This is a genomic window from Streptomyces sp. S186, from assembly GCF_051603415.1.
Classification (GTDB): Bacteria; Actinomycetota; Actinomycetes; order Streptomycetales; family Streptomycetaceae; genus Streptomyces.
In genome coordinates this window covers 2335559-2392549 of record NZ_CP193932.1, presented here as the reverse complement: position 1 = coordinate 2392549, position 56991 = coordinate 2335559, and the positions used below count along the sequence as shown (strand labels likewise).

Genomic DNA, 56991 nt, shown 5'->3' with positions numbered 1-56991 from the left:
CAGGGCGTCCCGGAGCCGGCCGGCGTCCTCGACGGCGGCCCAGTGCTCGGCGCCGGCGATCCGCACCCGGATGGCGCGCCGGGCGGCGGCCAGCTCCGCGGCCCAGGCCGGCTCCGCGCCGCGCTCGGCCAGCTCGGTGTCGGTCAGCGGCCCGAGCAGCCGCAGGACGTCGGCGACGCCCTCGACGTCCTTGACGCGGCGGTCCTCGGCGCGCCACTGCAGCTCGGCCTCCAGCTCCGCCAGCACCCCGGCGTCCAGCAGCTCGCGCAGCTCGGCCCGGCCCAGCAGCTCGGCCAGCAGCCGGGAGTCCAGGGACAGCGCGGCGGCGCGGCGCTCGGCGAGCGGGGAGTCGCCCTCGTAGAGGAACTGGGCGACATAGCCGAAGAGCAGGGAGCGGGCGAACGGGGACGGCTCCGGGGTCGTGACCTCCACCAGGCGGACCCGGCGGGCCTCGATGTCGGCCATCAGCTCCGTCAGTCCGGGGACGTCGAAGACGTCCTGGAGGCATTCGCGGACCGCCTCCAGGACGATCGGGAACGATCCGAACTCGCTGGCCACCTGGAGGAGTTGGGCGGCGCGCTGGCGCTGCTGCCACAGCGGGGTGCGCTTGCCGGGGCTGCGGCGCGGCAGCAGCAGGGCGCGCGCCGCACACTCCCGGAAACGGGCCGCGAACAGCGCGGAACCGCCGACCTGGTCCGTGACGAGCTGGTCGACCTCGCCGTGCTCGAAGACCACGTCGGCGGCGCCCACCGGGGACTGCTCGGGGTCGTACTCCGCGCGGTCCGCGGCGCCGAAGCCGCCGTCGCCGTCGAGGAGGTCCAGGCCCATCAGGTCGGCGTCCGGGAGCCGCAGCACGATGCCGTCGTCGGCGTGCATCACCTGGGCGTCCAGGCCGTAACGCTCGGCGAGGCGGGCGCCCAGGGCCAGCGCCCAGGGGGCGTGCACCTGCGCGCCGAAGGGGGAGTGGACGACGATGCGCCAGTCACCCAGCTCGTCCCGGAAGCGCTCGACGACGATGGTGCGGTCGTCCGGGACATGGCCGCAGGACTGGCGCTGCTCGGCGAGATAGGCCAGGACGTTGGAGGCCGCCCAGTCGTCGAGCCCGGCGGCGGCGAGCCGGGCGCCGGCGTCCTCGGGGGAGAGCGAACCGATCTCCCGGAGGAACGCGCCCAGCGCGCGGCCCAGTTCGAGCGGGCGGCCGAGCTGGTCGCCCTTCCAGAACGGCAACCGGCCGGGCACGCCGGGGGCCGGGGTGACCAGGACACGGTCGCGGGTGATGTCCTCGATGCGCCAGGACGTCGTGCCGAGGGTGAAGACGTCGCCCACGCGGGACTCGTAGACCATCTCCTCGTCCAGCTCGCCCACCCGTCTGCCGCCACCCTTGGCGGAGCTCTCGCCGGCGAGGAAGACGCCGAACAGCCCGCGGTCCGGGATCGTGCCACCGGAGGTGACGGCCAGCCGCTGGGCACCGGGGCGGCCGGTGACGGTCTGCGCGACGCGGTCCCAGACCAGGCGCGGGCGCAACTCGGCGAAGGCGTCGGACGGATAGCGCCCGGCGAGCATGTCCAGCACGGCGGTGAAGGCGGACTCCGGGAGCGCGGCGAACGGGGCCGCCCGGCGGACCACCGCGAGCATCTCCTCGACGTCCCAGGCATCCATCGCGGCCATCGCGACCAGCTGTTGGGCCAGCACGTCCAGGGGATTGGCGGGCACCCGCAGCGCCTCGATGGCGCCCGAGCGCATCCGTTCGGTGACCACCGCGGCCTGCACCAGATCGCCGCGGTACTTGGGGAAGACGATGCCCTTGGACACCGCGCCGACCTGGTGGCCGGCCCGGCCCACCCGCTGGAGACCGGAGGCCACCGACGGCGGCGACTCCACCTGAACTACCAGGTCGACGGCGCCCATGTCGATGCCCAGCTCCAGACTGGACGTGGCGACCACCGCCGGCAGCCGGCCGGCCTTGAGGTCCTCCTCCACCAGGGCGCGCTGCTCCTTGGACACCGAGCCGTGGTGGGCACGGGCCAGCAGAGGCGGGGCGCCCCTGGCGGCGCCGGCCTCGGCCATCAGCTCGGCGGGCGAGTGGTGCTCCGGAAGCGGCTCGCCCATGGCGCGCTCGTAGGCGATCTCGTTGAGGCGGTTGCACAAACGCTCGGCGAGGCGGCGGGAGTTGGCGAAGACGATCGTGGAGCGGTGAGCCTGGACGAGATCGGCGATCCGCTCCTCGACCTGCGGCCAGATGGACGGCTTCTCGCCCGTCTCGCCCTCCTGGACGGGGGCGCTGCCGAGCTCTCCCATGTCCTCCACCGGGACAACCACCGAGAGGTCGAACCGCTTGCCGGACGGCGGCTGGACGATCTCCACCCGGCGCCGCGGCGACAGATAGCGGGCCACCTCCTCCACGGGGCGGACCGTCGCGGAGAGCCCGATGCGGCGCGCCGGGCGGTCGAGCAGCTCGTCCAGCCGCTCCAGGGACAGCGCCAGATGGGCGCCGCGCTTGGTGCCGGCGACCGCGTGCACCTCGTCCAGGATGACCGTCTCGACACCGGCCAACGCCTCCCGGGCGGCGGACGTCAGCATCAGGAACAGCGACTCGGGCGTGGTGATGAGGATGTCCGGCGGGCGGGTGGCCAGCGCCCGGCGCTCGGCGGCCGGGGTGTCGCCGGAACGGATGGCGACGCGGATATCCGGCTCCGGCAGCCCGCGGCGGACCGACTCCTGGCGGATCCCCGTCAGCGGGCTGCGCAGATTCCGCTCCACGTCGACCGCGAGGGCCTTCAGGGGCGAGACGTACAGCACCCGGCAGCGCTTCCTCGGCTCGGCCGGCGGCGGGGTGCTCGCCAGCGCGTCCAGCGACGCCAGGAATGCGGCCAGCGTCTTGCCGGAGCCCGTCGGCGCCACCACCAGGACGTCGGACCCCGCGGCGATCGCCCGCCAGGCGCCCTCCTGCGCGGCGGTGGGCGCGCTGAACGCCCCGGCGAACCAGCCGCGGGTCGCGGGCGAGAACGAATCGAGCGCTGCCTCGGTCATGTTCCCCATCGTGCACCGGACCACTGACAATCGGTCCGGAGCCGGCCGCGGGGCCGCGCCGCGGACCGGCCCCGCGGCCGTCCAGGGGGCGGACGCCCCGCCGCCCGGCCGCCCGGCACCCGCACAATGAGGGCATGGCCATGATCGACGCGGACGGTGCGCAAACCGCGCCGCGGGCCCGCGACGAGTGGGCGCGCCACTGGCACCACCCCGGGCTGCCCGGCCTCGACCTGCTGCGCGCCCGCTACGTCCGGCACTCCTTCCCCCGCCACGCCCACGACGGCTATGTGCTGTGCGCGGTCACCTCCGGAATCGAGGCGATCGGCCTGCGGGACGGCGTCGTCCGGGCGGGCCCCGGCGCCATCGTGATGATCAATCCCGAGGTGCCGCACACCGCGCAGGCCGGCGCCCCCGAGGGCTGGGCCTACGCCACGCTCTACCCCTCGGCGGAACTCGTCGCCGGGATCGCCCGGGAGACCACCGGGCTGCGCGGCACCGCGGGCTTCGTCCGGACCGTCGCCGACGAGCCCGGCGTCGCCCGGCTGATCGCCGGTGTCCACCGGGCCGCCGAGGCCGGCAACGCACTGGCCGCCGACAGCCTGCTGCGCGGCGTCGTGGCCCGTCTGCTGCGCGGCCACGGGGGCGCGCTGCCCTCCCGCGCCGCCCCTTCGGCGGGCGCCCGTACCGCCGCCCGGGCCCGCGCCGTCCTGGAGGAGCGGATGGCCGATCCGCCCACCCTGGAGGAACTCGCCTCGGAGCTGGGCACCGGGCCGTTCGCGCTGCTGCGGGCCTTCCGGGCCGCGTACGGGATGCCGCCGCACACCTGGCTCACCGACGCCCGGGTGCGACGGGCGCGGCTGCTCCTGGAGGCCGGCACCCCGCCCGCCGAGGCGGCCGTGGCGGTCGGGTTCACCGACCAGCCGCACCTGAACCGGCACTTCACCCGGATCGTCGGGGTGCCGCCGGGCGCGTACCGCCGGGAGCGTGCGGCGGGCGCAAGAACGTACAAGACCGTGGGGGAGGCCGCTTCCTAGTCTCCGGGGCGTGGCAGAACAGGCAGAGACCGCAGACGCCGTAGATACCGCAGCGACCGCAGCGATCGCAGACACCGCAGCGACCGTAGAGACCGCAGGGACAGAGCAACCGGTGCCCATGGCGGCGGGGGCCGATCCCGTACAGCGCGCGGAGATACGCACCGCCCAGGTACGTGCCCTTGAACGACCAGGCACCGGGGCCCACGGCGAACCGCCGCCCGTAACGGAGCGGCCCGACGCCGCCGTCATCCGGGACGCGCTGGGCGTCGGCGTCGCCGTGGGGCTGTCCGGCTTCGCCTTCGGCGTGACCTCCGCCGGCGCCGGGCTCTCCCCGTGGCAGAGCTGCGCCCTGAGCCTCCTGGTCTTCACCGGAGCCTCGCAGTTCGCCCTGGTGGGCGCCCTGGCCGCGGGCGGCAACCCGTTCACCGCCGCGGCCGGCGCCCTCTTCCTGGGCGTCCGCAACGCCTTCTACGGGCTGCGGCTCTCCGCCGTCCTCGGCTACCGGGGCGCGGCCCGCCCGCTCGCCGCCCACTGGGTCATCGACGAGACCGCCGCCGTCACCCTGGCCCAGCCCGGCCGGCGCGGCGCGCGGCTGGGCTTCACCGTCACCGGGCTGTCGCTGTACGTCCTGTGGAACCTCACCACCCTCGCCGGTGCCCTGGGAGCCCGGGCGCTCGGCGACACCGCCGCCTGGGGCCTGGACGCGGCCGGACCCGCGGTCTTCGTGGCGCTGCTCGCACCGATGCTGCGGACCGCCGTGGAACGGTGCACGGCGGGCCTCGCCGTACTGCTGCTCATGGTGACGCTGCCGGTCCTGCCGGCGGGCGTGCCGGTGCTGCTCTCGGCGCTCGCCGCGCCCGCGGTCCTCGCCGTCCAGGGGCCGAGGCGGCGGACGTCCGCCCCACGGGAGACAGCCCCCGCCGGACCGTCGTCACGGGAGCGGGCCGACGCGGACCGCGGCACACCGGGGGAGGACCGGGCATGAACATCTGGATCGCGATCGGCGTCACCGCCGTCGGCTGCTACCTGGTCAAGTTCCTCGGTCTGTCGGCGCCCGCCGGCGTCCTGGAACGCCCCCTGGTCAAGCGGCTGGCCGCACTGCTCCCGGTGGCCCTGCTGGCCGCGCTGACCGCTCAGCAGACCTTCAGCGACGGCCGGCACCTGATGCTGGACGCCAAGGCCGCCGGGGTCGCCGCCGCCGTCGTGGCGCTGCTGCTGCGCGCCCCGTTCCTGCTGGTCGTCGCCGTCGCGGTGGCCGTCACCGCGGGGGTGCGCGCCCTGGGCGGGTGACCCGGCCGACGGGCCGACGGGCCGCCGCGGGGCCGGTGGCGCGGTCACCCGCCCGTCAGCCCAGTGGCCGCCCGTATGCCCGGAGCGTCAGCAGCGCCTCCAGGGTGACCATCGGGCGGCTCTCCAGCTCCGTACCGGGCGCCCAGAGGCGCCAGTTGACGGGCCATCCGCCGTCCTGCCCCTGGAGCGCGACGAGGTGGTCCAGGGCCCGGTCCATCTCCTGGTCGGTGAACCAGCCACGGGCCAGCGAATCGGGCGCGGCCGCGAAGTCGTAGGCGAAGTGGTGCTCCCCGGGGGCGTATCCCTGCGGTACTGGGGCCTCGTCCGCCCGCGCCGGGTCCAGCACGACCAGCCCCTGCTCCCGTACCAGCCGGCCCAGCCGCCGCGCCGCCGCGGCCGCGCGCGGCCGGTCCGGGGCACCATCCAGGAACGCCATCGCCGCCGCGGCCTCGTAGGGATGGGTCCGCTCCAGGGACTCCACGGCCGCCCAGCAGTAGTCCGTGGCCCGGAACAGCCAGGCGTGCCATACCTGGTTGCGGTGCAGCAGCCCCACCACCGGGCCGGTCGCCAGCAGCGCGCTCGGCGGGGCGTCCACCACGGGGATCCAGGGCGCGGCCGGGTAGCCGCGCAGGGCGGGGTGCACCGCCGGCAGTGCCCCGTCGGAGGTCGAGATCCGCGTCAGGTAGCGGCAGATCCGCTCCACCCGGCGGCCGTCGCACCGACCGATGCGGTCCAGGACCTTCAGCGCGTGCGCGGTGTGCAGCGGCTGGCTGACCGGGCCGCGCAGGTCGGGTTCCAGGGCGTGGCCGTAGCCGTCGTCGTCGTTGCGGTACGCGGTGAGCGCGGTCTCGACCGGGTCCGCGCCGCCGCCGAGGAAGTGGTACGCGAAGAGGCGCTGCTCCAGTACCCGGGCGGTCAGCCAGACGAAGTGCTCGGCGCGCGCCAGAGGGGTCGCTGGGGGGCTTACGTTTTCGGCCATGGCCCGACCGTAGGGGCCAGATCCCGCCGTGGCACGGGCACTGGGGCCGGTGCCCTCCCAGGGCGGGATCCTGGAGGCATGCGGTTGACGATCTCCGCGGCGGCCGCGCGGGCGTCTCCAGGGGCGGCCGGGGATTGCGGGTTCGCGGCGCGCGTCTTGCAATGCCGCGCGTGATGCGCCAACTCCCGCTGCACAGGCGTCTGTTCCTGGACCTCGCACGGTTCGCCTCCGCAGCGTGTCGTCCGGCGGGCTGCTGACCCTGCCCTGTTCGTCCCTTTCGCTCGCCTTCGTCCCAGGCGTCAGCCGTCCGGGCATCAGTTGTCTCGGACGGCGGCCGTTTCGGGCGTCAGCCGATCCGGACGGCGGCCGGACCACCGCGCCCGGCTGCCGTCCGCGGTCCCGGAGCCGGTCCAGCCACCCCGGTCACTTCAGCCATCTCAGTCACCTCAGTCGCCCCAGTCATCCGAGTCGCCCCGGATACCGAGGGTTTCCGACTTGGCCATCACCGACAATGCCGCCCTCAGGACCACCTCATCGTGGTGGCCGCCGAGGACGACCGCACGGTGTGCCGCATCCCGGTCCTCGACTCCAACGGGAGCGGCACCGAGAACTCGCCCATCGGGGCCGGCAACAGCGTGTACGTGGCGAGCACCTACGGCTATCCGTATCCGGCAGCGCCGGACGGCGCGGGCCCCGCCCAGCCCGCGGACGCGCCGTTCGGCGGCGGGCTCACCCGGGTGGACATCGACCCCGGCGGCAGCGGCTGCGCGATCCGCTGGAACGCCGGGATCCGCTCGGCGGCCGTGCCCAAGCTGTCAGTCGCGGACGGCATGCTCTACACCGTGGAGCGCGCCGGAATCCTCGACCCGGCGCGCACGGCATCCTGGATTGCTACGACTTCCTGGCCGTGGACGCGGAGACGGGCCGGGGTGGCGGGCCGTCTCCGCCTGGGGACCGGTTTCGTCTTCGACACCCTGCAGATGGCGGGCAACGCCACGGCCGGCGGGGTGTGGTGGCAGGGCACCGTCACCGGGGTGGTGCGGATCGCGCCGCGGTAGCCCGCGCGCGTCGGCGCCCGGCCGGCCGCCACGGGGCGCGGCCGGCCGGGCGCCGTGGCGGTCATGCCGTGCGACGGACCGTCAGTAGTCGCCGACGGCGGTCAGGCCGTGCGGCCGGCCTACCGTCAGTAGTCGTCGCCCTCGTAGTAGTTGTTGACGACCACCTCGGGCTCGTCGTCGTCGAACGCCTCGTTCAGCAGTGCGCCGCCCACCAGGCCGGCGGCACCGGCGCCGATCAGCGCACCGGTGCCGAAGCGCCGGCCGCCGCCCTGCTGGGGCTGCTGCGGGTAGCCCTGCTGGGGGTAGCCCGGCTGCGTCTGCTGGGCGTACCCCTGCTGGGCCGGCTGCGGATAGCCGGCCTGGGCCGGGGTGTAGAACGGCGGCGTGGTGGTCTGCACCCGCTGCGCGCAGCCGCCGCAGGTCTGGATCTGCCGCGGCACACCCCACTGCGGGGACCACATCACGGGCGTCATCCCGGGGCCGTGGTTGGGGTCGAAGAAGCAGGTCATGTCGGAACTTCCTGTCGGTTGCGGTGATGTGGCCGAGGTGGGGCCCGATCCGGACGGGGCCGCTCCGGCGGCGGTCGGCACGGCCACGGACGTCGCCGTGGGCGTGGGCGGTGCCGGCGGGGCGGCGTGGCCGGTGGGTGCTGTGGGGGGCGCGGGAGCCGGGTCGGAGCGCAGTACGTCGACGCCGTAGTCCTGCGCGATGCCGGCGAGCCCGGAGGCGTAGCCCTGGCCGATGGCGCGGAACTTCCAGTCCGTGCCGTGGCGGTACAGCTCGCCGAAGACCATGGCGGTCTCGGTGGCGGCCTGGCCGGAGAGGTCGAAACGGGCCAGCTCGGCGCCGCCGGCCTGGTCGACCACGCGGATGTAGGCGCTGCCGAGCTGGCCGAAATTCTGCCGGCGCTGCTCGGCCTCGTAGATCGAGACCGGGAAGACGATCTTGGCGACCTCCTGGGGGACCGCGGCGAGGTCCACTTCGATCTGCTCCCGGTCCTCGCCGGTGGGGCGGTTGCCGGAGTGCCGCACCGAGCCGTCGGGGCTGGTGAGGTTGTTGAAGAAGACGAAGTGCTGGTCGGAGAGGACCGCGCCGGACGCGCCGCACAGCAGCGCGCTGGCGTCCAGGTCGTGGCCGGTCCCCGCGGTGGCCGACACCTGCCAGCCCAGCCCCACCCGGACGGCGGTCAGACCTGGGGCCTGTTTGCTGAGCGACACATTGCCGCCCTTGGTCAGGGCCACGCCCATGATCTCCTCCATAACGTTCCCGGCATCAGGCGTCCGTGGGCTACAACGCCGAGGAAACCGGCAAGGTTCCCTGTCTTGCGCAATGCCTGAAGTATGCGGCTGAGATGGCGTCAAGAGGGCGTCGGCACCGCGTTCTGACGCCTTCTTGATGCCGTTCTGTCACCCTTCGACGGTTCTGTCACCGTTCCATGGTTCTGTCACCGGGTGACGGCCCGTCCGGCCCGGTCCCAGTTGTCGTGCAGCCGGTCCAGGTAGGAGCCGGCCTGCGCGCCCGGCGCGGTGCCGCGGGCGAAGGCGAGCATGTTGCCGGCGCCGGCGTTGTAGCCCAGGGCCAGCAGGTCGTCGCGGGTGAGCCGGGCGGGCCGCTGCGCCGGCAGCCTGCGGTCCAGGTCGTGGAGGTACCACGCGGCCGCCTCCACGGCGAGGTTCCGGTCGTCGGGCAGTTCTTGCCACGACCGGCCGGCGAAGTCCCGGCCGCGCTTGACCTCGTCGAAGGCGGCCCGGTGCATGTTGGCGATCCCGAACGCGGCGTCGGGCTTGTAACGCTGCCAGGCCCGCTCCAGCGCCGGGTCGTGCGGTTTGTACGCCTCGTTGTAGAGGATCGCCATCAGCAACCGGGGGTGGATGCCGGCCGCCGCCGCGTACTTGCGCACCGCGGCGGCGCAGTCGGCCGGGTCGTAGGTCCCGTCTGCCCGGGGCGCCGGGTCACCGCCATCGGGCGACGCGGACGGGGAGGCGCCCGGTGTGGCGGAGGCGGTGGCGGACGGCGTGGTGGACGGGCCCGGCGCGGCGCCCGGGTCGGTGTGCCGGCCCGTATGCGTCATGGCCCAGAGCGCCAGAGCGGCGCCGGGCAGCACCAACCACCGCCACCGCACCCGGGATTCCGCCATCTCTCGCTCCTTCCGGCGTCCGCCGCTCCGGCCCGCGGCCGCCGCTCAGCCGCTCAGGCGGCGGAGCCCGGCCGGCGCGGTGTGCGCCTCGCGGGCGGTGAGCTGGTCGACGAGGGTACGCATCATCGCCACGGTGTCCGGGTCGTCGACGACGTAGACGACCCGGCGGCCCTCGCGGCGGGAGCGGACCAGGCCGGCCAGTTTGAGTTTGGACAGGTGCTGGCTGATGGCGGGCAGGGCGCCGCCGACACGTTCGGCCAGTCCGCTGACGTCGCTCTCGCCCTGGGCCAGCGCCCAGACGATGTGCAGCCGCGGGGGAGAGGCCAGCAGCCCGAACAGCGCGGCCGCCTCGGCCAGCACCTCGGAGGACGGGTCGGCCACCGCGCCCCTTCCCTGCCCCGCGCCCTCGATGCTCTCCACCACTACGGCTCTCCCCGTTCGTCGCCCCCGGTCGGGCCAGTCTAGGCGCCGAGCCCCAGGCACGTACGGCCGCCGTGGCCGCCGGTGGCCCGGTGACGGCCGGGGGGTTCGGCGGCCACCGGTGCCATCGGCGGCTCTGCGGGCGTCAGTTGACGCAGGGGATGCCGCCCTCCTTGACGGAGTCGCCGGCGAAGGCGTCCGACGGGACGGGTGCGGGGGAGGCGTCCTTCTTGGAGGTGTCCGCGGAGGTCTCCGGTGCCGTCGGCGGGGCCGTCGTCCCGGTGGCGGGCGGTCCCGTGAAGTCGCCGCCCAGGATGACCTGGACGTGTCCGGCGGGTACCGAGGCCGAGGAGACCGGCGCCCCGGTGCCCATGCGGTCGGCGATCTGCCGGGCGGCCTCCTGGGCGCCGGCGCCGTAGCGGACGGCGGTCTGCTGCCGGGCGGCGGCGTTGTCGGCGCGGCCCGCGGTGTAGCCGAGGGCGGCCAGTGCCTTGAGCGTGTCGGCCGCGGCCCCCGGCTTGGCCCGCCCGGCGCCGTTGAGGACGTCGACGGTCGCCGGGGCGGCCTTGGCGGACGGCGACGGCGCCGGTGTGCCCGGTCCGCCCGCCTGCCCCGGTTTCCCGCCGATCAGCGACTGCACGATGGACCGGATCTTCGCCTCGTCCACAAGATTGACGGACTCGCGGTTGCGGGTGGCGAAGCCGGCGATCGGCAGGGTGTGGAACACCACGTTCCCGCCGGTCAGGTTGGTGGCCTGCTGGGCGAAGTCCAGCACATCGAACTTGCTGTCGATGACCAGGTCCTTCTTCACCACGTCGAACAGCCCCTGGAGCTTGCCCAGGTCAGTGAAGACCCCCTGGCTCTTCAGCTTGTGGGTCACCGAGGAGATGAACGCCTGCTGGCGGTGGGTCCGGTCCAGGTCGCCGCCGTCCAGGCCGTGCCGCTGCCGGACGAACGCCAGCGCCTGCTTGGGGTCGAGCTGCTGGCGCCCGGCCGGGAAGTCGGCGCCCGAATAGCGGTCCTTGACCGGGTGCTTCAGGCACACCTCGATCGGCTGGAGCACCTTGGCGATGTCGTAGAAGCCCAGCAGATTGACCTCGGCGAAGTGGTCGATCGGCACCTGGAGGAAGTTCTGGACGGTCGCCAGGGTGGCCTCCCGGCCGGCCTCCCGGCTCCGGCTCTCCAGGTCGGCACCCTTGACCCCTTGGGCGGAGAGCTTGTCGTGGGCGACCGTGTAGGCGTTGGCGTACGCCTCCTTGATCTTGAAGTGCCCCTGGGAGCTGCCGTCCCCGTTGAAGGTCTGCACGTAGTCGTCGCGCGGAACGGAGAACGCGGTGACCTTTCCGCCGTCCGCCGGAATGTGCATCAGGATCAGGGTGTTGGTGTTGTAGTAGCCGATGTCGCTGGAACCGGCGTGCAGTTGGTCCTTGACGAACTCCCGCGGCAGGTCGTTGCCGTTCATGTCCTTGCGCGAATCCAGGCCGATCAGCAGCAGGTTGACGGAGTTGTCCAGGTGCTTGGGCGCGTCCTTGCCGCCGATGGCGTTGAGCGCGTCGGAGGTGGTCAGCCCGCTGCTGACCCAGTTGTACGCCGCCCAGGACACACCGCTGGCCAGGAGGACCAGTGCCGAGGAGAGGGCGAGCGCGGTCCGCCCGGCGACGACCAGGGGAGAGCGCCGCCGTCCGGCGCGCCCGTCGCCCGCCCGGCGGCGCGCGGCCCGTCCACCGGTCCCGCCGGCCGCCCGTCCACCCGCCCCATGGGCGCTCCGCCCGTCGGGGCCGTGCTCGTCATGCACCGCTGTTCCTCCCGCTCCGCTTACGGCCGCCGCGCCGGCCGGCCCCTATGCCCCGGATCGCCAGCACCACGATCAGTGCCGCCTCGGCCGCCGCCATGGCCGGGAACCCGTCCACGGCCCAGCGCACCGCCGCCGTCGTCAGGCCCTTGCCCTGGACGGTGGTGGTGCCCGCCACCTGCTCGCACACCACGGTGAGCGCCGCCACCACCAGGGGCGGCGCGGATATCAGCCACCAGGCGCCCGCCCGGGTGCACGCCCTGCCGGCCAGTGCCGCGCCGAGCGCCGCCGCCACCGCGCACACCCAGCCCGGCCGCCCGCCGAGCGCCGTACCGGCCGCGGCACCCGCGGCCGCCAGCACCAGCGCCACCAGGGCGGCCCGGACCGCACGTCGCCCGCGGCCGGCGTGCCCGGGGGCCGGCCCGATGCCGTCCGCTCCCGGGTGCCGGTCCTCGTGGCGACGGGGGCCCGGCAGTACCGGGTCCCGCGCCAGGTCGTCGTGCCCGTACGGGGCTTCGGTGCGCTGACCTGTCATTCGCATCCTTTGGACGGGCCGGACCGGTGGGGCGGTCGCGGGGCATGCCGCGCGGCGGCAGAAGAGGGCGGTTCCGGCCGGGAAGACGACGAATGTGCCGAACCGGTTGCACATTCGAATGCATCATTGCGCAATTTGGCAAGTGTTTCGGCGTCGATCGGATCCGGCCACCGGGGGGCGTGGGGTGCGGCGGCGCCCGGTCCTCGCTGGCCTTTCGTCCGGCCGTGGCGGTATGAAGGGAGCCGGGCCGGGCTGCCCCTCCGGGCACAGGGCCGGGAAACGTGCGGGCCGGAGTGGGTGCGAGGCGGGAATCATGCGGTTGACGGTGTTCTGGGAGCGGATGGCGGACCACTTCGGCGCGGGCTACGCCGACTCGTTCGCCCGCGATCACGTTATGTCGGAGCTCGGCGGCCGCACCGTCCACGAGGCGCTGGCGGCGGGCTGGAGCGCCAAAGAGGTGTGGCGGGTGGTCTGCGCGGTGATGGACGTGCCGCAGCACAAGCGCTGAGCCGGCCGGGGCCGGGTGTCGGTGCGGTGCGCGACACTTGGCAGCGTGTCCGTGACAGATGAGATCAGCAGCCACGACGGCCCCCGCCCCGACGAGCCGCGGCGGGGCCGGCCCGGCGACCCGCGCGCGGAGCGGATGCCGCGCTGGCTGCCGCGCGCCATGGTGCTCGCGCTCGCCCTGGTGGCCTGCTTCCAGCTCGCCATCTGGGGTTTCCACCAGCTGGTCGGCCTGCTGCTGAACGTGCTCATCGCGTTCTTCCTGGCGCTGGCCGTCGAGCCGGCCGTGGACTGGATGGCCGCCCGCGGCATGCGGCGCGGGCTCGCCACCGGCCTGGTCTTCCTCGCCATCCTCGTCGGCGCGGTCGGCTTCTTCGCGCTGCTGGGCTCCATGGTGGCCGGCCAGATCGCCACCATGGTCGAGGAGTTCCCGCAGTACCTGGACTCCGTCATCAGCTGGACCAACAGCACCTTCCACACCCACCTCTCCCGGGTCCAGGTGCAGAACAACCTGCTGAACTCCGACTGGCTCCAGAAGTACGTCCAGGACAGCGCCAACAACGTCCTGGCGGTCTCCGCGCAGGTGCTGGGCGGGCTGTTCAACCTCCTCACGGTCGCGCTGTTCTCGTTCTACTTCGCCGCCGACGGCCCCCGGCTGCGGCGGGCGCTGTGCTCGGTGCTGCCGCCCCGCCGCCAGGCCGAGGTGCTGCGCGCCTGGGAGATCGCCGTCGCCAAGACCGGCGGGTACCTCTACTCCCGTGGCCTGATGGCGCTGATCTCCGGGGTGGCGCACTACGTCCTGCTGGAGATCCTGGGCGTGCCCTACGCCCCGGCGCTCGGCATATGGGTCGGCCTGATCTCGCAGTTCGTCCCCACGATCGGCACGTATCTGGCGGGCGCGCTGCCCATCCTGATCGCGTTCACCGTCGACCCCTGGTACGCGCTGTGGGTCTTCGGCTTCGTCGTGGTCTACCAGCAGTTCGAGAACTACCTCCTCCAGCCGCGGATCACCGCCAGGACCGTGGACATCCACCCCGCCGTCGCCTTCGGCTCGGTGATCGCCGGTACGGCCCTGATGGGCGCGGTCGGCGCGCTGATCGCGATCCCGGCCACCGCGACGCTGCAGGCGTTCCTGGGCGCGTACGTCAAGCGGTACGAGGTCACCGCGGAGCCGCGGGGCCGCTTCCGGGTGCGGCGCCGGCGCGGGGAGCCGGAGGAGGCCGAGGCGTGCGAGCCGGGCCCGGTGGCGGGCGACGGCCGGGAGGCGGCCCGGGGCGGCGAACGGGAATCGGCCCGGGAGCCGGGTGTCGGCGTGACGCGCGGTGCGGCGGACGGTGCGCCCGACGGCGGGCCGGCCGAGGGGCGGAGCGGCGGAACGGGCGGTGTGCGGACGGACGGCGCATAACGTCCGGAGCGGCGCGACGGTGAGGTACGCGGTGCGCTTGACACCAAAATCGAACATCCATTCTTATGGGGAAACCGGCCGCCTGACGCGGCTGCGGCCCGCGGAGATCCCGGGCCGTCCGCGGAGTTATCCACAGGCCGGAGCCGGGTCCGGGCGCATTGTCAGTGGCAGGGGTTAGCGTCATGGACGTGAAGCGATCGACTCAAGCAAACCGGGTGGAACCCATGGCAGGCACCGACCGCGAGAAGGCGCTGGACGCCGCGCTCGCACAGATTGAACGGCAATTCGGCAAGGGCGCGGTCATGCGCATGGGCGAGCGGTCCAAGGAGCCCATCGAGGTCATCCCGACCGGCTCGACCGCACTGGACGTCGCGCTCGGCGTCGGCGGCCTGCCGCGCGGCCGGGTCGTGGAGATCTACGGGCCGGAGTCCTCCGGTAAGACCACCCTGACCCTGCATGCGGTGGCGAACGCACAGAAGGCCGGTGGCCAGGTCGCGTTCGTGGACGCCGAGCACGCCCTCGACCCCGAGTACGCCAAGAAGCTCGGCGTGGACATCGACAACCTCATCCTGTCCCAGCCGGACAACGGCGAACAGGCCCTGGAGATCGTCGACATGCTGGTCCGCTCCGGCGCCCTGGACCTCATCGTGATCGACTCCGTCGCCGCCCTGGTGCCGCGGGCCGAGATCGAGGGCGAGATGGGCGACTCCCACGTCGGCCTCCAGGCCCGTCTGATGAGCCAGGCCCTGCGCAAGATCACCAGCGCGCTGAACCAGTCCAAGACCACCGCGATCTTCATCAACCAGCTCCGCGAGAAGATCGGCGTGATGTTCGGCTCGCCGGAGACCACGACCGGTGGCCGCGCGCTGAAGTTCTACGCCTCCGTCCGGATCGACATCCGCCGGATCGAGACCCTCAAGGACGGCACCGAGGCGGTCGGCAACCGCACCCGCTGCAAGGTCGTCAAGAACAAGGTCGCGCCCCCCTTCAAGCAGGCCGAGTTCGACATCCTCTACGGCCAGGGCATCAGCCGCGAGGGCGGCCTGATCGACATGGGCGTCGAGCACGGCTTCATCCGCAAGTCCGGCGCCTGGTACACCTACGAGGGCGACCAGCTCGGCCAGGGCAAGGAGAACGCCCGCAACTTCCTCAAGGACAACCCCGACCTCGCCAACGAGATCGAGAAGAAGATCAAGGAGAAGCTGGGCATCGGCGTGAAGCCGGCGGACGTCACGGCGGAGCCCGGCGCGGACGCCGCGGGCCCGGCGGAGGCGCCGGCCAAGGCCGCACCGGCGGCCGCCACCAAGAGCGCCAAGGGCGCCAAGGCCACGGCGGCCAAGAGCTGATCCGCCATGACACGGCGAACGGAATGGCCGGACGGCGCGGGCTTCCACGCCGCCGGCGACACCGAGAACCGTAGCGGCCGCATGGGCGGCGCCACCTCCGCGGAGGGCGCCGCAGCCAGGGACGGCGGTGGTTCCCTCCCGTCGAGGGCCGGGTCGGGACCACCGCGCACACCCGGTGAGCAGGCGCGGGCGATCTGTCTGCGCCTGCTCACCGGGAGCCCGCGCACCCGACGGCAGCTCGCGGACGCCCTGCGGGAGCGGGGCATCCCCGAGGAGGCGGCGGACGAGGTGCTCGCCCGCTTCGAGGACGTCGGGCTGATCGACGACGCGGCGTTCGCCGACGCCTGGGTGGAGTCCCGGCACCACGGCCGGGGCCTGGCCCGCCGCGCCCTGGCCCGGGAGCTCCGCACCAAGGGGGTGGACTCCGCCCTGATCGCCCAGGCCGTCGGCCGCCTCGATCCGGAGCAGGAGGAGAGCACCGCCCGCGAGCTGGTCGACCGCAAGTTGCGCACGACCCGCGGCCTGGACCGCGACAAGCGGCTGCGCCGGCTGGCCGGCATGCTGGCCCGCAAGGGCTACCCGGAGGGTCTCGCCCTCCGCGTCGTCCGCCAGGCCCTGGAAGAGGAGGGCGAGGACCCGGAGATCCTGGACTCCCACCTGCCGGACGCCTGACGGCCCCGGCCGGCGGCAGCCCGGTCTCCCCGCCCCCTCCCTCACGACCTCACGACCCGAGCCCCCACCGCACGATCCCGAGCACTGCGGCGCGGGGGACCCCCAAGGGGTGCCTCCCGCGCCCTTCAGGCGTGGGGGAGGTGGGGGAGAGCGGAGCGCAACGGACGCCGCGAGGCCCGCCCTCCCCGGGCGAACGACAGGAGTTCGACGACGGGAGTTCGACGACAGGTCCTGGCGCTCCACAGGTCCCAGCGCTCCACTGGCCCTAGCGCTCCACCGGAAGCCCCGCCGTGCGCCATGCCTGGAAGCCGCCGATCAGGTCGGTCGCGCGGTGCAGGCCCAGCTGGTGCAGGGAGACCGCCGCCAGGCTGGAGGCATAGCCCTCGTTGCAGATCACCACGACCGGCAGCGCGTGGTGGGTCGCCTCGGGGGCGCGGTGCTCACCCGTCGGATCGAGCCGCCACTCCAGCTCGTTGCGCTCGACGACCAGCGCCCCGGGGATGGTGCCGTCGCGCTCGCGCAGCAGCGCATAGCGGATGTCCACCAGCAGGCCGCCGGCCTTCTGGAGCGCCGCGGCCTCCGCCGGACCCACCCGGCTCAGCCCGCGCCGGGCCCGCGCCAGCAGGTCGTCGATCGCACTCATGTCGCGAACTCCCCTCGCCCGAACGCGCGTTCACGCGGCGCCCCGCTTCCTGTCCCGCGCCCGCTCCGCCCGCTCCGTACGGCCCCTCTCACCACTCCTCCGGCCGCTCGACCTCTTCCAGTCGCAGCACCGCCCCGCTGCGGCTGTACCGCCGCATCAGCGGCAGCGGCGGATAGTAGGCGTGCACCGACACCGCATGGGTTTCGGGGGAGAGGTTGAGCACCTGATGGACGTGGTGCGGGCCGAACGCCCGGCCCCGTCCGCCGCTCAGCCGGCGCTCCCGGTCGACACCGTCGGCGAGCTCCAGCGTCCGCCACCCCTCGGTGGGGATCGCGGCGGCCAGCGACTGCTCGGTCAGCTCCCCGGTGGCCGCCGCGAAGGCACCGCGCGAACCGCCGTGGTCGTGCCAGCCGGTGCCGGTGCCGGGCGGCCAGCCGATCAGCCACGCCTCGCTGCCGCCCGGCCCGTCGAGCCGGATCCAGGTGCGGCCCTGCGGATCGAGCGGCAGGGCGGCGACCATTGTGCGGTCGGCGGCGGTACGGCGGACGAAGTCGAGGAGTTCGGCGGCGCCGGGGCCGCCGTCGTGGGCGCGGGCACGCGGCCGCGCAGGGGTGTGTACATCGGGCACGGGAACCGTCCTGAGTGATCGTGCGGAGCGCGGCCGCCGGATACCGGGCAACTGCCGCGCGGGGAGGGCCACCGCGGCGCTGCGGCCGCGGCGGTGGGGATCAACAGGACGGACGACACATGCAGCCCGCATAGCGGAGCAGGTCCAGATGGACCCTCCGCCAGAACCGCGAGCTGTGCTCAGTCACCCTCGGAGTCAAGCACGGGGCTTCCCGGAGGGTCAACCGGCCCCGGTGCCGGCGCCGGCTCGGCCACCGGGTCGGCCGCGGCCCCATCGGGGGACGTCCGGCGGCCGCTTCCCGCGGGCGCCCCGCCGCGTACCGCGTCCGCGCAGGCGGCCAGTTCCTCCGGCCGCACCCCGGACAGCGCGGCGACCAGATGGCCGTCCGGCCGCACCACCAGCACGGTGTGCGCCGCGGCGCCCGGATACGCCTCGGTCACCAGGACCTCCGCCCGCATCGGCAGTGCGGCCACCGCCTCCGTCAGACGGGGCATCAGCCCCGCCGACTGCCAGTGCCGCTGGTCCCACACCCCCGTGCCGGGCGCCACCAGCACCACCAGCAGCCCCCGGCCGAGCCGGTCGCGCAGCCCCGCCGAAGCGCCGTCGGAGGCGGTCACCGGTACGTCCACCACCGGTGCCCCAGGGAAGGTGCCGACCGCCGTCCCGCCGGGCAGGCCCGCGGGCGCCGCCAACGGCGTCCGCGGATAGGACGGGGCCGCGCCGAGCGGGCCGCGGCCCAGGTGGCCGTCGGTCAGCAGGGTGCTGCGCCCGCGCCCCGCCCCCGGCAGCACCGTCCGCCAGCGCACCGCGCCGCCGTCCCGGAGCAGCGGAAGCGCCGAGTCGGCGGCCCGCAGCCGGGCGGCGACCGCGGCCCGGCGCTCGGCCTGATAGCTGTCCAGCAGGGTGTCGGTGGCGCCGTGGTGCCAGGCCAGGCCCAGCTTCCAGGCGAGGTTCTCGGCGTCCCGCAGGCCCTCGTCCACCCCCTGGGTGCCCAGCGCGCCCAGCAGATGGGCGGCGTCGCCGGCGAGGAAGGCGCGGCCCCGCCGCCAGGTCCGGGCCAACCGGTGGTGGACGGTATGGACGCCGGTGTCGAGGAGCTCGTAGGGCGGGACGAGACCGGTGTGGCAGGGCCCGGCCGGCGCGCCGCCCTCGTCGGCGGATCCGTCCGCCGCCTCCGCCGCCCAGCCGGCCAGCGAGTCGCGGATCCGGGCCACCAGCGCGTCCGGGGTGACCAGATCGCGCCCCGGGGGCAGCAGCCAGTCCAGCCGCCAGACCCCGCCGGGCAGTGGACGGGCGGAGACCTCGCTGACCCGTCCGCCGCCGTGCCGGGCCGGCGAGCGGTGCAGCAGTGCCTCGCCGGGCCAGGGGAGTTCGGTGCGCAGCGTGGCCACCGCGTGCCGCTCGACGGCGGTGCGGCCGGGGAAGCGGACGTCCAGCAGCTTGCGCACGGTGGACCGCGGGCCGTCGCAGCCGACGAGGTAACTCCCGCGCCACCAGGTGCCGTTGGCGCCGCGGGTCTGGGCGCTGACCCCCTTCTCGTCCTGCTCGACGGCGGCCAGCCGGCTGCCGGAGACGACCTGGGCGAGCGGTTCGCCGGCCAGCGCGGCGCGCAGCGCGCGGGCCAGCGCGTGCTGGGGGAGGTGCACCGGGGACGCGTCGGTCGCCTCACCGTGCGCACCGTCGGCGAAGGCGACCCGTTCCAGCAGCCGGCGGCGGCGCATGGTGCGCCACGCCGACCAGCGGGCACCGGCGCCGGCCAGGGCGTCCGCGCAGCCGAGCCGGGCGGCGAACGCCGCGGTGTCCGGGCGGAGTACGACGGTGCGGGCGGGCCGGGCCTCCTCCTCGCCGTCGGTCTCGTCGAGGACGACGACGGGCACGCCGTACCGGGTCAGGGCGAGGGCGAGCGCGAGACCGACCGGGCCGGCCCCGGCGACGATCACCGGCTCCACGGGGCGGCTCCCAGGATCCGGCGGTACGTACGGGACGTGCGGGAACGGGCAGGGGGAGGCCGGTGCGTGATCACACAGCGTATGCAACCCATTGCGGCCGTCGCCGTCAAGTGACGGAGACGGTGGCGCCGTTGCCACCGCCTCCGGACGGTCGGTACCGGCCGCGCGCGACCGGACCGCCCGTCAGTCCTTGGTGCCGGCCGGGGCCCCGGCGCTCTCCGCGGCGTCCGCGGCGGCCACCGGCTCGGCGGCCGGGGCCACCGCGATGCCGGTCCGGGCCCGGCGCCCGCGCCGCTCGATCCAGTTGGCCAGGGCGGACAGCGCCAGGCACATCGCCACGTAGATGCTGCCGATGACGATGATCACCGGGATGTAGGTGTCGTTCCCGTTGACGATGATGTTGGTGCTCATCAGGCGGGCGGTGTAGAGGAGTTCCTCGAAGGTGATGATGTAGCCGAGCGAGGTGTCCTTCAGGGTCACCACCAGCTGGCTGATGATGGTGGGCAGCATCGCCCGGATCGCCTGCGGGAGCAGCACGGTCGTCATGACCTGCGTCTTGCTCATGCCGAGCGCGTACGCGGCCTCCCGCTGGCCCCGGGGCACGGCGTTGACGCCGGCCCGCAACACCTCCGCCTGCACCGCGCCGTTGTAGACCGTCAGCCCCGCGACCAGCGCCCAGAACTGCGGCTGGCTGCCGGTCAGGCCCAGGGCGTCGCGGTTGCTGAGCAGGACGACCCACAGTGCGTAGATCGTGATCAGCAGCGGCACCGCGCGGAACAGCTCGATGAAGCCGGTGGCCAGCCAGCGGACCGGTTTGTGGTCGGAGAGCCGGGCGACCGTCAGCAGCAGGCCCAGCGCCAGCGACAGCACCGCCGCCACCGCGAAGACCTGAAGGGTCGTCAGGACGCCGTCGCGGATGCTGGTGCGCACCCCGGCGTAGTTGAAGATCTCCCAGACCTTCGGGTCCAGTTGGCCCTTGGCGTCCAGCCGCAGCACCGCGAAGGCGATCAGCCCCAGCAGCGCCAGCGCGCCGAGGACGCTGTAGACGCGGTTGCGGGCCCTCGCCTTCGGCCCCGGCACGTCGTAGAGAACGCTCGCGCCACTCATGCCCCTACCTCGCTTCGTCCCGTCCCGCCGGTGCGCGGCCACGGCGCCCGTCCGGATGTGTCGTTCCTGGTGTCCCGGCTGCCGGATCCGTTCATCGGGCGACCTCCAGCCGGCGCTCCAGCAGCCGGAACAGGCCGCTGACCGCGAAGGTGATGACGAGGTAGGCCAGCGCCGTCCACAGGAAGATCCAGGCGATCGGGTAGCCCCGGTCGTTGAGCAGCTTGGAGACGTTGAACAGCTCGCCGTAGCCGAACGCGCCGGCGATCGCGGAGTTCTTGGTGAGCGCGATGATGATGCTGCTCAGCGGCGGGATCACGGTACGGGCCGCCTGCGGCAGCACGATCAGCCGCAGCGTCTGGGAGAAGGTCATGCCCAGGCTGCGGGCCGCCTCCGCCTGGCCCAGCGGCACGGTGGTGATGCCGGACCGCACCGCCTCGCACACGAACGAGGAGGTGTAGAAGCCGAGCGCCAGCGTGCCCAGGACGTACGGGCTGGCGCCCTGGAAGAGGATCTGCGGCACGACGAAGAAGGCGACCAGGAACAGCAGCGTCAGCGGCGTGTTGCGCAGCACCGTCACCCAGGCCGTGCCGAAGGCGCGCAGCGGCGGGACCGGAGAGACCCGGAAACCGGCTATGAGCACGCCGAGCACCAGCGCGAGCAGCGCGGCGGACGCGGTGATCGCCAGGGTTCCGAGGAACCCGTCCCGGAACTCGGGCAGATAATCGAGGAGTACGTTCATGGGGTCTCCGCGGTAGCGGTCGGGTCGGCGGCGGGAAACGGCGGGGGACGGCAGGCAACGGCGCGGTACCACGGGCAACCGCGCGACGCGGCCCCCGAGTCGGCGGGCGCGGGTGTACGGGGCGGCGTGGAAGACAGCGCGCCCCGTACACCCGTCGCGGCGGGCGTACGGGGCGGCGCGGTCCGGTGTGTGCGCGGGCCGTCAGTAGCGCGGCAGCGGCGTCTCCGGGGCGACGTAGGCGGAGCCGGACTTACCGAGCGTGCCCTCGTACGCCTTCTTGTAGTCGCCGTTCTTGATGTGGTTCTCCAGCGCGGTGGTGATCGCGTCGCGCAGGGCCTTGTCGTCCTTGGCGAGGCCGACGCCGTAGGGCTCCTTGGTGAACGGCTTCCCGACGACCCGGAGCTTGCCCGGCCGCTGGGCGGCGTAGCCCTTGAGGATCGCGTCGTCGGTGGTGACCGCGTCGACCGACCCGTCCAGCAGGGACTTCACGCAGTCCGAGTACTTCGACAGCTCGGTGGTGTGCGCGCCGTACTTGGCCTTCTTGATCTCCTGGAGCGGGGTGGAGCCCACGATCGAGCAGACCTTCCGGCCCTTGAGGGCATCCGGCCCGGTGATGGCCTTGTCGTCCTGGCGCACCAACAGGTCGGCGCCGGCGGTGTAATACGGGCCCGCGAAGCTCACCTGCTTCTTGCGCTCGTCGTTGATCGTGTACGTACCGACGTAGTAGTCGACCTGGCCTCTGGAGATGGCGGTCTCACGGACGTTGGAGTCGATGGTCTGGAACTTGATCTGCTTCTCGGAGAAGCCCAGGTCGGCGGCGACCATTTTGGCGATCTCGACGTCGAAGCCGGAGTACTTGTTGGTCGCCGGGTCCTTGAAGCCCAGGAACGGCTGGTCGGCCTTGACGCCGATGGTGATCTGGCCGGCCTTCTGGGCCTTCTTCAGGGTCGGCGAGTCGGCCTTCACGTCCTTGGCGACGGTGTACGTGCCGCTGTAGACATCGCTGCCGGGCTGCTTGTCGCCCGCCGAACCGGCCTGGCCCCCGCACGCGGTCGCCGTCGCCGCCAGCGCGAGCACCATCGCGCCCACCGCGGCCGTCTTACGCATCGTCATGGTGAACTTCCTTCGGTTCAACGGGTGTTGGCAAACATGGTGACCCGACTGCGGCCTCAGTGATGGAGGATCTTCGACAGGAAGTCCTTCGCCCGGTCGCTGCGCGGATTGCTGAAGAACTGGTTCGGCTCGGCCTCTTCGATGATCCTGCCGTCCGCCATGAAGACCACCCGGTTCGCCGCGGAGCGCGCGAACCCCATCTCGTGGGTGACCACCACCATCGTCATCCCGTCCCGGGCGAGCTGCTGCATGACCTCCAGCACCTCGTTGATCATCTCCGGGTCCAGGGCCGAGGTCGGCTCGTCGAAGAGCATCACCTTCGGGTCCATCGCCAGGGCGCGGGCGATCGCCACCCGCTGCTGCTGGCCGCCGGAAAGCTGTGCGGGGTACTTCTCCGCCTGGGCGCCGACGCCGACCCGGTCGAGCAGCGTACGGGCCTTCCTCTCCGCGGTCGCCCGGTCCGTCCTGCGGACCTTGGTCTGGCCCAGCACGACGTTCTCCAGCACCGTCTTGTGCGCGAAGAGGTTGAAGGACTGGAACACCATGCCCACGTCGGCGCGCAGCCGGGCCAGTTCACGGCCCTCCTGCGGCAGTGGCCGGCCGTCGATGCCGATGCTGCCGGTGTCGATCGTCTCCAGGCGGTTGATGGTGCGGCAGAGGGTGGACTTGCCGGACCCGGAGGGCCCGATCACCACGACCACCTCGCCGTGCCGGATCGTCAGGTTGATGTCCTGGAGCACGTGCAGCGCGCCGAAGTGCTTGTTCACGTTGTCCAGGACGACCAGCGGGTCTCCCGTGGGCGCGGCGGCCCCGGCGCTCTTGGTCACCGGTACTTCGCTCATCGGCGTACAGCTCCGTCCTCCTCGGTTGGGAGGACCCTAATGACGGCCTGCGACCAGCGTCATTACATCTGAGCGAGAATTGAGCATAACGATCCGGCCGCGAACGGACACCCAGGGTGAAGGCGGTACCGCCCGGCGAGGAGTGTGGTTGCCGACGGTATGGCATCGGGGCGTACCGGGTGGGTAACGGATGGCGGCCCGGAGGCGGCCGCCTCTTGACGGGCGGGCCGCCCATCGCCGTATATGCCCTGTGGCCCACGCACGCGCACCGGAAGGGGGGCCGGATGAGGCTGCTGCTCGTCGAGGACGACGATCATGTCGCCGCGGCCCTGTCCGCGGTGCTGTCCCGGCACGGCCTGACGGTCGTGCACGCCCGCAGCGGCGCGGAGGCGCTGCAGGCCCTGCTGCCGGACGACGCCGAGCCGTTCGCCGTGGTGCTGCTCGACCTCGGACTGCCCGACCAGGACGGCTTCGAGGTGTGCGGCCGGATCCGCAAGGTCTCCTCGACCCCGGTCATCATGGTCACCGCGCGCGCCGACGTCCGCTCCCGGATACACGGCCTCAACCTCGGCGCCGACGACTACGTCGTCAAGCCCTACGACACCGGTGAGCTGCTGGCCCGTATTCACGCGGTGAGCCGGCGCCACGGCACCGCCGGGGCCGGCGGCGACCAGCCGGCCGAGGAGAGCGAGCCCCGGGAGCCGCTGCGGCTCGGGCCGCTCACCGTCGAACTCCCCACCCGCCAGGTGTCCGTGGACGGCACGGTGGTCTCGCTCACCCGCAAGGAGTTCGACCTGCTGGCCCTGCTCGCGCAGCGCCCCGGGGTGGTCTTCCGCCGGGAGCAGATCATCAGCGAGGTCTGGCGGACGAGTTGGGAGGGCACCGGCCGCACCCTGGAGGTCCATATCGCCTCGCTCCGCGCCAAACTGCGGATGCCGGCGCTGATCGAGACGATCCGCGGCGTCGGCTACCGCCTGGTCGCCCCGGCCGGCGGCCCCGCCCCGGGCGCCCGCCCGGCGGCCCCCTGACGGGCTGCCCGGCCCGTGCGCACCCGACTCCTGCCGCTCCTCATCGTCCTGATGGCCGGCGTGCTGCTGGCGCTCGGCATCCCGCTCGGTGTGATCACCGCCGGGGTGGAGCAGCAGCGGGTGGTGGTCGACCGGATCGACGACGCCGCCCGGTTCGCCTCCCTCGCCCAGTTCGTCACCGCCCGCCCCGGTGCCGGCGACGGCGGCAAGACCCCCGAGGAGGACGAGCGGCTGGCCACCCTCCGGGCCGAACTCGCCCGCTACCAGCAGCTCTACGGCATCCGGGCCGGCGTCTTCTACCGCGACCGCGCCCCGATGGCCGCCGCCCCGCGGGACCTGGCGGTGCCCACCGGCGGCGAGGGCGCCCAGGCGTTCAGCGAGGCGCTCGCCGGCCGCCGCAGCCACGACCCGCACCAGATCTGGCCGTGGGACGACACCGGCCGGATCCCGGTCGCCTCGCCCGTCATCCGGGACGGCGACGTGGTCGCCGTGGTCGTCACCGACTCGCCCACCGGGCGGATGCGTTCGCGCATCCTGCACGGCTGGGTGCTGATCGCGGCCGGCGAGTGCGCGGCCATGCTGGTCGCCGTCGCGGCGGCGTTCCGGCTCACCGGCTGGGTGCTGCGGCCGGTCCGGGTGCTCGACGCGGCCAGCCACGACATCGCCACCGGCCGGCTGAACGCGCGGGTCGCCGCCACCGCCGGGCCGCCCGAACTCCGGCGGCTGGCCCGCTCGTTCAACGAGATGGCCGACCACGTCGAGGACGTCCTGGAACAGCAGCGCGCCTTCGTCGCCGACGCCTCCCACCAGCTGCGCAACCCGCTCTCCGCGCTGCTGCTGCGGATCGAGCTGCTGGCCCTCGAACTCCCCGACGGCAACGAGGAGATCGCCTCGGTCCGCACCGAGGGAAGACGGCTCGCCCGGGTCCTGGACGACCTCCTCGGCCTCGCGCTCGCCGAGCACACCGAGGCCGACCTCCAGCTCACCGACGTGGCCGCGCTGGCCGCCGAACGCGTCGACGCCTGGCGCCCGCTGGCCGAGGACAAGGGCGTCCGTCTCGGCTACGAGGGCCTGCCCGCGGTCACCGGCTGGGCCGACCCGGTCGCCCTGTCCAGCGCGCTGGACGCGGTGGTCGACAACGCGCTGAAGTTCACCCCGGACGGGCAGCCGGTCACGGTCGCGGTGGCCCCCGACGGCGAACGCGTCACGATCACCGTCGCCGACCGCGGCCCCGGGCTCGCCGAGGACGAACTGGCCCGGATCGGCGACCGGTTCTGGCGCAGCGGCCGTCACCAGAACGTCTCCGGCTCCGGCCTCGGCCTGTCGATCACCCGCACCCTGCTCGCCGCCGGCGGCGCGACCATCGCCTACGCGCCGCACCCGCCGCACGGCCTGAAGGTCACCGTCTCCGTACCGCGCAGCGCACCGTGACCCGCGCACGGCGGGGAGCCCGGCATTGCGCGCGGCATTGCCCTCGGCACCGTCCGGCACACTCCGGCACATTGCACCGAGGCAATCACGCCATCGCGCCGCCCATTGCACCGAGTTGCCGGTCGCACACCGCCAACCGACCGCACCCGCCCGCCCCTTGCAGTGTCTTACTGCGTATTACTGCGTATTACTGCCTCTTACTGCTTCACCGAGAGGTAGTACGCGCGGGCCCCGGTGTGCAGCGGCAGCGGATCGGTGAACACCGCCGTCCGCAGGTCCACGTTCTGCGCGGCGTGCACCACATGCCCGATCGCGTCCCGGCTGTTGATGACGGTCCGGGTGATCCCGAACGTCAGGGCCGCGTCCTCCCGCTCCGTGGTCACCAGCAGGTTCGCCACCGCGATCGTCTTCACCGCCTGCCCGTCCTGGACCTGCGGATAGGCGTCGGCGGGCATCACCGCCGCCCGGTAGTAGCGCGTGCGCCGGCCCTGCCGGTGCAGTGCCGGGATCAGGTCCCCGAGCTGCACCAGCCGCACGGGGTACTCCCGCGCCAGCCGCTGCACCGCCAGCGTCGGCAGCCCGCCCGACCAGAAGAAGGCGTCCAGCTCGCCGCGCTCCAGCATCCCCGGCATCCGGTCGATGCCCACCCGCACCGGCACGAGGTCGGTGTCGAAGTCCAGCCCCGCCGCGTCCATCAGCCGCCGGGTGATCAGCTGGACCCCCGACCCGTCCGCGCCGACCCCCACCCGCAGCCCCCGCAGGTCGCGGGCCGACCGCACCGCGGACCCCTTGGGCACCACCAGCTGCATGTAGTCGTCGTAGAGCCGGGCGCAGGCCCGCAGCCGGTCCGCGCCGGCCTCGTGCCGCGCCTGGCAGGCGGCCACCGCGTCCGCCGTGGCGATGGTGAAATCAGCCCGCCCGGTGGCCAGTTGGCGCAGATTGTCGATCGAGCCCTCGCTGCGCTGGAGCCGCAGGTCGACCCCCGGCAGATCCCGCGCGAGATCCTCCTTCAGCAGCTCCCCGTAGCGCGCGTACACCCCGGTCGGCACGCCGGTCGCCAGCGTCACCCGCCCCTGGGGCGTCGAGACCCCGCCCGGCCGCACACACCACAGCGCCAGCCCGACGAGGGCCAGCGCCGCGGCCGCGGCGGTCAGCGCCCGGCCGCGGCCGGAACGGGGGAGTATCGCCATGGGCGGGATCCTGCCAGCCCGGCCGGGCCCGCGGGAGGGGCCCGGAGGTCACGTCTCGGCAGCCGTCCGGACCTCGTCCCGGGCCGCCGTCCCCAGGGCCCTCCTCAGGCGCCCCAGCAGCGCCCGGGCCGCCGGGCCGGCCGGTCCGTCCGCCCGCCAGGCCAGCGCGATCCGGCCACGCGGCCGCGCCCCGCTGAACTCCAGCGTCCGCAGCCCGCCGGTCGTCGCCGCGGAGGCCGCAGGGATCACCGCCACACCCAGGCCGCGGGCCGCCAGCCCGGCGAGCAGCTTCGGCGCGGCCGCCTCGAAGGCGATCCGCGGCCGGAACCCGGCGTCGGCGCAGACGCGTTCCAGCACCCCGCGGATCCCGGTGCCGCGCGGCAGGCTGATCAGCGGCAGGTCGCGCAGCGCCGTCAACGGGACCTGCCCGCCGGCCGCGGCCGCCAGCAGCGGACTGCCCGGCGCGACCGCCGCGACCAGCGGTTCGTCGACCACGATCTGGAACGACAGCCCCGCCGGCGGCTCCTCCTCGGCGGTCCCCAGCAGCGCCATGTCCAGCTCGCCGCACTGCAACGCGGCCAGCATCCGCTCCGAACTGTCCTCGGTGAGCGCGATGTCCACCTGCGGATGGGCGTCGTGGAAGTCCGCCAGCAGCGACACCGCCTCCTCCTCCCGCACCGGGTCGGCGCCCGACACCAGCCCGAGGGTGACCTGCCCGCGCAGCAGCCCGGTGAACTCCGCCACCGTCTCCCGCACGCCCTCGACGGCTGCCAGCGCCGCCCGCGCGTACGGCAGCACGGCCGCCCCCACCTCCGTCAGCGTCACCGACCGGCCGGAGCGGTCCAGCAGCGGCTGCCCCAGCTCCCGTTCGAGCTGCCGCACCTGGGCGCTGATGCCCGGCTGGGCCAGATGGAGACGGGCCGCGGCCCGGGTGAAGTTGGCCTCCTCGGCCACCGCGACGAAGTACTGGAGCTGCCGAAGTTCCATAACGAGCAATTCTAGATGCGAGAAGTCCAAACTCTTGGACTTATGGCCGCGCCGCCAAGATCCTGGAACCGGGCCGTCCACCGGGACGGACCGGAAAGGGGGAGCAACGATGGACATCCGCGCCGCGATCGCCGCCGAACGCCGAGAGCTGGCCGACATGTTGGACGCCCTGACGCCCGAGCAGTGGGACGCGCCCTCGCTGTGCGCCGGCTGGCGGGTCCGCGAGGTGGCTGCCCACATGTCACTGGGCTTCCGCTACTCCCTGCCCAAGGTCGCCGCCGAGCTGATCAAGGCCCGCGGCAGCCTGCACCGGATGACCGACCGGTGCGCCCGCAGGGACGCCGCCGCCCTGCCGCCGGCCGCCCTCGCCGCGGCCCTGCGGGACAACGCCCACCACCCCTGGACCCCGCCGGTCGGCGGCCTCGCATCGGCCCTGGGCCACGACGTCGTCCACGGTCTCGACATCGCCGTACCGCTCGGCCTGGACCGCCGCGTCCCCGAGGACCGGCTGCGGATCCTGCTCGCCGGCATCACCCCGCGCGGCGCGAAGTTCTTCGGCGCGGACCTGGACGGCGTCGCCCTGCACGCCGACGACCTCGACTGGTCCTACGGCACCGGCGCCCCGCTGCGCGGCGCCGCCCAGGACCTCCTGCTGGTCGCCTTCGGCCGGAAGCTCCCGCCGGGCCGGCTGCACGGCGAGCCCCGTGCCCGCTTCGCCGCGGCCTGAGCCCGCGCCCGCCGCCGCGCCCCCGCCCGCGAGGACGGCCGCCGGACGCCCGCGCCGGAGCCCTTACCCTGGACGGGTGAGCGGTAACGACGTGGCCGGCGGAGCAGTGGCCGAAGTGAAAACGTACGAGGTGCGCACCTACGGGTGCCAGATGAACGTCCATGACTCCGAACGGCTCTCGGGCCTGTTGGAGGACGCGGGCTACGTACGGGCCCCGGAGGGCACCGGCGAGGGCGAGGCCGACGTCGTCGTCTTCAACACCTGCGCGGTGCGCGAGAACGCCGACAACCGGCTGTACGGCAACCTCGGCCGGCTCGCGCCGGTCAAGGCCCGGCGCCCCGGGATGCAGATCGCGGTCGGCGGCTGCCTGGCCCAGAAGGACCGCGACACCATCGTCAAGAAGGCGCCCTGGGTGGACGTCGTCTTCGGCACGCACAACATCGGCAAGCTGCCGGTCCTCCTGGAGCGCGCCCGCGTCCAGGAGGAGGCGCAGGTCGAGATCGCCGAGTCCCTGGAAGCGTTCCCCTCGACCCTGCCGACGCGGCGGGAGAGCGCCTACGCGGCGTGGGTCTCCATCTCCGTCGGCTGCAACAACACCTGCACCTTCTGCATCGTCCCGGCGCTGCGCGGCAAGGAGAAGGACCGCCGGCCCGGCGACATCCTCGCCGAGATCGAGGCGCTGGTCGCCGAGGGCGTCTCCGAAATCACCCTGCTCGGCCAGAACGTCAACGCCTACGGCTCCGACATCGGCGACCGCGAGGCGTTCAGCAAGCTGCTGCGCGCCTGCGGGAAGATCGACGGGCTGGAGCGGGTCCGCTTCACCTCCCCGCACCCGCGCGACTTCACCGACGACGTGATCGCGGCGATGGCCGAGACGCCCAACGTCATGCCGCAGCTCCACATGCCGCTGCAGTCCGGCTCCGACACCGTCCTGAAGGCGATGCGCCGCTCGTACCGCCAGGAGCGCTACCTCGGCATCATCGAGAAGGTGCGCGCCGCCATCCCGCACGCGGCGATCACCACCGACATCATCGTCGGCTTCCCCGGCGAGACCGAGGCGGACTTCGAGGAGACCCTGCACGTCGTCCGCGAGTCCCGGTTCGCCCAGGCGTTCACGTTCCAGTACTCCAAGCGGCCCGGTACCCCGGCCGCAGAGATGGAAGGGCAGATCCCCAAGGAGGTCGTGCAGGCCCGCTACGAGCGCCTGGTCGCCCTCCAGGAGGAGATCTCCTGGGCGGAGAACAAGAAGCAGGTCGGCCGCACCCTGGAGCTGATGGTCGCGGAGGGCGAGGGCCGCAAGGACGACGCCACCCACCGGCTCTCCGGCCGCGCCGCCGACAACCGCCTGGTGCACTTCACCAAGCCCGACGAGCCGGTGCGCCCCGGCGACGTGGTCTCCGTCGAGGTCACCTACGCCGCCCCGCACCACCTCCTCGCCGAAGGCCCCGTCCTCGGCGTGCGCCGCACCCGCGCCGGCGACGCCTGGGAGAAGCGCACCGCCGCCGAGGCCGCCAAGCCGGCCGGTGTCATGCTGGGCCTGCCGAAGGTCGGCGTCCCCGAACCGCTGCCGGCCGCCGCCGCGCCCGGCTGCGGCTGCGACTGACCCGTCGGCCCGGCCGGCCCGTCGGCGCGTCCGGCCCTTCCGGCCTGGGGCACAGTGCCGCGGACCTGGGGTTACGCTGCGTGCATGCTCGTTGCCGCCGCCATCTGCCCCTGTCCGCCGCTGCTGGTCCCCGAGGTCGCCGCGGGCGCTGCACCGGAGCTGGACCCGGTGCGCGCCGCCTGCCTGGACGCGATCGGGGTGCTCGCCGCGGCCCGCCCGGACCGGCTGTTGGTCCTCGGCCCGGCAGACGAGACCGGCGAGGGACGGTATCCGCAGGGCGCCCCCGGCTCGTTCCGCGGCTTCGGGGTGGACCTCGACGTGACGCTGGGGGCCGCCGGGCCGCAGCCCGCGGCCGGGCCGCAGCTGCCGCCGTCGCTGGCCGTCGGCGCCTGGCTGCTGTCCCGTACGGCGTGGTCCGACGCGCCCGTGGAAGGGCTGGCGGTGGCCGAGCGGCGGCCCGCCGACCACTGCCGGGCACGCGGCCGGGAACTGGCCGGATCCGCGCCCCGGGTGGCGCTGCTGGTGCTGGGCGACGGCAGCGCCCGCCGCTCGGTCAAGGCGCCCGGCTACTTCGACGAGCGCGCCGAGCCGTTCGATGCCGCCGCGGCCCGCGCCCTGGGAGCCGCCGACACCGCCGCCCTGGCCGCCCTGGACGAGCGGCTCGCCGCCGATCTGCTGGTGTCCGGCCGGGCCTGCTGGCAGACCTTGGCGGGCGCCGCCGAGGGCGCCGGGCTGCGCGGCCAACTGCTGCGCGCGGAGGCCCCGTACGGCGTCGGCTACGCCGTGGCGGCCTGGACGTAGTCCCGCGTGCGGCCCCGTGCCACGGAGCGCCGCCCACAGCCGGACATGCCGCGGCGCGGCGGGCACGGGGAGCCGTGGCACCCCGTGCCCGCCGCGCCGCCGCCGACGCCGGTGGGCCGGCTACTTCCGCGCGCCGTCCCCGGCGTCGCTGTCCACCGCCCGCTCCGCGCCCTGCTGCCGCGGGATCCCGGCGGCGCCGTCCGCGGCCGATGCCCCGGCGGGTGCCGGGCCGGGATCGCCGTCCGCGGCCGCCTCCGCTGCCGCGTCGTCCGCCTGCGCGGCGCCCGGCTCCGTTTCCCCGGTGTCCTCGGCGTCCTCCCCGGCGCTCCCCGCCGCGTCCTGTGCCGCCCCTTCCCCTTCCCCGGACGAGGCCGCCGCCCCGTCCGCCGGCGCCTGCTCCGTTTCCGCCGCTTCTTCGGCCCCCGTGGACCCCGGGTCGGACTCCGTCGCCCGCGACGCCGCCTCCGCCGGCGCCCCGGCCGCGGACTCCGCCGCCTCCGGGGCCGCGCCCTCGTCCGTCTCCGATTCCTCCTCTGCCGCAGCCTCCGCCACCGCCGCGGCGGCACTCTCCTCCGCCACGTCGGACTTGCGCCGACGGAACCGCGAAAACACGCCCATAACTGCTCCTACGCTCCTCTTGTGGGCGAAATCCCTCGTCGCCCGGAGCGTCCGCTTGCGCCGCCCGACGGGCCCCGGCAGCGCACCGGCGTTCGGGATCTCGCAACAGGCAACGAGGCCATCGGTGCCCCGTCACGTCGCTCGTTCGAGATGGCACCGTGAGGTTTGCGAGACTGACGGGGTGAACACCGTCGCCCCCGCACCGCGGGTCATCGCCGTCGTCGGCCCCACCGCGGCCGGAAAGTCCGATCTGGGCGTCGCGCTCGCCCGGCACTTGGACGGCGAGGTGATCAACGCCGACTCCATGCAGCTCTACCGCGGCATGGATATCGGCACCGCCAAGCTCACCCCCGAGGAGCGGCAGGGCATTCCGCACCACCTCCTCGACATCTGGGACGTCACCCGCGCGGCCAACGTCGCCGAGTACCAGCGGCTCGCCCGCGCCGAGATCGACCGGCTGCTCGCCGAGGGCCGCACCCCGGTCCTGGTCGGCGGCTCCGGCCTCTACGTCCGCGGCGCCCTCGACGCCCTGGAGTTCCCCGGCACCGACCCCGCCGTCCGCGCCCGCCTGGAGGCCGAACTCGCCGAACTGGGCAGCGGCGCGCTGCACGCCCGGCTCGCCGCCGCCGACCCGGACGCCGCCCGCGCCATCCTGGCCGGCAACGGCCGCCGGATCGTGCGCGCCCTGGAGGTCATCGAACTCACCGGCCGCCCGTTCACCGCCAGCCTCCCCGGCCACGAATCGGTCTACGACACCCTCCAGATCGGCGTGGAGGTCGAGCGCCCCGAACTCGACGAGCGGATCGCCGTACGGGTCGACCGGATGTGGCAGGCCGGCCTGGTCGACGAGGTGCGCCGGCTGGAGGCCGAAGGGCTGCGTGAGGGCCGCACCGCCTCCCGGGCACTCGGCTACCAGCAGGTGCTGGCTTACCTGGCGGGGGAGTGCACCGAGCAGGCGGCGCGCGACGAGACGGTGCGCGCCACCAAGCGCTTCGCGCGCCGTCAGGACTCGTGGTTCCGCCGGGACCCGCGGGTCCACTGGCTCAGCGGTGCCGCCGACCGCCGGGCCGATCTCCCGGCCCTGGCACTGGCGTTGCTCGAACGACCGGTCACAGCCTGATCACGTCATGGCATCGGGACGCTCCGGCCGTCATCCCGGCCGCTGAGGGCATGTCATCATCGACCTTCGATCGAGGCGTGCAATCTGGCAGTGGGGAGGGCGCGTGGCAATGGAGGCCGGCCCTCGCAACCGAGCCCAGCAACCGGACGCGGACGCCGCCGCGGCGGCACCGCCGGCCACGGACGGCCCGGCCGTCGACGGCGTCCACGGCGCACCGCACGACCGCGTGCACGCGTCCGACGACGGCATCCCCGACGGCCACCCCGCCACCCTCGACACCTCGGACGGCCCCGACGCCGAGCCGGGCGCGGCCCCCGAGGGCGGCGAGTCCTTCCGCGACCTGCGCCCGCCCCGGCGGCTGCGGCTGTGGCAGCTCGCCCCGATCGTGGCGCTGGCCGCCCTCGGCTCGCTGATGTTCGCCTTCCCGCTGGCCTTCGAGTTCGGCGCCGACGGCGGCGCGGTGATCGCCATGCTCGGCCTGCTGCTGTGCTGCTGCGCGGCCGGCGCCGGCATGATGGCGGCCCGCCGGGTCGGCCACACCTGGCCCGGCCTCCCGGCCCGCGGCTCCGGGCGCCGCCCCAGCTGGCGGGTGGTGCTCCTGTACGCCGGCGTGGTCGTCGTCCCCGCCGCACTCGCCATCTGGCGGGTGGCCCGCCTCCGCTGAGGCACCTCCGAGGCACCGCACCCGCCCGGTGCCGGGCGCGGCCCCGACCGGGCCGGCACGCCGCTTCCCCCGTAGGATTCAGGAGTGACCACGCAGCGCATCGCCTTCCTCAAGGGCCACGGCACCGAGAACGACTTCGTGATCGTCCCGGATCCGGACGGTCGGCTCGATCTGCCCGCGACCGCCGTCGCCCGGATCTGCGACCGGCGCGCCGGAGTGGGCGGCGACGGGCTGCTGCACGTCGTCCGGTCCGCCGCGCACCCGGAGGCGCGGACGATGGCCGGCGAGGCCGAGTGGTTCATGGACTACCGCAACGGCGACGGCTCGATCGCCGAGATGTGCGGCAACGGCCTGCGGGTCTTCGCCCGGTATCTGCTGCACGCCGGGCTCGTCGAGGCCGGCGACCTGGCCGTCGCCACCCGCGCCGGGGTGCTCCGGGTGCACCTCGCCAAGTCCGGCGACGTCACCGTCGCCATGGGGCGCGCCGCGCTCCCCGAGGACGGCGTGGTGGTCGAGGTCGGCGGGCGCAGCTGGCCGGCCCGCAACGTCAACATGGGCAACCCGCACGCCGTCGCCTTCGTCGAGGACCTGGCGCACGCCGGTGAGCTGCGCGAACAGCCGCGGTTCGCCCCGGCCGCGGTGTATCCGGACGGCGTCAACATCGAGTTCGTCGTGGACCGCGGCCCGCGCCATGTGGCGATGCGGGTGCACGAGCGCGGTGCCGGCGAGACCCGCTCCTGCGGCACCGGCGCCTGCGCGGTGGCCGTCGCCGCCGCCCGCCGGGACGGCCTGGACCCGGCCGCGACCGGCACCCCGGTGACGTACACCGTCGAGGTGCTGGGCGGCAGCCTGACCATCACCGAGCTGCCGGACGGCATGATCGAGATGACCGGCCCGGCCGAGATCGTCGCCGAGGGCAGCTTCGAGCCGGAGTGGCTGGCCGGCGCACTCGCCGGCTGACGGGGCGCCGGGGCACGCCCGCCGGCCAGGGGAAACGGTTTCGGCGAGCAGAAACGGTTCCGGCCAGAAAGTTCCCTCGAATGGGTGATCCGTTTCACGCTGAGCGAGAGGCGGGCAGCGCTGCGTGATGGGCTCGGTAGCATCAAGCACCGGCCCGGGCGACCGAACTGACGGCGTCCCACCGCCGGTCGACGCCGCCGGAGGTGCCCATGAGCGCAGAGGCCACGAATTCTGGTAACCCCGAAGCAGGCCGCCGGCGCGGCCGCCCCCGGCCGGCGCTCCGGGGACTCCGCCGCATCGGCCGCGCCGCACTCCTCGGCCCCGCCCCCCGTGACGGCCTCCCGGACGCCCTGGAACACGTCGCCAAGGTGCACCGCCACCACCACCCCGACGCCGACCTCGACATCCTCAGCAAGGCATACCACCGCGCCGAGTCCTCGCACCGCGGCCAGCTGCGCAAGAGCGGCGAGCCGTACATCACCCACCCGCTCGCGGTCACCCTGATCCTCGCCGAACTCGGCGCCGAGACAACGACGTTGACCGCCTCCCTGCTCCACGACACCGTCGAGGACACGGAAGTGACGCTGGATCAGGTCCGGGGGGAGTTCGGCGCCGAGGTCTGCTATCTCGTCGACGGCGTCACCAAACTGGAGAAGGTCGACTACGGCACGGCTGCCGAGCCGGAGACCTTCCGCAAGATGCTGGTCGCCACCGGCAACGACGTCCGGGTGATGTCCATCAAGCTCGCCGACCGGCTGCACAACATGCGCACCCTCGGCGTGATGCGCCCCGAGAAGCAGGCCCGGATCGCCGGCGTCACCCGCGACGTGCTGATCCCGCTCGCCGAACGCCTCGGCATCCAGGCGCTCAAGACCGAGCTGGAGGACCTGGTCTTCGCGGTCCTGCACCCCGAGGAGTACGCCGAGACCCGCCATCTCGTGGAGCAGTACGCCGGCCGCCCCGACCCGCTCGCCGCGATCGCCGCCCGGGCCCGGGCGATCCTCGCCGAGGCCGGCATCGACGCCCAAGTCCTCGTCCGCCCACGGCACTTCGTCTCCGTGCACCGGGTCCTGCTGGCGCGCGGCCGGATCACCGGCGCGGACCTGGGGCGGCTGCTGGTCCTGGTGGCCGAGGACGCCGACTGCTACGCCGTCCTGGGGGAGCTGCACACCTGCTTCACCCCGGTGGTCTCGGAGTTCAAGGACTTCATCGCCGCGCCCAAGTTCAACCTCTACCAGTCGCTGCACACCGCCGTCATCGGCGAGCACGGCGAGATCGCCGAGACCCTGATCCGCACCCACCGGATGCACCGGGTCGCCGAGGCCGGGGTGATCGCCCTGGGCAACCCCCACACCCCCACCGACGGCGCCGACGCACCCGACGGCGAACGCGCCGACCCGACCCGCCCCGGCTGGCTCGACCGGCTCCTGGAATGGCAGCGCACCACCCCCGACCCCGACACCTTCTGGACCTCGCTCCGCGACGACCTCGCCCAGGACCGGGAGATCACCGTCTTCTGCGCCGACGCAGCCCCCGACGGCCCTGACGGCCCCGGCGGCACCATCGGCCTGCCCGCCGGGGCCAGCTGTGTGGACGCCGCGTACGCCCGGTACGGCGAGGGTGCGCACGGCTGCATCGGCGCCCGCGTCAACGGCCGCCTCGCCACCCTCGGCACCGTCCTGCACGACGGCGACAGCCTCCACCTGCTGATGGCCCAGGACTCCGCCGGCCCGTCGCCGGAGTGGCTCGACCACGCCCGCACCCCCGCGGCCCGGCTCGCCATCTCCCGCTGGCTGGACCGGCCCCAGGGCCCCGGCGACGCCCCCGCCGCGCCCGCCGGCCGCCGCGGCGAGCTCCGCCGGGCACCGTCCCACCGGCCCGCCGGCCCGGACCGCCCGGCGGCCGCCTCCGTCCTGGTGGTGGCCGACCTGCCCGGCGCCACCGTCCGGCTGGCCGGCTGCTGCACCCCGGTGCCGCCGGACACCGTCACCGGCTTCGCGGTCCGCGGCGGCACGGTCACCGTGCACCGCGCCCTGTGCCCGGCCGTGGCCCGGATGGCGGCGACCGGCCGCCAGCCGGTCGGGGTGCGCTGGCGCGGCGCGGCCAAGGGCGGCCACGGCTGCCGGGTGACGCTGCTGGCCGAGGCGTTCAGCCGCCCGCACCTGCTGCCCGACCTCACCGAGGCGATCGCCGCCCAGGGCGCCGCCGTGGTCTCCGCCGCCGTCGAGCCCCCGCACGAGCAACTGGTCCGCCACACCTACACCCTCCACCTGCCCGACGCCGCCGCGCTGCCCTCCCTGATGCGCGCGATGCGCCAGGTCCCCGGCGTCTTCGACGTGGTCCGCGCCGCCACACCGGTGCGCTCCGGGAACGGCTGAAGCACCCCGAAGATCCCGCGCCCCGCGATCCGGCCGATCAAGGGCAGATCAGGCATGCGGGCGCAAGTGGGACGGCCGAGGTGCCGCCCGTTCGGGTGCCGTCGTGCCGTGCCGTCCACGGGCGGGCGGGCCGCGCTGATAGCGGTAGCGCATGTCCCTTCCCTTGCGCCGTTCGTCCTGTGAGCCCCAGGGGCCCGCCGCCGACCGCACCGCCGCCGCCGACCGCTCCGCCGCTCCCGACCGGGACCGCCCCCGGGCCCGCCGCGGCCGGATCCCCCGCCGGGTCACCGCCCTCGGGCTCGCGGTCGCCGCCACGATCGCCGCGGCCACGCCGCGGCCCCCCGAGCCGGAGGGCATCGGCGACCGCCTCTTCCCGTCGCTCGGCAACCCCGGTTACGACGTCACCTCGTACGACATCTCCCTGGACTACGCGGGCCGCAACGACCGTCCGCTGGAGATGGTCACCGTGATCAGGGCCCGGGCCACCGCCAACCTCGACCGGCTCAACCTCGACTTCGCCGACGGCACCGTGCGCTCCGTCACGGTCGACGGAAAGCCCGCCCGGCACGAGCAGGCCGGCGAGGACCTGGTGCTCACCCCCGTCGCGCACATCTCGCCCGGCCAGGACCTGCGGATCGTCGTGCGCCACACCAGCGACCCGCGCGGACGCGGCAACGGCGGCTGGATCCGCACCAACGACGGCCTGGCGATGGCCAATCAGGCCGACGCCGCGCACCGCGTCTTCCCGTGCAACGACCACCCCTCCGACAAGGCCCAGTTCACCTTCCGCATCACCACCCCCGAGGGGCTGGTCGCCGTCGCCAACGGCCTGCCCGTCGGCGCCGGCGGCCGCGGCGCGCGCCGCACCTGGACGTACCGCACCGCCCACCCCATGGCCACCGAGCTGGCCCAGATCTCCATCGGGCACTCCAGCGTGGTGTCGCAGCGCGGCCCGCACGGTCTGCCGCTCCGCGACGTCGTCCCGGCGTCGGCCAAGCCCGCGCTCGCCCGCTGGCTCGCCAAGACACCGGAGCAGGTGGCCTGGATGGAGCGGAAGGTCGGACGGTTCCCGTTCGAGGCGTACGGGGTGCTGGTCGCCGACGCCAGCACCGGCTTCGAGCTGGAGACCCAGACCCTCTCGCTCTTCGAGAAGCGCCTGTTCACCACCGCCCAACTGCCCGACTGGTACGTGGAGTCGGTGATGGTGCACGAGCTGTCCCACCAGTGGTTCGGCGACAGCGTCAGCCCCCGCCGGTGGTCCGACGTCTGGCTCAACGAGGCCCACGCCACCTGGTACGAGGCCCTCTACGCCCAGGAGAAGGGCGGCCAGCGGGTCTCCTTCGAGGCGCGGATGAAGAAGGCGTACGAGATGTCCGACAGCTGGCGCGCGGACGGCGGCCCGCCGGCTCTGCCGAAGATCCCCGAGCACGGCAAGAAGATCAGCATCTTCCGCCCGGTGATCTACGACGGCAGCGCCCTGGTCCTGTACGCGCTGCGGCAGAAGATGGGCCAGGCCGGCTTCGACCGCCTGGAGCGGGAGTGGGTGGCCAGGCACCACGACGGCGTGGCCGGCACCGCGGACTTCATCGACCTCGCCTCCGAGATCTACGGCCACAACCTCTCCGGCTTCCTCTGGGAGTGGCTCTACGGCACCAAGACCCCGGCGATGCCCGGCCACCCCGACTGGAAGCAGCAGGCGGCCGAGCAGAGCAAGGCCAAGGGCGCCACACCGCAGTCGGCGGCGCGGCGCGTGGCGGCCACGCAGGGTGCGCCGCACCTCCACAAGCGGTGACCGGCGCCCGGGCGCCCCGTACGGGCGGCAGGACTCCCGCCCGTACGGGGCGGCACGGGAAAACCCGCGTGACGCCCGTCTCCCGGCCGTGCGACCATCAACGGGCCGACACCGCGGGCCGGCCCGGGAATCTCCCGGCGGGCCCGGACGTTGAGCAGACCGAACGGCACAGTCACCAGTCCCGACGGGACCCACCGGTCCCCGGGGGGCTCCCTACGACGCAAAGGATCAAATGACCTCCTCTTCTTCCCTTCCGCAGGACCGGCAGCGCCTCCCCGAGAGCCTTCGGGCCGACGCCCTGATGGAAGAGGACGTCGCCTGGAGCCACGAGATCGACGGGGAGCGCGACGGCGACCAGTACGACCGCTCCGAGCGCGCGGCACTGCGCCGCGTCGCCGGGCTCTCCACCGAGCTCGAGGACGTCACCGAGGTCGAGTACCGCCAGCTGCGCCTGGAGCGCGTGGTGCTCGTAGGCGTCTGGACCTCCGGCACGGTGCAGGACGCGGAGAACTCCCTCGCCGAGCTGGCCGCGCTGGCCGAGACCGCCGGCGCCCTGGTGCTCGACGGCGTCATCCAGCGCCGCGACAAGCCCGACCCGGCCACCTACATCGGCTCCGGCAAGGCGCTGGAGCTGCGCGACATCGTGCTGGAGTCCGGGGCCGACACCGTCGTCTGCGACGGTGAGCTCTCCCCGGGCCAGCTGATCCACCTGGAGGACGTCGTCAAGGTCAAGGTGGTCGACCGGACCGCCCTGATCCTCGACATCTTCGCCCAGCACGCCAAGTCCCGGGAGGGCAAGGCGCAGGTCTCGCTGGCGCAGATGCAGTACATGCTGCCCAGGCTCCGCGGCTGGGGCCAGTCGCTGTCCCGGCAGATGGGTGGCGGTGGCTCCGGTTCGGCGGGCGGCGGCATGGCCACCCGTGGCCCCGGTGAGACCAAGATCGAGACGGACCGGCGGCGGATCCGCGAGAAGATGGCGAAGATGCGCCGGGAGATCGCGGAGATGAAGACCGGCCGGGACGTCAAGCGCCAGGAGCGCCGGCGCAACAAGATCCCCTCGGTCGCCATCGCCGGCTACACCAACGCCGGCAAGTCCTCCCTGCTCAACCGCCTCACCGGCGCCGGCGTCCTGGTGGAGAACGCCCTGTTCGCCACCCTGGACCCGACCGTCCGGCGGGCCGAGACCCCCACCGGGCGGCTCTACACCCTCGCCGACACCGTCGGCTTCGTCCGCCACCTGCCGCACCACCTCGTCGAGGCGTTCCGCTCCACGATGGAGGAGGTCGCCGACGCCGACCTCATCCTGCACGTGGTCGACGGCTCGCACCCGGTGCCGGAGGAGCAGCTGGCCGCGGTCCGCGAGGTGATCCGCGACGTCGGCGCCACCCAGGTGCCCGAGATCGTGGTCGTCAACAAGGCCGACGCGGCCGACCCGCTGACGCTCCAGCGCCTGCTGCGCCAGGAGAAGCGCGCCCTGGTGGTCTCCGCCCGTACGGGCGAGGGCATCGCGGAGCTGCGGTCCCTGCTCGACGCGGAACTCCCGCGTCCGCAGGTCGAGATCGAGGTGCTGGTGCCCTACACCCAGGGCGCCCTGGTCTCGCGGGCGCACGCCGAGGGCGAGGTGCTCTCCGAGGAGCACACCGCCGAGGGCACGGTCCTCAAGGCCCGCGTCCATGAGGAACTCGCCGCCGAGTTCCGGCCGTTCGTCCCGGCCGCCTGACGGTCGGTCCGCGCCCGGCGCACGTACGGCGAAGGCCCGTCCCCGGATTCCCCGGGGGCGGGCCTTCGCCGTGTGCCGCGGGTGCGGCGCGTGAGCGGTACGGGCGGGCGGCGCCGTCGCCCGGCACCGCCCGCCCGTCATGTCGCTACTGCTGCTTCGCCCACTTCTTGCTCATCGCGTCGAAGATCGACTTGGCCTCGGCGCCCAGGTGCGGGCCGGCCAGCCACTTGGCCGGACGCGGACCCATCGACGTGTTGGAGACCAGCGTCGGCTTGCCGTCCGCGCCCTTGACGAACCAGGGGCCACCGGACGAACCACCGGTCATGGTGCAGCCGATCCGGTACATGGTCGGCTTCTTGGCGTCCGTCGTCAGCCGGGTCGGCTTGTCGGTGCAGGACTCCTGCAGCGCGCCGTCGAACGGCGCCTCGGCCGGGTAGCCCTGCGCCGTCAGGCTCGGCATCTTCGACATCGCCGGGGCGTTGAAGTCCACCGTGTAGGCGGCGCCGGCCACCTCCTCCAGCGACTTGCCGCCGGTGTTCTCCTCCGGCTTCACGTGGATCAGCGCGAAGTCGTACGGAGCCATCGGGACCCCCGGCACGTCGCCGCCGCCCTTGATCCACTCCTGGGACGTCGACACGTCGTCCGCCCACCACTTGCCTTCCGGAACCCGGTCCTGGAACGGCGTGTTCTTCATCTGGGTCTCCGGCACGCCGGTCCGGTTGAAGCTCGGGACGAACATCATGTTCCGGTACCAGCCGCCGTTCTTGCCGGCGTGCACACAGTGCGCCGCGGTCCACACGAGGTTGGACTTGCCCGGGTGCGCCGGGTCCTTGACGACGGTGGCGGAGCAGCGCGCCTGGCCCTCGGGCGTGCTGAACGCCAGCACGCCGACGCCCGGAGCGGTGGAGGTGTAGGGCGTCTTCACGGGCCGGGCGGCGACCGCGGCCGGCTCCGGGTCGGTCTTGCCCTGGTCCTGGGGGATGTCCGAGGGCTTGCTCGGCTCCTGCGGCGGCTTGGCCTTACCGATCTTGTCCGGGTCCCAGAAGTTCTTGATGACCGGGTTGATGAACTCCCCGGCCTCGCGGAGCCACTTGTCCTTGTCCCAGTTCTTCCACTCCCCGTTCTTCCACTTGTCCAGGTCGACGCCGTGCTCCTTGAGCTTGTCCTGGAGGTCCTTGGGGATCTTGATCGCACCCCCGCCCGAGGTGTCCTGGGCCGACTGCGACGGCTTGGCGTCCGCGTTGTCGCCGGACGGCCCGCAGCCGGTCGCGGTCAGCGCCACTACGGCGGTGAGGGCGGCGGCCGCAAGGACGGGCCGACGTATGGATCGCATGGGTGTTTCTCCCCCTGTGTCAAACGGGCTGAGCCGGTGCGGCTCATGAGTGGTGCCCCCGTCCGGCTCTTGTCATGAACCGCAAGATCCGGGTGCAGCCCCCCACTATGCCGGTGTCCGGAGGGACGGCGGTACCCGGGGCCCCGGTTCCCGGCGTCAAGGATCTTGCCGTCGGCCGTGTTCCCACGCGGGTGGCGTCGTTGGTACGTACGGGGGACGGCCGCCGCCCGCCGGGCCGGCGCGGCATCCAACAGTTCACCAGCAGGAGGACACAACTGCCGTGGCGTTGACCGAAACCGTGCCGGCGGCCGCACCGCCGGCCCACGAGGGGATCCTGCGCCGCCAGGCCCTGCGTGAGTCCGCCGCCCGCACCTATGCGCGCTCGCTGCCGATCGTCCCGGTGCGCGCCCGCGGGCTGACCATCGAGGGCGCCGACGGCCGGCGCTATCTCGACTGCCTCTCCGGTGCCGGCACCCTGGCGCTGGGCCACAACCACCCCGTGGTCCTGGAGGCCATCCGCACCGTCCTCGACTCCGGCGCGCCGCTGCACATCCTCGACCTCGCCACCCCGGTCAAGGACGCCTTCGTCACCGAGCTGTTCGGCACCCTGCCCGGGGAGTTGGCCGAAAAGGGCCGGATCCAGTTCTGCGGACCGGCCGGCACGGACGCCGTCGAGGCCGCCTTCACCCTCGTCCGCACCGCCACCGGCCGGGAGGGCCTGCTGGCCTTCTCCGGCGCCTACCACGGCATGACCGCGGACGCCCTGACCGCCTCCGGCGGCGCCCGGCACCCCGGCGCGACCCGGCTGCCCTACCCCTACCCCTACCGCTGCCCCTTCGGCGTCGGCGGCGAACGCGGCGCCGAACTCTCCGCGCGCTGGACGGAGAACGTCCTCGACGACCCCAAGGGCGGGGTGCCCCGCCCCGCCGGGATGATCCTCGAACCGGTTCAGGGCGAGGGCGGCGTGATCCCCGCCCCGGACGGCTGGCTGCGCCGGATGCGCGAGATCACCGCCGCCCGCTCCGTCCCGCTCATCGTCGACGAGGTGCAGACCGGCGTCGGCCGCACCGGCACCTTCTGGGCCGTCGAGCAGAGCGGCATCGTGCCCGACGTCCTGGTCCTGTCCAAGGCCATCGGCGGCAGCCTCCCGCTCGCCGTCATCGTCTACCGCGAGGAACTGGACGCCTGGCGCCCCGGCTCCCACGCCGGCACCTTCCGCGGCAACCAACTCGCCATGGCCGCCGGCACCGCCACCCTCGCCTACGTCCGCCGCAACGGCCTCGCCGCCCGCGCCGCCGAGCTCGGCGCCACCATGCTCGCCCGGCTGCGCCAACTGGCCGCCGCCCACGACTGCATCGGCGACGTCCGCGGCCGCGGCCTGATGCTCGGCCTGGAGCTCGTCGACCGCGACGCCGGCGCCGACGCGCTGGGCGCCCGCCCCGCCGACCCGGCTCTGGCCGCCGCAGTCCAACGGGCCTGCCTCGACCGCGGCCTGATCGTCGAACTCGGCGGCCGGCACTCCGCCGTCGTCCGGCTGCTGCCGCCCCTGACCCTCACCGACGAACAGGCGGACGCGGTCCTGGACCGCCTCGCCGACGCCATCGCGGCGGCCGTCCGTACCACCCCCGGGCCCCCCGGCTCGTCCCCCACCACCCTGCGAGGCACCCCCGCATGAACGAACGCCCCGGCCCCGACGGCACCCACGCCGAACGGCTCCCCGCTCCCCACCCGGGCGCCGGCCTCATCGAGCCGACCGTCCCCCGCCAGCAGCGCCGCCCCGGCGACGACACCTGCCACCAGCAGACCCCGGCCGCCGGCCACCGCGCCCCCGGCCGGTCCGACGGCCGGCCCGACCCCGTGCGCCACCCCGACGCCGACCCCCTCGACCACCCGGACCCGGCCGTCGCCGCCGACGCCGCCGGCATCGAGAACCTCCTGCGCTGCTGGCTCCGCGAACACGGCACCGCCCGCCCCGCCGGCGGCCGGCTGCGCCTCCCGCTGCACGCCAGCGCCACCGCCCTGCACATCCCCGTCCGCTACTGGTCACCCACCGGATGGCACCGCCTGGGCGCCCCCACCCTTGAGGGCACCCCGCCCGGCTCCGCCCCGCTGGACGCCGTCACCCTCGCCGCCCTGCTGCGCCGCGAGGCCGCGCACGGCGGCGACCGGCGCGCCTCGGACGGCGGCGAACACCGGGTCGCCGACGGCGACGAGCCGCCCGCCGCGGCCGACGACCCCCAGGCCCCGGACGGCGACGGCGCCGAGCTGGTCGGCCGGGTCGCCAACTCCGTACGCAACACCGCCCTGTTCATCGCCGACCGGCGCGCCCGCCCCGCCGAGGAGCCGGGCTCCCGTTTCCTCGACGCCGAGCAGTCCCTCCTCCTGGGCCACCCCCTGCACCCCACGCCCAAGAGCCGCGAGGGCCTCACCGACGCCGAGCTCGGCGCCTACTCTCCCGAACTCCGCGGCGCCTTCCCGCTCCACTGGGTCGCCGTCGACCCCTCCGCCGTCGCCACCGACTCCGCCTGGACCGAGCGCGGCCGCACCGTACCCGCCGGCCAGCTCGCCGCCGAGCTGGCCGGCGACGGACTGCGGCTCCCCGACGGCACCGTGCCGCTGCCGCTCCACCCCTGGCAGGCCCGGGACCTCGCCACCCGCCCTGAGACCGCCGCACTGCGCGACGCCGGACTGCTGCACGACCTCGGCCCGCACGGACCCCACTGGTACCCCACCTCCTCCGTCCGCACCGTCTGCCGCCCCGGCGCACCCGCGATGCTCAAGCTCTCCCTGGGCGTCCGCATCACCAACTCCCGCCGGGAGAACCTCCGCAAGGAGCTGCTGCGCGGCGTCGAGGTCCACCGGCTGCTGCGCACCGGCCTGGCCGCGGAGTGGCAGGCGGCCTTCCCCGCCGCCCCCGGCTTCGACATCGTCCGCGACCCCGCCTACCTCGCCGTCGACGGACCGGACGGCACCCCCGTCCAGGGCTTCGACGTCGTCATCCGCCACCAGCCCTTCGGCCCCGACGACGACGCCGTCTGCATCGCCGGGCTCACCGCACCGCGCCCCTGGCCCGACCACGGCGCGATGCGCTCCCGCCTGGAGAGCGTGGTCGGCGCGCTCAGCGCCCGCACCGGGCGGCCGGCCGGAGCGGTGGCCACGGAGTGGTTCCTGCGCTACCTCGAAGCGGTCGTCCGGCCCGTCCTCTGGCTGGACGGGACGGCCGGCGTCGCCCTGGAGGCCCACCAGCAGAACACCCTCGTCCTGCTGGACGCCGACGGCTGGCCGGCCGGCGGCCGCTACCGCGACAACCAGGGCTACTACTTCCGGGCCTCCCGCCGCGCCGAACTGGAGCGCCGGCTGCCCGGTATCGGCACCGCCAGCGACACCTTCGTCTCCGACGACGTCACCGACGAGCGGTTCGCCTACTACCTCGGCATCAACAACGTCCTCGGCCTCATCGGGGCGTTCGGCGCGGCCCGCCTCGTCCGCGAGGAGGTGCTGCTCGCGGCCTTCCGCCGCTTCCTCGCCGACGCCGCCACCGCGCCCCGCGCCCACCGCTCCACCCTGCCGGAACGGCTGCTCTCCGCCCGCACCCTGCGCTGCAAGGCCAACCTCGCCACCCGGCTGCACGGCCTGGACGAGCTCGTCGGCCCCGTCGACACCCAGTCCGTCTACGTCACCCTGTCCAACCCGCTCGCGCTCTAGGGCGCTTCTGGCGGATCTCCGTGGAGGAAGGAGCGGTGCCTGGTGCGTGCGATCGCAAGGCGCCGGAAGGTCTTCATAGCGGAGCTATGGAGACGTTTCGGCAACGCCGCGAGCGTGCGTGCCAGGCACCGCGACGCCGCGGAGATCCGCCAGAAGCGCCCTAGCCCCTGTCGTCCCCCAGCCCCACAGGAGAGCGTCCCGTGCCCTCGACCGCATCCGGCCCCACCTCCGCGCCGGACGACACCCGCGGCGACCCGCCCGCGCCCCACCCCGGCGCGACGCCGCCCGCAGCCCCCACCCCGGCCGCGGGCCCGCTGCTGGACGACCTCGCCGGCTGGCCGCCGGCCGACACCCCCGCCGGACCGTTCGCTCTCGTCCCCGTGGAGATGGACCGCGACCTGGACCGGATCACCGCCTGGATGAACGATCCGGCCGTCGCCGCCTTCTGGGAGCTGGCCGGTCCCCCGGAGACCACCGCCGCCCATCTGCGCGCCCAACTGGACGGCGACGGCCGCAGCGTGCCCTGCCTGGGCGTCCTGGACGGCGTCCCGATGAGCTACTGGGAGATCTACCGCGCCGACCTGGACCGCGTCGCCGACTACTACCGCGCCCGGCCCCACGACACCGGCATCCACCTGCTCATCGGCGGCAGCGTCGACCGCGGCCGCGGCCTCGGCACCGCGCTGCTGCGCGCCACCGCCGACCTCGTCCTCGACCACCGCCCGCGCTGCGAGCGCATCCTCGCCGAGCCCGACCTGCGCAACACCGGCTCCGTCGCGGCGTTCCTCGGCGCCGGCTTCCGCTACGCCGAGGAGATCGAACTCCCCGAGAAGCGCGCGGCGTTGATGATCCGCGACCGCGCGCACCGCCACCGGCTCTGACCCCGGGGCCGTCCGTCGACGGCCCTGGTCCGGTCCGCCATCCATCCCGCCGGTCCGGTTGTCCCCCGTACGTGCCGGGCCGGTCCCGTCCCGAGGAGTCCCACCTTGTCTCCTGTGTCCCGTCCCACCGCCCCCGCCGCTCCCGCCGCGCCCGGCCGGATCCCGTCGCACGACGCCTGGCAGCGCGCCGCCCGCCGGCTCTTCGCCAAGACCCTCGCGGAGTTCTCCTACGAGGAGATCCTCACCCCCGAACCCGACGGCACCGCCCCGGACGGCACCACCCGCTACCGTCTGCCCGTCACCGACGACCTCACCTACCGCTTCACCGCCCGCAGAAGCGCCTACGGGCACTGGCGCATCGACCCGCACTCGATCACCCCGCACGCCGACCCGCTGCGCTTCCTCACCCACGCCCACGACACCGTCCTCGGCCTGTCCGGCGACACCACCGGCCACCTCATCCGCGAACTGACCGCCACCCTCGCCGCCGACACCCACCTGGACGCCACCGCGCTCAGCGCCGCCGAACTCGCCGACCTCGACTACGCCGCCCTCGAAGGCCACCAGACCGGCCACCCCTGGCTCGTCGCCAACAAGGGCCGGCTCGGCTTCTCCGCCACCGACGCCGAGACCTGGGCGCCCGAGGCCCGCACCCCGCAGCCGCTGCCCTGGCTCGCCGCACACCGCCGCATCGCCCACTACCGCGGCGTCCCCGCCCTGGCCACCCCCGATCTCCTCTACGGCGAGGAGCTCGCCCCCGCCACCCTCCGCGCCTTCGCCGGCACGCTCACCGACGCCGGCCGCGACCCGGCCGACTACCTCTACCTCCCCGTGCATCCCTGGCAGTGGGACGAGACCATCGCCCCGCTCTTCGCCCCGCAACTCGCCGACGGATCCATCATCCCGCTGCCCACTGACAACGACCTCCGGCTCCCGCAGCAGTCGATCCGCACCTTCCTCAACCTCACCCGCCCCCGGGCGCGCACCGTCAAACTGCCGCTGTCCATCCTCAACACCCTGGTCTGGCGCGGCCTGCCCACCGAGCGCACCCTCGCCGCCCCCGCCGTCACCGCCTGGGTGCACGGCCTGCGCGACGGCGATACGTATCTGCGCGACGAGACCCGGGTGATCCTCCTCGGCGAGACCGCCTCGGTCACCGTCGAGCACCCCCTCTACGACCGGCTGCCCGGCGTCCCCTACCAGTACAAGGAACTGCTCGGCTGTATCTGGCGCGAGCCGCTCGCCGCCCACCTGGAGCCGGGAGAGCGCGCCCGCACCCTGGCGTCCCTGCTGCAGACCGACCCCGCCGGCCGCGCCCTGACCGCGGAGCTGGTGCACCGCTCCGGCCGCTCCCCGCGGGTCTGGCTGGCCCGGCTGTTCGCCGCGCTGCTGCCGCCCCTGCTGCACTTCCTCTACCAGTACGGCACGGTCTTCTCCCCGCACGGCGAGAACGCCATCGTCGTCTTCGACGAGCACGACGTCCCCACCCGCCTGGCCATGAAGGACTTCGTCGACGACGTCAACACCAGCGACCAGCCGCTGCCCGAGCACGACGCCATGCCGCGCGACGTCCGGGCGGTGCTGCTCACCGAACCGCCGTCCTTCCTCACCCAGTTCATCCACTCCGGCCTCTTCGTCGGCGTCTTCCGCTACCTGGCGCCGCTCTGCGAGGACCAACTCGGCGTCCCCGAGGACGAGTTCTGGTCACTCGTCCGGGCGGAGATCCTGCGCCACCACGAGCGCTTCCCGCACCTCAAGGAGCGGCAGGAGACCTTCGACCTGCTCACCCCGGAGATCGAGCGGCTGTGCCTGAACCGCAACAGACTGCATGTGGACGGCTACCGCGACCGCCGCGACCGCCCGCACGCCGCCGTCCACGGCGCCGTCCCCAACCCCCTGTACGCACCGTGACCGGGATACCCCGCGTGACCGGCCCGGCTGTCAGTGGTCCCGCGTAGGCTTGCACGCGCTATGACGAAGCCCTCTCTCCCCGATCTGCTCCATGCCGCCGTCTCCGCCGTCGGCGGCACCGAGCGGCCCGGCCAGGTGGCCATGGCCGAGGCCGTCGCCGAGGCCGTGGACGACGCGTCCCATCTGCTGGTGCAGGCCGGCACCGGCACCGGAAAGTCCCTCGGCTATCTGGTGCCGGCGCTGGCCCACGGCGAGCGGGTGGTGGTGGCCACGGCCACCCTCGCCCTCCAGCGCCAGCTCGTCGAGCGCGATCTGCCGCGGACGGTCGAGGCGCTGCATCCGCAGCTCCGCCGCCGCCCGGATTTCGCGATGCTCAAGGGCCGCTCCAACTACCTCTGCCTGCACCGCCTCCACGAGGGCGCCCCGCAGGACGAGGAGGAGGGCCTCTTCGACGTCTTCGAGCAGGCGGCGCCTACCAGCAAGCTCGGCAAGGACCTGCTGCGCCTGCGGGACTGGGCGGACGAGACCGAGACCGGCGACCGCGACGACCTGACCCCCGGCGTCTCGGACCGCGCCTGGGGCCAGGTCTCGGTCTCCTCCCGGGAGTGCCTGGGCGCGTCGAAGTGCGCGTACGGCGCGGAGTGCTTCGCCGAGGCGGCCCGGGAGCGGTCCAAGCTCGCCGATGTGGTGATCACCAACCACGCGCTGCTGGCCATCGACGCCATCGAGGGCGCCCCGGTCCTGCCGCAGCACGAGGTCCTGATCATCGACGAGGCCCATGAGCTGGTCTCCCGGGTGACGGGCGCGGCCACCGGCGAGCTCACCCCCGGCCAGGTCAACCGCGCCGTGCGCCGCGCCGCCAAGCTCGTCGACGAGAAGGCCGCCGACCAGCTCCAGACCGCCGCCGAGACCTTCGAGCGCCTGATGGAGCTGGCGCTTCCGGGCCGCCTGGAGGAGATCCCCGAGGACCTCGGCTACTGCCTGATGGCGCTGCGGGACGCGGCCCGTACGGTGATCGTCGCGCTCGGCTCGACCCGCGACAAGTCCGTCCAGGACGAGGACGCCGTCCGCAAGCAGGCCCTGGCCTCGGTGGAGACCGTCCACGACGTCGCCGAGCGGATCGCGAACGGCTCCGAGTACGACGTGGTCTGGTACGAGCGCCATGAGCCCCGCGGTGGAGCCGCACCCCGGTTCAGCGGGGCGTCGCTGCGGGTGGCGCCGCTGTCGGTCTCCGGCCTGCTGCGCGAGAAGCTCTTCACCGACCGCTCCGTGGTGCTGACCTCCGCCACCCTCAAGCTGGGCGGCGACTTCAACGGCGTGGCCGCCTCGCTGGGCCTGGGCCCGGAGGGCACCGCGGCCGAGGACGAGCCGGTGTGGAAGGGCCTGGACGTCGGCTCGCCCTTCGACTACGGCAAGCAGGGCATCCTCTACGTCGCCAAGCACCTCGCCCAGCCGGGCCGGGAGGGCAGCCGCGACGACATGCTCGACGAGCTGGCGGAGCTGATCGAGGCGGCCGGCGGGCGGACGCTGGGGCTGTTCTCGTCGATGCGGGGCGCGCAGGCGGCGGCGGAGGCGATGCGCGGCCGGCTGGACATGCCGATCCTGCTCCAGGGCGAGGAGACCCTCGGCGAGCTGATCCGGACGTTCGCCGCGGACGCCCGGACGTGCCTGTTCGGCACGCTCTCGCTGTGGCAGGGCGTGGACGTCCCGGGCCCCAACTGCCAGCTGGTGGTGATGGACCGGGTGCCGTTCCCGCGGCCGGACGACCCGCTGATGAGCGCCCGGCAGAAGGCCGTGGAGGAGGCCGGCGGCAACGGCTTCATGGCCGTCGCGGCGACCCATGCCGCGCTGCTGATGGCCCAGGGCGCGGGCCGTCTGGTCCGGGCCACCGGCGACCGCGGTGTGGTCGCGGTGCTGGATCCGCGCGTGGAGCGGGCCCGCTACGGCTCCTTCCTCCGCAGGTCCATGCCGGACTTCTGGTACACGACGGACCGCAACCAGGTCCGCAGGTCGCTGGCGGCGATCGACGCCGCGGCGAAGGCCCAGGAGTAGCCTCCGCGAGAGTGGCGCCGGTTCACGCGCAAAAACGGTTTCAGGCGCAAAACAGAGCCCCGGGACGGAACCGGCGCAGTGGTTCCGTCCCGGGGCTCGGTCGTGAGGGCGGGGTCAGACCCGGCGGAGCACCGCCACCACCTTGCCCAGGATCGTCGCCTCGTCGCCCGGGATCGGCTGGTACGCGGAGTTGTGCGGCAGCAGCCAGACGTGGCCGTCCTCGCGCTTGAAGCGCTTGACGGTCGCCTCGCCGTCGAGCATGGCGGCGACGATGTCGCCGTTTTCCGCGACCGGCTGGCGGCGGACGGTGACCCAGTCGCCGTCGCAGATCGCCGCCTCGATCATGGAGTCGCCGACGACCTTCAGCACGAACAGCTCGCCGTCGCCGACCAGCTGCCGGGGGAGCGGGAAGACGTCCTCGACGGACTCCTCGGCCAGGATCGGGCCGCCGGCCGCGATCCGGCCGACCAGCGGGACGTAGGACGCGGCGGGCTTGCCCGCGGTCTCGGTCGCCGTGCTCGTCGGCTGGTCCGAGGCGCGGACCTCGTACGCCCGCGGGCGGTGCGGGTCGCGCCGGAGGAAGCCCTTGCGCTCCAGCGCCATCAGCTGATGGGCGACGGAGGAGGTGCTGGAGAGGCCGACCGCCTGGCCGATCTCCCGCATGGACGGTGGATATCCGCGCCGCTGCACGGAATCCCGGATCACTTCGATCACCCGGCGCTGGCGGTCGGTGAGCCCGGAACTGTCGGCACGAATACCCGGGGGGCGTCCCGGCAGCGAACGAGTCGGCTTGTGCTCTTCGGAGTCCGACGTGGTCTCGTCCATCGGCCGCGATGCCCTTTGCGGTTGCTCGAATCGGCTCGGGGAGTGGCTTTGTGCGGTGATGGTCGCGCTGTCTGCGGTGGTGGTCACGTCGGCCCCTCTCGAAATGTTCTCCCTAGTTAGCCAACGGTAGTTGCTTTCGAAAGGTTGCGCCAAACACACGTTCGAGTGAAAAATTCCGCGATTGGCTGACCTGATCAAGCAGTGCGGTGTATGGCCGAATGGCAATTCGGGCCTCCGGGACGTCCTGCCCGGGATTCCCGTCCGGATTCCTGTCCGAAATGCCGGTCGGCAGCCGTCCCGAAAGGCGGCGAACGGTGCCGCGGCGGGGAGCCCCCGCGGCGCCGCCGATTGTGTCATCCCCGCCCCTGAGGTCCCTGCGCCGGGTGGCTTCCCGTACCCTTTCGGTCGGTCCGCCGGCCCGGCCGGCGCCCGCCCTCCACCCCCGGAAGACGGCGCAGCGCACCGGGCCCCCGTGGCGACACGCGGTAGGCAGATATAAGCACCCCGACACCACATCTAGTGCTTAGATGCGGTCGGTCGCCTACAAGTTGTGGTGCCGGGTCCTTCGGGCCCCACGGATCGCCTATGCTTGTGGCTGCTCCGAAGGGCCCGTACGGACCGGCCGGAGGTTCCGTCACCGTACGCCGGTTCCCTCGGCGTACGTCCGTTTTCGAGGGTGAGGAGGGTGGAGCCATGCACTGCCCCTTCTGCAGGCACCCGGACAGCCGGGTCGTCGACAGCCGCACCACGGACGACGGGACGGCGATCCGCCGGCGCCGCCAGTGCCCCGACTGCTCCCGCCGTTTCACCACCGTCGAAACGGCGTCGCTCATGGTGATCAAGCGGAGCGGGGTCACCGAGCCCTTCAGCCGCACCAAGGTCATCGCGGGGGTGCGCAAGGCGTGCCAGGGGCGCCCGGTCACCGAGGATGCCCTCGCCAAGCTCGGCCAGCGGGTCGAGGAGGCGGTGCGCGCCACCGGCAGCGCGGAGCTGACCACCCATGACGTCGGGCTCGCCATACTGGGCCCGCTGCAGGAACTCGACCTCGTCGCGTACCTGCGCTTCGCGTCCGTCTACCGGGCGTTCGACTCACTTGAGGACTTCGAGGCGGCCATCGCCGAGCTGCGGGAGCAGCGCGATGGGCCGCCCGTGCACGGCGGGAGCCGCGAGAAGGCCGGCGAGCCGGCCGTTCCCGTGCCCGTCACCGCCGCCGACTGAGCTCGGCGCGCAATCCAGGCCAGGGCCGGGGCGAGAGCAGGGCGTCCCGGTCTCGGAAAGACATACACCGTGCCACGGAATTTGTGGGCACATATGGGCGTTTGCCCGTATACAGGGAGGCGGAATGACAGAGACGACGAGCGGCCCGGCACGAGGCTCCCGCGCCAAGGGAAGCAAGGCGGCCAAGGGTCTGCGTATCGAGCGCATCCACACCACCCCCGGCGTGCACCCGTACGACGAGGTCGAGTGGGCGCGCCGTGACGTCGTCATGACCAACTGGCGCGACGGCTCGGTCAACTTCGAGCAGCGTGGCGTCGAGTTCCCCGACTTCTGGTCGGTGAACGCGGTCAACATCGTCACGAGCAAGTACTTCCGCGGCGCGGTGGGCTCCCCGGCCCGCGAGTCGAGCCTCCGGCAGCTCATCGACCGCGTGGTCAAGACGTACCGCAAGAGCGGCGAGGAGAACGGTTACTTCGCCTCCCCGGCCGACGCCGAGATCTTCGAGCACGAGCTGGCCTACGCGCTGCTCCACCAGGTCTTCAGCTTCAACTCCCCGGTGTGGTTCAACGTCGGCACCCAGCAGCCGCAGCAGGTCAGCGCCTGCTTCATCCTCTCCGTGGACGACTCCATGGAGTCGATCCTGGACTGGTACAAGGAAGAGGGGATGATCTTCAAGGGCGGCTCCGGCGCCGGCCTGAACCTCTCCCGTATCCGCTCCTCCAAGGAGCTGCTCTCCTCCGGTGGCAACGCCTCCGGCCCGGTCTCCTTCATGCGCGGCGCCGACGCCTCCGCCGGCACCATCAAGTCGGGCGGCGCCACCCGCCGCGCGGCCAAGATGGTCGTCCTGGACGTCGACCACCCCGACGTCGAGGCGTTCATCGACACCAAGGTCAAGGAAGAGGAGAAGATCCGCGCGCTGCGCGACGCGGGCTTCGACATGGACCTGGGCGGCGACGACATCACGTCCGTCCAGTACCAGAACGCCAACAACTCCGTCCGCGTGAACGACGAGTTCATGAAGGCCGTCGAGTCCGGCTCGAAGTTCGGCCTGCGCGGCCGGCTGACCGGTGAGGTCATCGAGGAGGTTGACGCCAAGGGCCTGTTCCGCAAGATGGCCGAGGCCGCCTGGGCCTGCGCCGACCCCGGCATCCAGTACGACGACACCATCAACCACTGGCACACCTCGCCGGAGTCCGGCCGCATCACCGCGTCCAACCCGTGCAGCGAGTACATGCACCTGGACAACTCCTCGTGCAACCTCGCCTCGCTCAACCTCCTGAAGTTCCTCCGCGACGACGACCAGGGCAACCAGTCCTTCGACGCCGCGCGGTTCGCCAAGGTCGTCGAGCTGGTCATCACGGCGATGGACATCTCCATCTGCTTCGCGGACTTCCCGACCCAGAAGATCGGCGAGACCACCCGCGCCTTCCGCCAGCTGGGCATCGGCTACGCCAACCTCGGCGCGCTGCTGATGGCCACCGGCCACGCCTACGACTCCGACGGCGGCCGCGCGCTGGCCGGTGCCATCACCTCGCTGATGACCGGCACCTCCTACAAGCGCTCCGCCGAGCTGGCCGCGATCGTCGGCCCGTACGACGGCTACGCCCGCAACGCTGACGCCCACAAGCGCGTCATGAAGCAGCACGCCGACGCCAACGGCACGGCCAAGCGGATGGACGACCTGGACACCCCGGTCTGGGCCGCGGCCACCGAGGCGTGGCAGGACGTGCTCCACCTCGGCGAGAAGAACGGCTTCCGCAACGCCCAGGCGTCCGTGCTGGCCCCGACCGGCACCATCGGCCTGATGATGGACTGCGACACCACCGGCGTCGAGCCGGACCTGGCGCTGGTCAAGTTCAAGAAGCTGGTCGGCGGCGGCTCCATGCAGATCGTGAACAACACGGTCCCCAAGGCGCTCAAGCGGCTCGGCTACCAGCCCGAGCAGGTCGAGGCGATCGTCGCCCACATCGCCGACCACGGCAACGTGATCGACGCCCCCGGCCTCAAGCCCGAGCACTACGAGGTCTTCGACTGCGCCATGGGCGAGCGCTCCATCTCCCCGATGGGCCACGTCCGGATGATGGCGGCCGCCCAGCCGTTCCTCTCCGGCGCCATCTCCAAGACGGTCAACGTCCCGGAGTCGGCCACCGTCGAGGACATCGAGGACGTCTACTTCCAGGGCTGGAAGCTCGGCCTGAAGGCGCTCGCGATCTACCGCGACAACTGCAAGGTCGGCCAGCCCCTCTCCGCCAAGAAGAAGGAAGAGGAGAAGAAGGCCGAGGCCGAGCCGGCCGCGGAGAAGAAGGTGGTCGAGTACCGCCCGGTCCGCAAGCGCCTGCCCAAGGGCCGCCCGGGGATCACCACCTCCTTCACCGTCGGCGGCGCCGAGGGCTACATGACCGCCAACTCCTACCCGGACGACGGTCTCGGCGAGGTCTTCCTGAAGATGTCCAAGCAGGGCTCGACCCTCGCGGGCATGATGGACGCCTTCTCCATCGCGGTGTCGGTCGGCCTCCAATACGGCGTGCCGCTGGAGACCTACGTCTCGAAGTTCGTCAACATGCGCTTCGAGCCGGCGGGTATGACCGACGACCCGGACGTGCGGATGGCGCAGTCGATCGTCGACTACATCTTCCGCCGCCTGGCGCTGGACTTCCTGCCGTTCGAGACCCGCTCGGCACTGGGCATCCACTCCGTCGAGGAGCGCCAGCGCCACCTGGAGACCGGCTCGTACGAGCTGCCCGACGACGAGGTCGACGTGGAGGGCCTGGCCCAGTCCGCGCCGCGGCAGTCGGACACGGTCAAGGACCCGGCCCCGGCGGTCAAGGTCATCGAGGAGACCGCCGCTCCGGCCCCCAAGCAGGCGCACACCAACGCCGAGCTGGTCGAGATGCAGCTGGGCATCAACGCCGACGCGCCGCTCTGCTTCTCCTGCGGCACCAAGATGCAGCGGGCCGGCAGCTGCTACCTCTGCGAGGGCTGCGGCTCGACCAGCGGGTGCAGCTGAGCCTGTTGCCCCTGGGGGCGCGTCGGCCGGTGATCGGCCGGCGGGCGTGAGCTGACCGAGTTGGCCTGGTCGGCCGAGTTGGCTGAGTCGGCCGACCAGGACGGACATGGCCATCAGAGCGGTGGAGACGGGGGGACCCGGCTCCACCGCTCTGGTGTGTGTGCGGGTGTGCGTGGTCCGTCCGGTCCGGTCCGTCCAGTCCATCCGGTTCATCCGGTCCGTTCGGTGTGTCTGGGGGCGGTGTTTCCCGCTGTTCAGCCGGGCTGCGGGAGGAAGTCCATGACGGTCCGGGTGAAGCGCTCCGGGTCGTCGAGCCAGGGGTAGTGGCCGGCGCCCGGCTGGACGGTCAGCGTGGCGCCGGGCAGCAGTGCGGCGATCTCCGCGGCCACCCGGGGCAGCGGCCCGCTGTCCCACCCGCCCGTGAGGAGCAGTACCGGCGCGTCCAGCGAGGCCAGCGCGGCCCGCGCCGCCGCCGGGTCGAAGGCGTCGGCGGACGCGTACCGCTCCGCGGCTTCCTCGTTGGTCTGGGGAACCTCGGACGCGGCGTGCTCCTGGGCTGCCGCGTCCCAACGGCCGTAGAAAAACGGGGCGATGGCGTCCCAGTCGGCATCGGTGGCGGTGCCGGCCCACACCGCCTCGTAGGAGCGGTACGCGTCCGGGAACCATGGTTCGGCGGACCGCAGCGCCGCCGCTTCCCGGCGATGCGCTTCGGTGAAATCGATGCCCAGGGCCCGGGCCCGGGCGGTGACCAGGGTGAGACTGCGGATCCGCCCCGGAAAACGGGCCGCGTAGAGCAGGGCGAGATCGCCGGCGGCGGAGTGCGCGAGAAGATCGACGCGTTCGAGCCCGAGGTGCGCGCGCAGCGCCTCGACGTCGTCCACTTGACGGTCACAGCGGTAGCTCGCCGGGTCGGCGGGAATGCCGGATTCACCGGTGCCGCGCAGATCGAGCCGGATCAATTGACGGTGGTCCGCCATTCCGCCGAGATCGCCGAGGTAGGCGGAGGCGCGCATGGGGCCGCCGGGCAGGCAGAGCAGTGGCGCGCCTTTTCCGGCGAGGTGATAGGCGAGCACGGTCCCGTCGGACGCGGTGAGAACAGGCATGGGCGTAATCCTTGGCGCGGGCGAACCGCGGAGCAAGTGGTTAGTGGTTATGCCGGAGGCATACCGGAGGCGTAGGGGAAGCCGGGGAAATAGCGAATCTTGGTGTGGGGGTGGGGAGTTGGGGGCGTTGGGAGAAAAATGGGGTCGGTGGTGATCGGTGGGTCGGGGGATTGTGGTGAGGGGCTGCTGCTGTTGTCATCGTCCTGCCTGTCTCCTTCTCTCCTTTCCGTCGTTCTTCGGTCTCTCCTAGCGCGGCGTCCTCGGGCGTTGAGTCGAGGTTGCGGCCCCAGTGATGGTGGGGGCGGTCGGGGTGGGCCGTCTGCCCGGAGTCAGTAGCAGGGCGTGGAGCAGCGCGGCGGTGAGCTGGAGGGTGGCGATCCCCAGCAGCAGCGCGGAGGGCGGGAGTGTCGCGGCGAGTCCGGCGAGCCCGGCTCCGCAAGCCGCTGCCGTGATCTTCAACCCGGCGCCCAGGGTGAAGACCTGAGCCCGAACGTCCGTCGGAGCGTGGTCGGCCCGGATCCGTAGCGTCGCGGTCAGCAGCGGGCCGTCGCAGAGTCCGGCGAGGACGAACAGCGCCATGACGGCCGCCGGCCAGGGGACCAGCGCGGCGCCGGCGAGGGCCACCCCGGTGCCCAACAGGGCAGTGGTGGCCATCAGTTGCGTCGACAAACCGGGCTTCCAACGGGCCACGGCCAGCGACCCGGCGAGTGCCCC

General features: G+C 73.5%; 48 protein-coding genes (2 of these 48 only partly in view). 26 read left to right on the top strand and 22 right to left on the bottom strand.

The window, feature by feature from the left end; translation table 11 throughout:
* Window positions 1-3030: the 5' portion of an ATP-dependent helicase gene (locus ACRAS8_RS09760; protein ID WP_438485549.1), read on the bottom strand. 1767 nt of this gene lie to the left of the window's left edge; the window shows 3030 of its 4797 coding nt (coding positions 1-3030); it begins with the start codon at window positions 3028-3030; its stop codon lies off the left edge, out of view.
* A gap of 134 nt (window positions 3031-3164) precedes the next feature.
* Between ACRAS8_RS09760 and ACRAS8_RS09755 the strand changes: the two genes are divergently transcribed.
* The 3 genes from ACRAS8_RS09755 (at window position 3165) to ACRAS8_RS09745 (ending at window position 5354) form a co-directional block, all read left to right on the top strand.
* Window positions 3165-4064: an AraC family transcriptional regulator gene (locus ACRAS8_RS09755; protein ID WP_438485548.1), complete on the top strand. Its 900-nt coding sequence runs from the start codon at window positions 3165-3167 to the stop codon at window positions 4062-4064.
* 118 nt (window positions 4065-4182) lie between these two features.
* Entirely contained in the window at window positions 4183-5049 is an 867-nt protein-coding gene (locus tag ACRAS8_RS09750; protein ID WP_438490407.1) for an AzlC family ABC transporter permease, read from the top strand.
* Window positions 5046-5354, top strand: a complete 309-nt coding sequence (locus tag ACRAS8_RS09745) for an AzlD domain-containing protein (RefSeq protein WP_438485547.1) — start codon at window positions 5046-5048, stop codon at window positions 5352-5354. The genes ACRAS8_RS09750 and ACRAS8_RS09745 overlap by 4 nt, the downstream gene beginning before the upstream one ends.
* Window positions 5355-5409: 55 nt before the next feature.
* Here ACRAS8_RS09745 and ACRAS8_RS09740 read toward each other — a convergent pair whose 3' ends face one another.
* A complete protein-coding gene (locus ACRAS8_RS09740; protein WP_438485546.1) occupies window positions 5410-6333 on the bottom strand; it encodes a hypothetical protein in 924 nt (307 codons plus the stop codon).
* A 536-nt stretch (window positions 6334-6869) separates the two neighbouring features.
* Between ACRAS8_RS09740 and ACRAS8_RS09735 the strand changes: the two genes are divergently transcribed.
* Window positions 6870-7391, top strand: a complete 522-nt coding sequence (locus tag ACRAS8_RS09735; protein WP_438485545.1) for a hypothetical protein — start codon at window positions 6870-6872, stop codon at window positions 7389-7391.
* A 125-nt stretch (window positions 7392-7516) separates the two neighbouring features.
* Here the strand turns inward: ACRAS8_RS09735 and ACRAS8_RS09730 are convergent, their stop codons facing one another.
* The 5 genes from ACRAS8_RS09730 to ACRAS8_RS09710 form a co-directional block, all read right to left on the bottom strand.
* On the bottom strand, window positions 7517-8638 hold the full coding sequence (locus ACRAS8_RS09730) for a TerD family protein (RefSeq protein WP_438485544.1): 1122 nt from the start codon (window positions 8636-8638) through the stop codon (window positions 7517-7519).
* A 197-nt stretch (window positions 8639-8835) separates the two neighbouring features.
* Window positions 8836-9528, bottom strand: coding sequence for a lytic transglycosylase domain-containing protein (locus ACRAS8_RS09725; protein WP_438485543.1), 693 nt, complete (start codon window positions 9526-9528; stop codon window positions 8836-8838).
* Between the two features lie 45 nt (window positions 9529-9573).
* The gene (locus ACRAS8_RS09720; protein ID WP_438485542.1) at window positions 9574-9951 is read right to left on the bottom strand and encodes an ArsR/SmtB family transcription factor; all 378 of its coding nucleotides are present in this window, start codon (window positions 9949-9951) and stop codon (window positions 9574-9576) included.
* Between the two features lie 142 nt (window positions 9952-10093).
* Window positions 10094-11743: an LCP family protein gene (locus tag ACRAS8_RS09715; RefSeq protein ID WP_438485541.1), complete on the bottom strand. Its 1650-nt coding sequence runs from the start codon at window positions 11741-11743 to the stop codon at window positions 10094-10096.
* Window positions 11736-12275, bottom strand: coding sequence for a DUF6542 domain-containing protein (locus tag ACRAS8_RS09710; protein ID WP_438485540.1), 540 nt, complete (start codon window positions 12273-12275; stop codon window positions 11736-11738). The genes ACRAS8_RS09715 and ACRAS8_RS09710 overlap by 8 nt, the downstream gene beginning before the upstream one ends.
* Before the next feature lie 313 nt (window positions 12276-12588).
* Here ACRAS8_RS09710 and ACRAS8_RS09705 point away from each other — a divergent pair, with 313 nt between their 5' ends.
* The 4 genes from ACRAS8_RS09705 to recX all read left to right on the top strand — a co-directional run bounded on the left by ACRAS8_RS09705 (window position 12589) and on the right by recX (window position 16202).
* Window positions 12589-12783, top strand: coding sequence for a DUF3046 domain-containing protein (locus ACRAS8_RS09705; protein ID WP_438485539.1), 195 nt, complete (start codon window positions 12589-12591; stop codon window positions 12781-12783).
* 135 nt (window positions 12784-12918) lie between these two features.
* Complete coding sequence (locus ACRAS8_RS09700; RefSeq protein WP_438490405.1) at window positions 12919-14184, top strand: AI-2E family transporter; 1266 nt, start codon at window positions 12919-12921, stop codon at window positions 14182-14184.
* 224 nt (window positions 14185-14408) lie between these two features.
* Window positions 14409-15530: a recombinase RecA gene (gene recA / locus ACRAS8_RS09695; protein ID WP_438485538.1), complete on the top strand. Its 1122-nt coding sequence runs from the start codon at window positions 14409-14411 to the stop codon at window positions 15528-15530.
* Window positions 15531-15536: 6 nt separating this feature from the next.
* Window positions 15537-16202 carry a recombination regulator RecX gene (recX, locus tag ACRAS8_RS09690; RefSeq protein ID WP_438485537.1) on the top strand — a complete coding sequence of 222 codons (666 nt, stop codon included), beginning with the start codon at window positions 15537-15539 and terminating at the stop codon, window positions 16200-16202.
* A 265-nt stretch (window positions 16203-16467) separates the two neighbouring features.
* Here recX and ACRAS8_RS09685 read toward each other — a convergent pair whose 3' ends face one another.
* The 8 genes from ACRAS8_RS09685 to ACRAS8_RS09650 all read right to left on the bottom strand — a co-directional run bounded on the left by ACRAS8_RS09685 (window position 16468) and on the right by ACRAS8_RS09650 (window position 23223).
* A complete protein-coding gene (locus ACRAS8_RS09685) occupies window positions 16468-16845 on the bottom strand; it encodes a rhodanese-like domain-containing protein (RefSeq protein ID WP_438485536.1) in 378 nt (125 codons plus the stop codon).
* Window positions 16846-16933: 88 nt separating this feature from the next.
* Window positions 16934-17473 (bottom strand): cysteine dioxygenase, encoded by a 540-nt coding sequence (locus ACRAS8_RS09680; protein ID WP_438485535.1) that lies wholly within the window; start codon window positions 17471-17473, stop codon window positions 16934-16936.
* A gap of 100 nt (window positions 17474-17573) precedes the next feature.
* Window positions 17574-17660 carry a putative leader peptide gene (locus tag ACRAS8_RS09675; protein ID WP_324608789.1) on the bottom strand — a complete coding sequence of 29 codons (87 nt, stop codon included), beginning with the start codon at window positions 17658-17660 and terminating at the stop codon, window positions 17574-17576.
* Window positions 17653-19422, bottom strand: a complete 1770-nt coding sequence (locus ACRAS8_RS09670) for an FAD-dependent monooxygenase (protein WP_438485534.1) — start codon at window positions 19420-19422, stop codon at window positions 17653-17655. The genes ACRAS8_RS09675 and ACRAS8_RS09670 overlap by 8 nt, the downstream gene beginning before the upstream one ends.
* Window positions 19423-19605: 183 nt before the next feature.
* A complete protein-coding gene (locus tag ACRAS8_RS09665) occupies window positions 19606-20529 on the bottom strand; it encodes an amino acid ABC transporter permease (protein ID WP_438485533.1) in 924 nt (307 codons plus the stop codon).
* Between the two features lie 91 nt (window positions 20530-20620).
* Entirely contained in the window at window positions 20621-21268 is a 648-nt protein-coding gene (locus tag ACRAS8_RS09660) for an amino acid ABC transporter permease (RefSeq protein ID WP_221911106.1), read from the bottom strand.
* Window positions 21269-21469: 201 nt separating this feature from the next.
* Window positions 21470-22381, bottom strand: a complete 912-nt coding sequence (locus tag ACRAS8_RS09655) for a glutamate ABC transporter substrate-binding protein (RefSeq protein ID WP_438485532.1) — start codon at window positions 22379-22381, stop codon at window positions 21470-21472.
* A gap of 56 nt (window positions 22382-22437) precedes the next feature.
* Entirely contained in the window at window positions 22438-23223 is a 786-nt protein-coding gene (locus ACRAS8_RS09650; RefSeq protein WP_438485531.1) for an amino acid ABC transporter ATP-binding protein, read from the bottom strand.
* Window positions 23224-23507: 284 nt separating this feature from the next.
* Here ACRAS8_RS09650 and ACRAS8_RS09645 point away from each other — a divergent pair, with 284 nt between their 5' ends.
* Window positions 23508-24251, top strand: a complete 744-nt coding sequence (locus ACRAS8_RS09645; protein WP_438485530.1) for a response regulator transcription factor — start codon at window positions 23508-23510, stop codon at window positions 24249-24251.
* Window positions 24252-24266: 15 nt separating this feature from the next.
* On the top strand, window positions 24267-25682 hold the full coding sequence (locus tag ACRAS8_RS09640; protein WP_438485529.1) for a sensor histidine kinase: 1416 nt from the start codon (window positions 24267-24269) through the stop codon (window positions 25680-25682).
* Window positions 25683-25879: 197 nt separating this feature from the next.
* On the opposite strand, the gene ACRAS8_RS09635 is transcribed toward ACRAS8_RS09640, so the two are convergent.
* Both ACRAS8_RS09635 and ACRAS8_RS09630 read right to left on the bottom strand, forming a co-directional pair.
* Window positions 25880-26872, bottom strand: a complete 993-nt coding sequence (locus tag ACRAS8_RS09635) for a TAXI family TRAP transporter solute-binding subunit (protein ID WP_438485528.1) — start codon at window positions 26870-26872, stop codon at window positions 25880-25882.
* A 48-nt stretch (window positions 26873-26920) separates the two neighbouring features.
* Complete coding sequence (locus ACRAS8_RS09630) at window positions 26921-27859, bottom strand: LysR family transcriptional regulator (protein ID WP_438485527.1); 939 nt, start codon at window positions 27857-27859, stop codon at window positions 26921-26923.
* Window positions 27860-27968: 109 nt separating this feature from the next.
* Here ACRAS8_RS09630 and ACRAS8_RS09625 point away from each other — a divergent pair, with 109 nt between their 5' ends.
* The 3 genes from ACRAS8_RS09625 to ACRAS8_RS09615 all read left to right on the top strand — a co-directional run bounded on the left by ACRAS8_RS09625 (window position 27969) and on the right by ACRAS8_RS09615 (window position 30990).
* Window positions 27969-28586 (top strand): maleylpyruvate isomerase family mycothiol-dependent enzyme, encoded by a 618-nt coding sequence (locus ACRAS8_RS09625; RefSeq protein WP_438485526.1) that lies wholly within the window; start codon window positions 27969-27971, stop codon window positions 28584-28586.
* A gap of 76 nt (window positions 28587-28662) precedes the next feature.
* Entirely contained in the window at window positions 28663-30189 is a 1527-nt protein-coding gene (gene miaB / locus ACRAS8_RS09620; RefSeq protein ID WP_438485525.1) for a tRNA (N6-isopentenyl adenosine(37)-C2)-methylthiotransferase MiaB, read from the top strand.
* An 84-nt stretch (window positions 30190-30273) separates the two neighbouring features.
* Window positions 30274-30990, top strand: coding sequence for a class III extradiol dioxygenase subunit B-like domain-containing protein (locus ACRAS8_RS09615; protein ID WP_438485524.1), 717 nt, complete (start codon window positions 30274-30276; stop codon window positions 30988-30990).
* Between the two features lie 120 nt (window positions 30991-31110).
* Here the strand turns inward: ACRAS8_RS09615 and ACRAS8_RS09610 are convergent, their stop codons facing one another.
* Window positions 31111-31608, bottom strand: a complete 498-nt coding sequence (locus ACRAS8_RS09610) for a hypothetical protein (protein ID WP_438485523.1) — start codon at window positions 31606-31608, stop codon at window positions 31111-31113.
* A 181-nt stretch (window positions 31609-31789) separates the two neighbouring features.
* Between ACRAS8_RS09610 and miaA the strand changes: the two genes are divergently transcribed.
* From miaA to hflX, 6 genes are all read left to right on the top strand, one after another.
* Window positions 31790-32728, top strand: a complete 939-nt coding sequence (gene miaA / locus ACRAS8_RS09605) for a tRNA (adenosine(37)-N6)-dimethylallyltransferase MiaA (protein WP_438485522.1) — start codon at window positions 31790-31792, stop codon at window positions 32726-32728.
* A 109-nt stretch (window positions 32729-32837) separates the two neighbouring features.
* Window positions 32838-33392: a hypothetical protein gene (locus ACRAS8_RS09600; protein WP_438490404.1), complete on the top strand. Its 555-nt coding sequence runs from the start codon at window positions 32838-32840 to the stop codon at window positions 33390-33392.
* An 84-nt stretch (window positions 33393-33476) separates the two neighbouring features.
* Window positions 33477-34352 carry a diaminopimelate epimerase gene (gene dapF, locus ACRAS8_RS09595; protein ID WP_438485521.1) on the top strand — a complete coding sequence of 292 codons (876 nt, stop codon included), beginning with the start codon at window positions 33477-33479 and terminating at the stop codon, window positions 34350-34352.
* Window positions 34353-34561: 209 nt separating this feature from the next.
* Window positions 34562-36730 (top strand): RelA/SpoT family protein, encoded by a 2169-nt coding sequence (locus ACRAS8_RS09590; RefSeq protein ID WP_438485520.1) that lies wholly within the window; start codon window positions 34562-34564, stop codon window positions 36728-36730.
* 151 nt (window positions 36731-36881) lie between these two features.
* Window positions 36882-38522, top strand: coding sequence for a M1 family metallopeptidase (locus tag ACRAS8_RS09585; protein WP_438485519.1), 1641 nt, complete (start codon window positions 36882-36884; stop codon window positions 38520-38522).
* A 232-nt stretch (window positions 38523-38754) separates the two neighbouring features.
* Window positions 38755-40242, top strand: a complete 1488-nt coding sequence (gene hflX, locus ACRAS8_RS09580) for a GTPase HflX (RefSeq protein WP_438485518.1) — start codon at window positions 38755-38757, stop codon at window positions 40240-40242.
* A 145-nt stretch (window positions 40243-40387) separates the two neighbouring features.
* Here the strand turns inward: hflX and ACRAS8_RS09575 are convergent, their stop codons facing one another.
* Entirely contained in the window at window positions 40388-41575 is a 1188-nt protein-coding gene (locus ACRAS8_RS09575; RefSeq protein WP_438485517.1) for a trypsin-like serine peptidase, read from the bottom strand.
* Window positions 41576-41855: 280 nt separating this feature from the next.
* Between ACRAS8_RS09575 and ACRAS8_RS09570 the strand changes: the two genes are divergently transcribed.
* The 5 genes from ACRAS8_RS09570 (at window position 41856) to ACRAS8_RS09550 (ending at window position 50124) form a co-directional block, all read left to right on the top strand.
* Window positions 41856-43250 (top strand): diaminobutyrate--2-oxoglutarate transaminase family protein, encoded by a 1395-nt coding sequence (locus ACRAS8_RS09570; RefSeq protein ID WP_438485516.1) that lies wholly within the window; start codon window positions 41856-41858, stop codon window positions 43248-43250.
* Complete coding sequence (locus tag ACRAS8_RS09565; protein ID WP_438485515.1) at window positions 43247-45280, top strand: IucA/IucC family protein; 2034 nt, start codon at window positions 43247-43249, stop codon at window positions 45278-45280. The genes ACRAS8_RS09570 and ACRAS8_RS09565 overlap by 4 nt, the downstream gene beginning before the upstream one ends.
* Before the next feature lie 200 nt (window positions 45281-45480).
* Window positions 45481-46161, top strand: coding sequence for a GNAT family N-acetyltransferase (locus ACRAS8_RS09560; RefSeq protein WP_438485514.1), 681 nt, complete (start codon window positions 45481-45483; stop codon window positions 46159-46161).
* A 114-nt stretch (window positions 46162-46275) separates the two neighbouring features.
* Window positions 46276-48072: an IucA/IucC family protein gene (locus ACRAS8_RS09555; RefSeq protein WP_438485513.1), complete on the top strand. Its 1797-nt coding sequence runs from the start codon at window positions 46276-46278 to the stop codon at window positions 48070-48072.
* Between the two features lie 60 nt (window positions 48073-48132).
* On the top strand, window positions 48133-50124 hold the full coding sequence (locus ACRAS8_RS09550) for an ATP-dependent DNA helicase (protein ID WP_438485512.1): 1992 nt from the start codon (window positions 48133-48135) through the stop codon (window positions 50122-50124).
* A gap of 114 nt (window positions 50125-50238) precedes the next feature.
* Here ACRAS8_RS09550 and lexA read toward each other — a convergent pair whose 3' ends face one another.
* On the bottom strand, window positions 50239-51036 hold the full coding sequence (lexA, locus tag ACRAS8_RS09545; protein WP_438485511.1) for a transcriptional repressor LexA: 798 nt from the start codon (window positions 51034-51036) through the stop codon (window positions 50239-50241).
* 606 nt (window positions 51037-51642) lie between these two features.
* On the opposite strand from lexA, the gene nrdR reads away from it, so the two are divergent.
* Window positions 51643-52167, top strand: a complete 525-nt coding sequence (gene nrdR / locus ACRAS8_RS09540) for a transcriptional regulator NrdR (protein ID WP_438485510.1) — start codon at window positions 51643-51645, stop codon at window positions 52165-52167.
* Window positions 52168-52291: 124 nt separating this feature from the next.
* Entirely contained in the window at window positions 52292-55174 is a 2883-nt protein-coding gene (locus ACRAS8_RS09535) for a vitamin B12-dependent ribonucleotide reductase (RefSeq protein WP_438485509.1), read from the top strand.
* A gap of 254 nt (window positions 55175-55428) precedes the next feature.
* Here the strand turns inward: ACRAS8_RS09535 and ACRAS8_RS09530 are convergent, their stop codons facing one another.
* Window positions 55429-56277, bottom strand: coding sequence for an alpha/beta fold hydrolase (locus tag ACRAS8_RS09530; RefSeq protein ID WP_438485508.1), 849 nt, complete (start codon window positions 56275-56277; stop codon window positions 55429-55431).
* A gap of 246 nt (window positions 56278-56523) precedes the next feature.
* Window positions 56524-56991, bottom strand: the 3' portion of a protein-coding gene (locus ACRAS8_RS09525; protein ID WP_438485507.1) for an MFS transporter. 825 nt of this gene lie beyond the right edge of the window; only the last 468 of its 1293 coding nucleotides appear in the window; its start codon lies beyond the right edge, outside the window; the stop codon is at window positions 56524-56526.

Excerpts from the sequence above, each read along its gene's own strand:
- ACRAS8_RS09755 (WP_438485548.1), top strand. The coding sequence starts at position 3,165 with ATGGCCATGATCGACGCGGACGGTGCGCAAACCGCGCCGCGGGCCCGC.
- ACRAS8_RS09750 (WP_438490407.1), top strand. The coding sequence starts at position 4,183 with ATGGCGGCGGGGGCCGATCCCGTACAGCGCGCGGAGATACGCACCGCC.
- ACRAS8_RS09745 (WP_438485547.1), top strand. The coding sequence starts at position 5,046 with ATGAACATCTGGATCGCGATCGGCGTCACCGCCGTCGGCTGCTACCTG.
- ACRAS8_RS09740 (WP_438485546.1), bottom strand. The coding sequence starts at position 6,333 with ATGGCCGAAAACGTAAGCCCCCCAGCGACCCCTCTGGCGCGCGCCGAG.
- ACRAS8_RS09730 (WP_438485544.1), bottom strand. The coding sequence starts at position 8,638 with ATGGGCGTGGCCCTGACCAAGGGCGGCAATGTGTCGCTCAGCAAACAG.
- ACRAS8_RS09725 (WP_438485543.1), bottom strand. The coding sequence starts at position 9,528 with ATGGCGGAATCCCGGGTGCGGTGGCGGTGGTTGGTGCTGCCCGGCGCC.
- ACRAS8_RS09710 (WP_438485540.1), bottom strand. The coding sequence starts at position 12,275 with ATGACAGGTCAGCGCACCGAAGCCCCGTACGGGCACGACGACCTGGCG.
- ACRAS8_RS09705 (WP_438485539.1), top strand. The coding sequence starts at position 12,589 with ATGCGGTTGACGGTGTTCTGGGAGCGGATGGCGGACCACTTCGGCGCG.
- ACRAS8_RS09700 (WP_438490405.1), top strand. The coding sequence starts at position 12,919 with ATGCCGCGCTGGCTGCCGCGCGCCATGGTGCTCGCGCTCGCCCTGGTG.
- recA (WP_438485538.1), top strand. The coding sequence starts at position 14,409 with ATGGCAGGCACCGACCGCGAGAAGGCGCTGGACGCCGCGCTCGCACAG.
- recX (WP_438485537.1), top strand. The coding sequence starts at position 15,537 with ATGACACGGCGAACGGAATGGCCGGACGGCGCGGGCTTCCACGCCGCC.
- ACRAS8_RS09685 (WP_438485536.1), bottom strand. The coding sequence starts at position 16,845 with ATGAGTGCGATCGACGACCTGCTGGCGCGGGCCCGGCGCGGGCTGAGC.
- ACRAS8_RS09665 (WP_438485533.1), bottom strand. The coding sequence starts at position 20,529 with ATGAGTGGCGCGAGCGTTCTCTACGACGTGCCGGGGCCGAAGGCGAGG.
- ACRAS8_RS09660 (WP_221911106.1), bottom strand. The coding sequence starts at position 21,268 with ATGAACGTACTCCTCGATTATCTGCCCGAGTTCCGGGACGGGTTCCTC.
- ACRAS8_RS09655 (WP_438485532.1), bottom strand. The coding sequence starts at position 22,381 with ATGACGATGCGTAAGACGGCCGCGGTGGGCGCGATGGTGCTCGCGCTG.
- ACRAS8_RS09650 (WP_438485531.1), bottom strand. The coding sequence starts at position 23,223 with ATGAGCGAAGTACCGGTGACCAAGAGCGCCGGGGCCGCCGCGCCCACG.
- ACRAS8_RS09645 (WP_438485530.1), top strand. The coding sequence starts at position 23,508 with ATGAGGCTGCTGCTCGTCGAGGACGACGATCATGTCGCCGCGGCCCTG.
- ACRAS8_RS09635 (WP_438485528.1), bottom strand. The coding sequence starts at position 26,872 with ATGGCGATACTCCCCCGTTCCGGCCGCGGCCGGGCGCTGACCGCCGCG.
- ACRAS8_RS09630 (WP_438485527.1), bottom strand. The coding sequence starts at position 27,859 with ATGGAACTTCGGCAGCTCCAGTACTTCGTCGCGGTGGCCGAGGAGGCC.
- ACRAS8_RS09625 (WP_438485526.1), top strand. The coding sequence starts at position 27,969 with ATGGACATCCGCGCCGCGATCGCCGCCGAACGCCGAGAGCTGGCCGAC.
- ACRAS8_RS09615 (WP_438485524.1), top strand. The coding sequence starts at position 30,274 with ATGCTCGTTGCCGCCGCCATCTGCCCCTGTCCGCCGCTGCTGGTCCCC.
- ACRAS8_RS09610 (WP_438485523.1), bottom strand. The coding sequence starts at position 31,608 with ATGGGCGTGTTTTCGCGGTTCCGTCGGCGCAAGTCCGACGTGGCGGAG.
- ACRAS8_RS09600 (WP_438490404.1), top strand. The coding sequence starts at position 32,838 with ATGGAGGCCGGCCCTCGCAACCGAGCCCAGCAACCGGACGCGGACGCC.
- ACRAS8_RS09590 (WP_438485520.1), top strand. The coding sequence starts at position 34,562 with ATGAGCGCAGAGGCCACGAATTCTGGTAACCCCGAAGCAGGCCGCCGG.
- ACRAS8_RS09585 (WP_438485519.1), top strand. The coding sequence starts at position 36,882 with ATGTCCCTTCCCTTGCGCCGTTCGTCCTGTGAGCCCCAGGGGCCCGCC.
- hflX (WP_438485518.1), top strand. The coding sequence starts at position 38,755 with ATGACCTCCTCTTCTTCCCTTCCGCAGGACCGGCAGCGCCTCCCCGAG.
- ACRAS8_RS09575 (WP_438485517.1), bottom strand. The coding sequence starts at position 41,575 with ATGCGATCCATACGTCGGCCCGTCCTTGCGGCCGCCGCCCTCACCGCC.
- ACRAS8_RS09565 (WP_438485515.1), top strand. The coding sequence starts at position 43,247 with ATGAACGAACGCCCCGGCCCCGACGGCACCCACGCCGAACGGCTCCCC.
- ACRAS8_RS09550 (WP_438485512.1), top strand. The coding sequence starts at position 48,133 with ATGACGAAGCCCTCTCTCCCCGATCTGCTCCATGCCGCCGTCTCCGCC.
- nrdR (WP_438485510.1), top strand. The coding sequence starts at position 51,643 with ATGCACTGCCCCTTCTGCAGGCACCCGGACAGCCGGGTCGTCGACAGC.
- ACRAS8_RS09535 (WP_438485509.1), top strand. The coding sequence starts at position 52,292 with ATGACAGAGACGACGAGCGGCCCGGCACGAGGCTCCCGCGCCAAGGGA.
- ACRAS8_RS09530 (WP_438485508.1), bottom strand. The coding sequence starts at position 56,277 with ATGCCTGTTCTCACCGCGTCCGACGGGACCGTGCTCGCCTATCACCTC.